57 protein-coding genes, 2 tRNA genes and 1 pseudogene (2 of these 60 running past the window's edge) are annotated in these 55004 nt (G+C 62.1%); 23 read left to right on the top strand and 37 right to left on the bottom strand.

Annotated elements, in window-relative coordinates; genetic code table 11:
* A protein-coding gene (mdeB, locus tag ACIPL0_RS25335) for an alpha-ketoglutarate dehydrogenase (protein WP_400600266.1) crosses the window boundary here: on the top strand, nt 1-298 show its 3' end. It extends 2399 nt beyond the left edge of the window; 298 of the gene's 2697 nt are visible here — the last part of the coding sequence; its start codon lies off the left edge, out of view; the stop codon is at nt 296-298.
* 520 nt (nt 299-818) lie between these two features.
* Here mdeB and ACIPL0_RS25330 read toward each other — a convergent pair.
* Genes ACIPL0_RS25330 through ACIPL0_RS25315 form a run of 4 tightly spaced genes read right to left on the bottom strand, consistent with a single transcriptional unit; the run spans nt 819 to nt 3486 of the window.
* Nucleotides 819-1706, bottom strand: coding sequence for a metal ABC transporter substrate-binding protein (locus ACIPL0_RS25330; RefSeq protein WP_400600268.1), 888 nt, complete (start codon nt 1704-1706; stop codon nt 819-821).
* Nucleotides 1707-1733: 27 nt separating this feature from the next.
* Entirely contained in the window at nt 1734-2603 is an 870-nt protein-coding gene (locus ACIPL0_RS25325; protein ID WP_400600270.1) for a metal ABC transporter permease, read from the bottom strand.
* A complete protein-coding gene (gene aztA, locus ACIPL0_RS25320; RefSeq protein ID WP_400600272.1) occupies nt 2600-3352 on the bottom strand; it encodes a zinc ABC transporter ATP-binding protein AztA in 753 nt (250 codons plus the stop codon). The genes ACIPL0_RS25325 and aztA overlap by 4 nt, the downstream gene beginning before the upstream one ends.
* Nucleotides 3349-3486: a hypothetical protein gene (locus ACIPL0_RS25315; protein ID WP_400600274.1), complete on the bottom strand. Its 138-nt coding sequence runs from the start codon at nt 3484-3486 to the stop codon at nt 3349-3351. The genes aztA and ACIPL0_RS25315 overlap by 4 nt, the downstream gene beginning before the upstream one ends.
* Before the next feature lie 182 nt (nt 3487-3668).
* Here ACIPL0_RS25315 and ACIPL0_RS25310 point away from each other — a divergent pair, with 182 nt between their 5' ends.
* Both ACIPL0_RS25310 and ACIPL0_RS25305 read left to right on the top strand, forming a co-directional pair.
* A complete protein-coding gene (locus tag ACIPL0_RS25310) occupies nt 3669-4271 on the top strand; it encodes a flavin reductase family protein (protein WP_400600276.1) in 603 nt (200 codons plus the stop codon).
* A 244-nt stretch (nt 4272-4515) separates the two neighbouring features.
* Nucleotides 4516-5460 (top strand): LysR family transcriptional regulator, encoded by a 945-nt coding sequence (locus ACIPL0_RS25305; protein WP_400600278.1) that lies wholly within the window; start codon nt 4516-4518, stop codon nt 5458-5460.
* Here ACIPL0_RS25305 and ACIPL0_RS25300 read toward each other — a convergent pair.
* The 6 genes from ACIPL0_RS25300 to ACIPL0_RS25275 form a co-directional block, all read right to left on the bottom strand.
* Nucleotides 5450-7030 carry an aldehyde dehydrogenase (NADP(+)) gene (locus ACIPL0_RS25300; RefSeq protein ID WP_400600280.1) on the bottom strand — a complete coding sequence of 527 codons (1581 nt, stop codon included), beginning with the start codon at nt 7028-7030 and terminating at the stop codon, nt 5450-5452. The genes ACIPL0_RS25305 and ACIPL0_RS25300 overlap by 11 nt on opposite strands.
* Before the next feature lie 11 nt (nt 7031-7041).
* Nucleotides 7042-8700: a thiamine pyrophosphate-binding protein gene (locus tag ACIPL0_RS25295; RefSeq protein ID WP_400731617.1), complete on the bottom strand. Its 1659-nt coding sequence runs from the start codon at nt 8698-8700 to the stop codon at nt 7042-7044.
* On the bottom strand, nt 8693-9931 hold the full coding sequence (locus ACIPL0_RS25290; RefSeq protein ID WP_400600284.1) for an MFS transporter: 1239 nt from the start codon (nt 9929-9931) through the stop codon (nt 8693-8695). Before ACIPL0_RS25290 ends, ACIPL0_RS25295 begins: the two co-directional genes overlap by 8 nt.
* Before the next feature lie 298 nt (nt 9932-10229).
* Nucleotides 10230-10931 carry a hypothetical protein gene (locus tag ACIPL0_RS25285; RefSeq protein WP_400600285.1) on the bottom strand — a complete coding sequence of 234 codons (702 nt, stop codon included), beginning with the start codon at nt 10929-10931 and terminating at the stop codon, nt 10230-10232.
* Between the two features lie 99 nt (nt 10932-11030).
* Entirely contained in the window at nt 11031-11399 is a 369-nt protein-coding gene (locus tag ACIPL0_RS25280; protein ID WP_400600287.1) for a glycine zipper domain-containing protein, read from the bottom strand.
* Nucleotides 11400-11528: 129 nt separating this feature from the next.
* A tRNA-Met gene (locus ACIPL0_RS25275) sits at nt 11529-11605 on the bottom strand.
* A 440-nt stretch (nt 11606-12045) separates the two neighbouring features.
* Between ACIPL0_RS25275 and ACIPL0_RS25270 the strand changes: the two genes are divergently transcribed.
* Nucleotides 12046-14103 (top strand): methyl-accepting chemotaxis protein, encoded by a 2058-nt coding sequence (locus tag ACIPL0_RS25270; RefSeq protein ID WP_400600289.1) that lies wholly within the window; start codon nt 12046-12048, stop codon nt 14101-14103.
* A gap of 256 nt (nt 14104-14359) precedes the next feature.
* Nucleotides 14360-15016 carry a class I SAM-dependent methyltransferase gene (locus ACIPL0_RS25265; protein ID WP_400600291.1) on the top strand — a complete coding sequence of 219 codons (657 nt, stop codon included), beginning with the start codon at nt 14360-14362 and terminating at the stop codon, nt 15014-15016.
* A gap of 92 nt (nt 15017-15108) precedes the next feature.
* On the opposite strand, the gene ychF is transcribed toward ACIPL0_RS25265, so the two are convergent.
* The 8 genes from ychF to ACIPL0_RS25225 form a co-directional block, all read right to left on the bottom strand.
* Nucleotides 15109-16209 carry a redox-regulated ATPase YchF gene (ychF, locus tag ACIPL0_RS25260; protein WP_400600293.1) on the bottom strand — a complete coding sequence of 367 codons (1101 nt, stop codon included), beginning with the start codon at nt 16207-16209 and terminating at the stop codon, nt 15109-15111.
* Between the two features lie 21 nt (nt 16210-16230).
* Nucleotides 16231-16815 carry an aminoacyl-tRNA hydrolase gene (gene pth, locus ACIPL0_RS25255; protein ID WP_400600295.1) on the bottom strand — a complete coding sequence of 195 codons (585 nt, stop codon included), beginning with the start codon at nt 16813-16815 and terminating at the stop codon, nt 16231-16233.
* Nucleotides 16816-16890: 75 nt separating this feature from the next.
* Nucleotides 16891-17487 carry a 50S ribosomal protein L25/general stress protein Ctc gene (locus tag ACIPL0_RS25250; RefSeq protein WP_400600296.1) on the bottom strand — a complete coding sequence of 199 codons (597 nt, stop codon included), beginning with the start codon at nt 17485-17487 and terminating at the stop codon, nt 16891-16893.
* 136 nt (nt 17488-17623) lie between these two features.
* Nucleotides 17624-18565, bottom strand: coding sequence for a ribose-phosphate pyrophosphokinase (locus tag ACIPL0_RS25245; protein WP_093462390.1), 942 nt, complete (start codon nt 18563-18565; stop codon nt 17624-17626).
* A 47-nt stretch (nt 18566-18612) separates the two neighbouring features.
* Nucleotides 18613-18687, bottom strand: a tRNA-Gln gene (locus tag ACIPL0_RS25240).
* Nucleotides 18688-18723: 36 nt separating this feature from the next.
* Nucleotides 18724-19575, bottom strand: a complete 852-nt coding sequence (gene ispE, locus ACIPL0_RS25235) for a 4-(cytidine 5'-diphospho)-2-C-methyl-D-erythritol kinase (RefSeq protein ID WP_400600298.1) — start codon at nt 19573-19575, stop codon at nt 18724-18726.
* Nucleotides 19576-19577: 2 nt separating this feature from the next.
* Complete coding sequence (lolB, locus tag ACIPL0_RS25230) at nt 19578-20195, bottom strand: lipoprotein insertase outer membrane protein LolB (protein ID WP_400600300.1); 618 nt, start codon at nt 20193-20195, stop codon at nt 19578-19580.
* A gap of 4 nt (nt 20196-20199) precedes the next feature.
* Nucleotides 20200-21927: a tetratricopeptide repeat protein gene (locus ACIPL0_RS25225; protein ID WP_400600302.1), complete on the bottom strand. Its 1728-nt coding sequence runs from the start codon at nt 21925-21927 to the stop codon at nt 20200-20202.
* A 257-nt stretch (nt 21928-22184) separates the two neighbouring features.
* Here ACIPL0_RS25225 and hemA point away from each other — a divergent pair, with 257 nt between their 5' ends.
* From hemA to ACIPL0_RS25195, 6 genes are all read left to right on the top strand, one after another.
* Complete coding sequence (gene hemA, locus ACIPL0_RS25220; protein WP_400600304.1) at nt 22185-23462, top strand: glutamyl-tRNA reductase; 1278 nt, start codon at nt 22185-22187, stop codon at nt 23460-23462.
* Nucleotides 23459-24541 carry a peptide chain release factor 1 gene (gene prfA, locus ACIPL0_RS25215; RefSeq protein ID WP_400600306.1) on the top strand — a complete coding sequence of 361 codons (1083 nt, stop codon included), beginning with the start codon at nt 23459-23461 and terminating at the stop codon, nt 24539-24541. The genes hemA and prfA overlap by 4 nt, the downstream gene beginning before the upstream one ends.
* Nucleotides 24542-25375: a peptide chain release factor N(5)-glutamine methyltransferase gene (gene prmC / locus ACIPL0_RS25210; protein WP_400600307.1), complete on the top strand. Its 834-nt coding sequence runs from the start codon at nt 24542-24544 to the stop codon at nt 25373-25375.
* Complete coding sequence (locus tag ACIPL0_RS25205; RefSeq protein ID WP_400600309.1) at nt 25369-26124, top strand: molybdopterin-synthase adenylyltransferase MoeB; 756 nt, start codon at nt 25369-25371, stop codon at nt 26122-26124. Before prmC ends, ACIPL0_RS25205 begins: the two co-directional genes overlap by 7 nt.
* Nucleotides 26125-26135: 11 nt before the next feature.
* Nucleotides 26136-26936: a glutamate racemase gene (gene murI / locus ACIPL0_RS25200; protein WP_400600311.1), complete on the top strand. Its 801-nt coding sequence runs from the start codon at nt 26136-26138 to the stop codon at nt 26934-26936.
* Between the two features lie 114 nt (nt 26937-27050).
* Nucleotides 27051-27569 (top strand): acyloxyacyl hydrolase, encoded by a 519-nt coding sequence (locus tag ACIPL0_RS25195; protein WP_400600313.1) that lies wholly within the window; start codon nt 27051-27053, stop codon nt 27567-27569.
* 1335 nt (nt 27570-28904) lie between these two features.
* On the opposite strand, the gene ACIPL0_RS25190 is transcribed toward ACIPL0_RS25195, so the two are convergent.
* From ACIPL0_RS25190 to ACIPL0_RS25145, 10 genes are all read right to left on the bottom strand, one after another.
* Complete coding sequence (locus ACIPL0_RS25190) at nt 28905-29420, bottom strand: DUF2878 domain-containing protein (protein ID WP_400600315.1); 516 nt, start codon at nt 29418-29420, stop codon at nt 28905-28907.
* Nucleotides 29413-30675, bottom strand: coding sequence for a class I SAM-dependent methyltransferase (locus ACIPL0_RS25185; protein ID WP_400600317.1), 1263 nt, complete (start codon nt 30673-30675; stop codon nt 29413-29415). The genes ACIPL0_RS25190 and ACIPL0_RS25185 overlap by 8 nt, the downstream gene beginning before the upstream one ends.
* A complete protein-coding gene (locus ACIPL0_RS25180; protein WP_400600318.1) occupies nt 30662-31462 on the bottom strand; it encodes a DUF1365 domain-containing protein in 801 nt (266 codons plus the stop codon). The genes ACIPL0_RS25185 and ACIPL0_RS25180 overlap by 14 nt, the downstream gene beginning before the upstream one ends.
* Entirely contained in the window at nt 31459-32706 is a 1248-nt protein-coding gene (locus tag ACIPL0_RS25175; protein ID WP_400600320.1) for an NAD(P)/FAD-dependent oxidoreductase, read from the bottom strand. Before ACIPL0_RS25175 ends, ACIPL0_RS25180 begins: the two co-directional genes overlap by 4 nt.
* The gene (locus ACIPL0_RS25170; protein WP_400600322.1) at nt 32703-33479 is read right to left on the bottom strand and encodes an SDR family NAD(P)-dependent oxidoreductase; all 777 of its coding nucleotides are present in this window, start codon (nt 33477-33479) and stop codon (nt 32703-32705) included. Before ACIPL0_RS25170 ends, ACIPL0_RS25175 begins: the two co-directional genes overlap by 4 nt.
* A complete protein-coding gene (locus ACIPL0_RS25165; RefSeq protein ID WP_400600324.1) occupies nt 33476-33901 on the bottom strand; it encodes a nuclear transport factor 2 family protein in 426 nt (141 codons plus the stop codon). The genes ACIPL0_RS25170 and ACIPL0_RS25165 overlap by 4 nt, the downstream gene beginning before the upstream one ends.
* Nucleotides 33894-35339, bottom strand: coding sequence for a deoxyribodipyrimidine photo-lyase (phrB, locus tag ACIPL0_RS25160; RefSeq protein WP_400600326.1), 1446 nt, complete (start codon nt 35337-35339; stop codon nt 33894-33896). Before phrB ends, ACIPL0_RS25165 begins: the two co-directional genes overlap by 8 nt.
* 9 nt (nt 35340-35348) lie before the next feature.
* Entirely contained in the window at nt 35349-36287 is a 939-nt protein-coding gene (locus tag ACIPL0_RS25155) for a MerR family transcriptional regulator (protein WP_400600327.1), read from the bottom strand.
* 2 nt (nt 36288-36289) lie between these two features.
* A complete protein-coding gene (locus tag ACIPL0_RS25150) occupies nt 36290-37270 on the bottom strand; it encodes a YbgA family protein (protein WP_400600329.1) in 981 nt (326 codons plus the stop codon).
* A 308-nt stretch (nt 37271-37578) separates the two neighbouring features.
* Nucleotides 37579-38565: an NAD(P)/FAD-dependent oxidoreductase gene (locus tag ACIPL0_RS25145; protein WP_400600330.1), complete on the bottom strand. Its 987-nt coding sequence runs from the start codon at nt 38563-38565 to the stop codon at nt 37579-37581.
* Nucleotides 38566-38867: 302 nt separating this feature from the next.
* Here ACIPL0_RS25145 and ACIPL0_RS25140 point away from each other — a divergent pair, with 302 nt between their 5' ends.
* Nucleotides 38868-39770, top strand: coding sequence for a TIGR01777 family oxidoreductase (locus tag ACIPL0_RS25140; protein ID WP_400600331.1), 903 nt, complete (start codon nt 38868-38870; stop codon nt 39768-39770).
* Nucleotides 39771-39784: 14 nt separating this feature from the next.
* Entirely contained in the window at nt 39785-40816 is a 1032-nt protein-coding gene (hemH, locus tag ACIPL0_RS25135) for a ferrochelatase (protein WP_400600332.1), read from the top strand.
* A 206-nt stretch (nt 40817-41022) separates the two neighbouring features.
* Here hemH and ACIPL0_RS25130 read toward each other — a convergent pair whose 3' ends face one another.
* Together ACIPL0_RS25130 and upp are read right to left on the bottom strand one after the other, a co-directional pair.
* Nucleotides 41023-42303 (bottom strand): uracil-xanthine permease family protein, encoded by a 1281-nt coding sequence (locus ACIPL0_RS25130; protein WP_400600334.1) that lies wholly within the window; start codon nt 42301-42303, stop codon nt 41023-41025.
* Complete coding sequence (gene upp / locus ACIPL0_RS25125; protein WP_400600336.1) at nt 42303-42941, bottom strand: uracil phosphoribosyltransferase; 639 nt, start codon at nt 42939-42941, stop codon at nt 42303-42305. Before upp ends, ACIPL0_RS25130 begins: the two co-directional genes overlap by 1 nt.
* A 218-nt stretch (nt 42942-43159) precedes the next feature.
* Between upp and ACIPL0_RS25120 the strand changes: the two genes are divergently transcribed.
* The 3 genes from ACIPL0_RS25120 to ACIPL0_RS25110 all read left to right on the top strand — a co-directional run bounded on the left by ACIPL0_RS25120 (nt 43160) and on the right by ACIPL0_RS25110 (nt 45038).
* Nucleotides 43160-43717 (top strand): hypoxanthine-guanine phosphoribosyltransferase, encoded by a 558-nt coding sequence (locus ACIPL0_RS25120; RefSeq protein WP_400600338.1) that lies wholly within the window; start codon nt 43160-43162, stop codon nt 43715-43717.
* A 480-nt stretch (nt 43718-44197) separates the two neighbouring features.
* On the top strand, nt 44198-44683 hold the full coding sequence (locus ACIPL0_RS25115) for a hypothetical protein (RefSeq protein ID WP_400600340.1): 486 nt from the start codon (nt 44198-44200) through the stop codon (nt 44681-44683).
* 67 nt (nt 44684-44750) lie between these two features.
* Nucleotides 44751-45038, top strand: a complete 288-nt coding sequence (locus tag ACIPL0_RS25110) for a PA4642 family protein (RefSeq protein WP_400600342.1) — start codon at nt 44751-44753, stop codon at nt 45036-45038.
* Nucleotides 45039-45146: 108 nt separating this feature from the next.
* Here ACIPL0_RS25110 and mqo read toward each other — a convergent pair whose 3' ends face one another.
* The 3 genes from mqo to ACIPL0_RS25095 form a co-directional block, all read right to left on the bottom strand.
* Entirely contained in the window at nt 45147-46652 is a 1506-nt protein-coding gene (gene mqo / locus ACIPL0_RS25105) for a malate dehydrogenase (quinone) (RefSeq protein ID WP_400600344.1), read from the bottom strand.
* On the bottom strand, nt 46653-46892 hold the full coding sequence (locus ACIPL0_RS25100; protein WP_400600345.1) for a hypothetical protein: 240 nt from the start codon (nt 46890-46892) through the stop codon (nt 46653-46655).
* A 483-nt stretch (nt 46893-47375) separates the two neighbouring features.
* Complete coding sequence (locus ACIPL0_RS25095; RefSeq protein ID WP_400600347.1) at nt 47376-47609, bottom strand: hypothetical protein; 234 nt, start codon at nt 47607-47609, stop codon at nt 47376-47378.
* A gap of 220 nt (nt 47610-47829) precedes the next feature.
* On the opposite strand from ACIPL0_RS25095, the gene ACIPL0_RS25090 reads away from it, so the two are divergent.
* The gene (locus ACIPL0_RS25090; protein ID WP_400600349.1) at nt 47830-48411 is read left to right on the top strand and encodes a YajG family lipoprotein; all 582 of its coding nucleotides are present in this window, start codon (nt 47830-47832) and stop codon (nt 48409-48411) included.
* 197 nt (nt 48412-48608) lie between these two features.
* Here ACIPL0_RS25090 and ACIPL0_RS25085 read toward each other — a convergent pair whose 3' ends face one another.
* Entirely contained in the window at nt 48609-48812 is a 204-nt protein-coding gene (locus tag ACIPL0_RS25085) for a hypothetical protein (protein ID WP_400600351.1), read from the bottom strand.
* 131 nt (nt 48813-48943) lie between these two features.
* Between ACIPL0_RS25085 and ACIPL0_RS25080 the strand changes: the two genes are divergently transcribed.
* Nucleotides 48944-49213 (top strand): hypothetical protein, encoded by a 270-nt coding sequence (locus tag ACIPL0_RS25080; RefSeq protein ID WP_400600352.1) that lies wholly within the window; start codon nt 48944-48946, stop codon nt 49211-49213.
* A gap of 225 nt (nt 49214-49438) precedes the next feature.
* On the opposite strand, the gene ACIPL0_RS25075 is transcribed toward ACIPL0_RS25080, so the two are convergent.
* Complete coding sequence (locus ACIPL0_RS25075) at nt 49439-50602, bottom strand: 1-acyl-sn-glycerol-3-phosphate acyltransferase (protein ID WP_400600354.1); 1164 nt, start codon at nt 50600-50602, stop codon at nt 49439-49441.
* Between the two features lie 119 nt (nt 50603-50721).
* Here ACIPL0_RS25075 and ACIPL0_RS25070 point away from each other — a divergent pair, with 119 nt between their 5' ends.
* From ACIPL0_RS25070 to ACIPL0_RS25060, 3 genes are read left to right on the top strand one after another with little or no spacing between them, the layout of a single operon-like run.
* Nucleotides 50722-50904: a CPXCG motif-containing cysteine-rich protein gene (locus tag ACIPL0_RS25070; protein ID WP_400600356.1), complete on the top strand. Its 183-nt coding sequence runs from the start codon at nt 50722-50724 to the stop codon at nt 50902-50904.
* On the top strand, nt 50904-51164 hold the full coding sequence (locus ACIPL0_RS25065; protein WP_400600358.1) for a DUF2007 domain-containing protein: 261 nt from the start codon (nt 50904-50906) through the stop codon (nt 51162-51164). The genes ACIPL0_RS25070 and ACIPL0_RS25065 overlap by 1 nt, the downstream gene beginning before the upstream one ends.
* A gap of 47 nt (nt 51165-51211) precedes the next feature.
* The gene (locus ACIPL0_RS25060; RefSeq protein WP_400600360.1) at nt 51212-51835 is read left to right on the top strand and encodes an SOS response-associated peptidase; all 624 of its coding nucleotides are present in this window, start codon (nt 51212-51214) and stop codon (nt 51833-51835) included.
* Between the two features lie 156 nt (nt 51836-51991).
* Here ACIPL0_RS25060 and ACIPL0_RS25055 read toward each other — a convergent pair whose 3' ends face one another.
* A complete protein-coding gene (locus ACIPL0_RS25055) occupies nt 51992-52735 on the bottom strand; it encodes a methyl-accepting chemotaxis protein (protein WP_400731619.1) in 744 nt (247 codons plus the stop codon).
* 114 nt (nt 52736-52849) lie between these two features.
* A pseudogene (locus ACIPL0_RS25050) lies at nt 52850-53050 on the bottom strand (HAMP domain-containing protein); the annotation flags it as partial.
* Nucleotides 53051-54162: 1112 nt separating this feature from the next.
* Here ACIPL0_RS25050 and ACIPL0_RS25045 point away from each other — a divergent pair.
* Nucleotides 54163-54360, top strand: coding sequence for a hypothetical protein (locus ACIPL0_RS25045; protein ID WP_400600362.1), 198 nt, complete (start codon nt 54163-54165; stop codon nt 54358-54360).
* Between the two features lie 77 nt (nt 54361-54437).
* Nucleotides 54438-55004 carry the 5' portion of a M48 family metallopeptidase gene (locus tag ACIPL0_RS25040; RefSeq protein ID WP_400600364.1) on the top strand. Its footprint extends 252 nt past the window's final position, so 567 of the gene's 819 nt are visible here — the first part of the coding sequence; its start codon is at nt 54438-54440; its stop codon lies beyond the right edge, outside the window.

Here is a 55004-nt window from a genome sequence, read left to right as displayed (position 1 = left end):
TGAGCAATGCCTGCCGGACGGGGGGCCTGTCATTGCCGCGTCCGACTACGTGCGTGCGCTGCCGCAATTGATCGCGTCCTATGTGGGCAGTGATTACACGGTACTTGGCACCGACGGCTTCGGTCGCAGCGATACCAGAGCGCGCCTGCGCAGCTTCTTTGAGGTTGACCGTTATCACATCGTGCTGGCGGCGGTGACGACGCTGATCGAGCAGGGCAGGGTGCCTGCCGAGGTCGCGGCGCAGGTGATCGAACGGTATGGGATTGAAGTGGACAGCGCAGAGCCGTGGGTGAGCTGATGCCGCGGCATCATGCCCTTTTGTGGGAGCGAATTCATTCGCGATGCGGTGTTTCGGGCAACAAAATCGTGTGAGCCGGGATATTTTTCGCGAATGAATTCGCTCCCACAGGGGATCTCTGTCTCCTGCGCAACCGCGTTGGGGAGGTGGACAGCGCAGAGCCGTGGGTGAGTTGAGGTCGCGGCATCATGCCCTTTTGTGGGAGCGAATTCATTCGCGATGCGGTGTTTCGGGCAACAAAATCGTGTGAGCCGGGATATTTTTCGCGAATGAATTCGCTCCCACAGGATGATTTCTATCTCATGTGCGAGCGCGTGGGTGAGTTGAGACGGGGCGGTGGCAATTGTAGGAGCTGGCTTGTCCTGCGACCGGCTGAGAAGCAGTCGTAAATTCAGGGTACGCGGTGTATCAGTCATACCGCGTTTACCGGGTTTACTGCCGCTTCGCGGCAGGTCGCAGGGCAAGCCAGCTCCTACAGTGGCAAGTGTGCATCCAGCTAAAAAGCGCCTTTGCGGTGGGGTTATTGCCCCTTCATCGCCGCCGTCATCTTGTCGACGTTGTAGCGGAACATCTTCACGTAGCTGCTGGCCGGGCCGTTGGCGGGAGACAGCGATTCCACGTACAACTCGCCGCCCGGGTGCGCGCCGCTGGCCTTGGCGATCTGTTGCACCAGACGCGGGTCACCGGAGTTCTCGAAGAAATAGGCGCTGACGTGTTCCTGTTTGATCTGCGTGATCAGCTTGCCGACATCGGCCGCCGAGGCTTCGGTTTCAGTGGAGAAGCCCAGCGGCGAGAGGAAGGTCACCCCGTAGGCATCACCGAAATAACCGAAGGCGTCATGGGAGGTCAGCACCTTGCGCTGAGCGGCAGGAATGGCGTTTATCTGCGCACGGGCATAGGCGTCCATGTCCTGCAACTGGGCGATGTACTTGTCACCGTTGGCCTTGTAGTCGGCCGCGTTGTCCGGGTCGGCTTTCTGCAGCGCCTTGATGATGTTGCGCACATACACGACGCCGTTCACCGCGCTGTTCCAGGCGTGCGGGTCGGTGATCTTCTCGCCGTCTTCTTCCATGCTGCGGGTCATGATGCCGTTGGACAGCACCACCGGTTCGCTCTTGTAGCCTGATGCCGTGATCAGCCGATCCAGCCAGCCTTCCAGGTGCAGGCCGCTGACGAACACCACGTCGGCTTTCTTCAGCGCCTGGGCGTCATTGGGCGTGGGCTCGTAGACGTGCGGGTCGCCGTTGGGGCCGATCAGCGAGGTGACATGCACATGATCGCCGCCGACGTTGTGCACCATGTCAGCGATGACGGTGAAGGAGGCGACGGTTTCCAGGGTTTTCGCCTGGGCGAAGTTGGCCATACCCGACAACGCCAGCGCGGCGGTCAGAAGCGTCAAACGTTTCATGGTGATTTCCTTGCGGTAAGAGAACGATCAGCCGGACAGGTGAACCCTCGGAAACAGACGGCGCAGAAAACCGCCGCGTCCAAAGAACAGCGAGAACAGGTAGAAGGCGCTGGCGGTCAGCACGATGGCTGGCCCGGATGCAACGCTGGCGTGATACGAGACGATCAGGCCGATGAAACCGGAAAGGGTCGCGACCACCGTGGAGATCACGATCATGCCGGTCAGCGAACTTGACCAGAACCGCGCCACGGTGGCCGGCAGCATCATCATGCCCACCGCCATCAGCGTGCCGAGGGCCTGGAAGCCGGCGACCAGATTGAGCACCACCAGCAGCAGAAACAGCACGTGATACAGCGAGCCGCGCCCGCCCACTGCGCGCAGGAAACCGGGGTCGAAGCATTCCAGGATCAGCGGGCGATAGATCAGCGCCAGCAGGATCAGGGTGAACGAGGCGATGGCGCCGACCATGTAAATCGCCTGATCGTCGATGGCCAGAATGGTGCCGAACAGCACATGCAGCAGGTCGACGTTGGAACCGTGCAGCGACACGATCAGCACGCCGGCCGCCAGTGAAGTCAGGTAGAAACTGGCGAAGCTGGCGTCCTCGCGCAGGGTGGTGAAGCGGCTGACCAGCCCCGACAGCAGCGCCACGGCAAGGCCAGCGATCAGGCCGCCAAAACCCATGGCCGGCAATGACAGACCGGCGAACAGAAAGCCCACCGCCGCGCCGGGCAACACCGCGTGGCTCATGGCGTCACCGACCAGGCTCATGCGACGGAGCATCAGCAGCACACCGACAGGCCCCGAGCCAATGCCCAGCGCCAGACAAGCCACCAGCGCGCGGCGCATGAAGCCGAAATCGACGAAGGGTTGAATCACCAGGCTGTACAGCGTCACAGCGTGACCTCCTCATCGGCGTCGCAGGGTTGGGCGTCGGGGTTCCAGTGCTCGGCCATGTTCTTGGCCCGGCGCAGATTGTCGGCGTGGAGGATCTCGGCGGTGTCACCCCAGGCGATGGTTTCCCGCGCGAGCAGCAGGGTGCTGGGGAAATGCTGGCGCACTTGCTCGATGTCATGCAGCACGGCGATCACGGTGCGACCCTGACCGTGCCAAGTGCGGATCAGCTGCAACAGGTCACGGGTGGTGCGGGCGTCGATGGCGGTGAACGGCTCGTCCAGCAGAATCACCGAGGCGTCCTGCAACAACAGGCGGGCGAACAGCACACGCTGAAACTGCCCGGATGACAGTGAGCTGATGCTGCGCTGCTCGAAACCCTCCAGACCGACCGCCTGCAAGGCCTGCCGCGCCTGTTCGGCGTGCTTGCCGGTGATCCGGCTAAACGCCCCAATGCCGCGCCATGCGCCCATCAGCACGGTGTCGGCGACGCTGAGCGGAAAGCTGCGATCGATCTCGGCGGCTTGCGGCAGGTAGCCGATATGCCGGGTCGCGAGGTTGCCGCGATCGACACGGCCGATGGCCGGTTTCAGGGTGCCGGCGATGGCTTTGATCAAGGTCGATTTACCGGCGCCGTTGGGGCCGACAATCGCGGTCAGGCTGCCGGCGGAGAAGCGTCCGCTGACGTGATGCACGGCGGGACGCCGCTCATAGGTCACGGTCAGGTCATGCAGGTCGATGGCTGCACTCATGGGATCGCCACCGCCCAGGCAATGCCGACCCACAGCAAGGCCAACAGCGCCAGGGACAGCAACACCCGCTTGCCGGCGGACTGAGCGAGGGCGGAAGTCGCGATGTTCGGGGAAAGTCGGGGAGCAGATTTCACAAGGAGCATGCCTGAAATGTTTTGTTATAGTATTACATCACTTTTCAGAGGCAAGAGGGAAGGGTTATTCGTCTGCGGTTCAGCGAGGCGACAGTTTGCGCAGCGAAGGGTTGATCGGCGTTTTCCTGCGGCGGCAAACCCTGTAATTTCCTGAACAGATTTCTTTGCTCAGGACGCCCTCCATGACCGCCATTCACCGCCGCCCGGTTCCTCTCGCCAAATGCTACCGCCTGCTCAACCACGGCCCGACCGTGCTGGTCAGCGCTGCTCACAACGGCCAGCGCAATATCATGGCGGCGGCGTGGGCGATGCCGCTGGATTTCCAGCCGCCGAAAGTCACGGTGGTGCTGGACAAGTCGGTGTGGACGCGACGGTTGCTGGAGGGTTCGGGCACGTTCGTGCTCAACGTGCCAACGGTCAGCCAGGTGGATATCGTCGAAACCGTTGGTTCGACTTCGGGGCTGGAGATTTCCAAAGAACAGGACGTCGACAAATTCAGCGCTTATCAGCTGGCAACTTTCTCTGGCGAACACACCGAAGCGCCGTTGCTGGAAGGCTGCGCGGCGTGGCTGGAATGCCGCCTGCTGCCGGAGCCGCACAACCAGAACCAGTACGACCTGTTCATCGGTGAGGTGATCGCGGCGTATGCCGACGAGCGCGTGTTCTCCGACGGTCGCTGGCATTTCGAAGGCCACGATGAATTGCGCACACTGCACCACGTGGCGGGTGGGCATTTTCTGGTGATCGGTGACAGTGTGGACGGCAAGGTGCTGGGGCGGTCGTAAACCATAAGGTTTTGCGGCGTGCCTGATTCCCGGAACCAACACAAATCCCGTGGGAGGGAGCTCTGCTCGCGAAGGCGTCAGCTCAGACAGTATAGGCGTGGCAGGTTCGACGCTTTCGCGGGCAAGCCCGCTCCCACAGGTCTGTGGTGGTGTGTCGAAATCCGTCAGGTCCCACAAGGTTCTACTGGGTGACCTGTCAGTGGTTTGGTCAGGACTCTACTCATAACAAAGACAAAGGCTTCCCATGAACTCAGACGATCTCGCCCTGTTCGCCCAGGTTGCCAAAAGCGGCAGTATTTCCCGCGCTGCCATGGAGATGGGGGCCGATCAATCGACGGTCAGCCGTCGGGTCGGCCTGCTGGAGGCCGAACTGGGCGTGCGGCTGTTTCATCGCAGTGGGCGCGGGGTGACGCTGACCGAGCGCGGACGGCAGCTACTGGGTTATGCCAACACGCTCAACGACACCCTGATCGAAGCCGAACGGGCGATGCGTGACAGTGCCGAGCAAGGGCCGGCCAAGCTGTGTATCGCCGCGCAGCCGACCATCGCGCGGATTCTGTTCGGCAGTCTGGGCCACGCCCTGAAAGCACGCTACCCATTGACCCAAGTGCACTTTGTCGAAGGTCTGGCTTCAGACATCCTCAATCGCCTCAGTGACGGCGCGGTGGACATCGCGATCCTCTATCTGCCCGAACACCCTGGCGCCTTGCAGTACGACCCGCTGCTCAGCGAAGGCGTGCAACTGATCACGCCGGCCAGTTATCCACTGCTGGGCGATGCCATTGCCGTGCGCGATCTGGGTGACATCCCGCTGATTCTGCCAAGCACCCATCACGGCCTGCGCATGATGGTCGAGTCGCTGGCCAACCGTTACGGTTTCTCCGCCAACATTGCCCTGGAATGCGACGGCTCGATCTCCATCACCAAGCGGTTGGTGCTGGAAAACTGCGGCTGCACGGTGCTGCCGGAGGCGGCGGTGATCGAGGAAGTGAAGGCTGGAAGGCTGAAGAGTTACCGGCTGCAAGACCCGGAAATTCGCCGCACGGTGGCGATGGTCTGGCCGAAGAACCGCGTCACCGCCGACGGTTTGTGGGCGGTGACGCAGATCATCCGGCAACGTGCCGCCGACATGGTCGAGCAGGGCACGTGGCCGGGGGCGACGCTGATTGGCGCGGCGGTCAGTCCTTGACCAGTTCGCCGTCGACCAGACGCCAGGTGTTCAGCGGGTTGGATTTCTGCAAGGCCGGTGGCAACAGCGAATCCGGCACGTTCTGGTAGCACACCGGACGCAGGAAACGGTCGATGGCGGTGGCGCCGACCGAGGTGCTGCGGCTGTCCGATGTGGCCGGGAACGGCCCGCCATGGACCATCGAATAACTCACCTCGACGCCGGTCGGGAAGTCATTGAACAGAATCCGTCCAGCCTTGCGCTCCAGCGTCGGCATCAGGGCCTGGGCAATGGCTTGGTCGCCGTCGTCGAAGTGCAGGGTCACGGTCAACTGACCGTCGAATTTCGCCGCGACTTTCTGCAGATCCGCCGTGTCCTTGCACACCACCAGCAAGGCGCTCGGGCCGAAGTTCTCGTCTTCCAGCGCCGGGTTGGCGAGGAAGGTCGCCGAATCGGTGCGGAAGAATGCCGGCCGTGCCTGGAATGACCCTTCAGGCTCGCGCCCTTCGGCCACCAGCGTCACACCGGCGGCCTTGTGCAGGTTGTTCAGGCCATTGCAGTAGGCGCCGTGAATGTTTGGCGTGAGCATGGTGGTCGGTGTCTTGTCGGCCAGTGCTGCGGCAGCCGCAGAAACGAACGTTTCCAGCGCCTCGCTTTCCAGCGCCAGCAGGATGCCGGGGTTGGTGCAAAACTGGCCGGCACCCAGCACCAGCGAGTCGGCGAAGCCTTTGGCGATGCTGTCGGCGCGGTTGGACAGAGCGGTGGGCAACAGGAACACCGGGTTGATGCTGCTCATCTCGGCATACACCGGAATCGGCACCGGGCGCGCCTGGGCAGCGGCGACCAGCGCCAGACCGCCACGGCGCGAGCCGGTGAAGCCCACCGCCTGGATACGCGGGTGGCTGACCAGCGCCTGGCCAACGCTGATGTCCTTGTCGATCAACAGCGAAAACACGCCTTCCGGCATGCCGGTATCGCGCGCGGCTTTCTGGATGACCCGGCCGACCAGCTCGCTGGTGCCCAGATGCGCCGGGTGCGATTTGACGATCACCGGGCAACCGGCAGCCAGCGCCGAAGCGGTATCACCGCCCGCCACCGAGAACGCCAGCGGGAAGTTGCTGGCGCCGAACACTGCGACCGGACCGACGCCGATGCGCCGTTGACGCAGGTCGGCGCGTGGCAGCGGCTGGCGCTCCGGCAGGGCGTTGTCGACCACCGCGCCATGCCAGCGCCCATCGCGCAGCAGCGTTGCGAACAGCCGCAGCTGGTTGACGGTGCGCAGGCGTTCGCCTTGCAGACGAGCCTGAGGCAGGCCGCTTTCCACATGGACACGCTCGATCAGCGTGTCACCCAGATCGAGCAGGCCCTGGGCGATGGCTTCAAGGAAGCCGGCACGCTGGTCATCGCTCAGTTGCCGGTAGGCGTCGAACGATGCTTCGGCCAGTTCACAGGCAGCATGGACATCGTCTGTCGTGCTGGCGCCGAAGGCCGGTGTCAGCTGCTCGCCGGTGGCGGCCGCGAGGGCGAATACTTCGCCGCCCTGGCCGCGCACGGTACGTTGGCCGATGATCGTTTCACCAAGAATCTGCATTGCTACACCTCTTATTCAAGACGAGCCTGGGGTGTGATCTGCCGTGGATCGACGCGCAACTCGATCAGCGCCGCGACGCCGGATTTCTGCGCACGCTGCAACGCTGCCGGGAAGTCCTCGCTGCGTTCGACCCGCTCGGCATGGGCACCAAAGGATTGGGCGAGGGCGATGAAATCCGGGTTGACCAGCTCGGTGGCCGACACTCGTCCCGGGTATTCACGCTCCTGATGCATGCGAATGGTCGCAAGCATGCCGTTGTTGACCACGATGACCACGATCGGCGCGTTGAACTGCATCGCCGTGGCCAGCTCCTGAGGGTACATCATGAAACAGCCGTCGCCAGCAAAGCAGATCACGTTTCGTTGCGGATCGTGCAGTTTGGCCGCGATGGCCGCCGGCAGACCGTAACCCATGGCACCGTTGGTAGGCGCCAGCTCGGTGGCCGGTCGACGGTAGCGATAGAAGCGGTGGACCCAGACCGTGTAGTTGCCGGCGCCGTTGGTGATCACGGCGTCGTCAGGCAGCACTTCGTTCAGGTGCGCGACCACCGAGCCCATATCGACGCCGACCAGTTGCGGATGCGGCAGCGGCGGCGTGGAGTGCTCCAGATAGTCGGCGCGGGCGGCGTCGGTCCAGCCCTTCCAGGCGCTGCTGTCGACCGGTGCCAGCGCTGCGGCAGCGTGGGCGAAGCTGGCCAGCGACGACAGGATCGGCAGGCGTGCGTTGTACACGCGGCCCAGTTCCTGTGGATCGGGATGGACGTGAACCAGAGGCTGCTTCGGCGTCGGGCTTTCGATCAGCGCGTAGCTTTGCGACACGGTTTCGCTGAGGCGTGAGCCGATGACCAGCAACAGGTCGCTGTTCTTCACCCGCTCCAACAGCTTGGGCGAGGTGCCCAGGCCCAGTTGGCCGACGTAATGCGGGTCGCGGTTGTCGAACAGGTCCTGACGACGGAACGACGCGGCCACCGGCAGATGGTTGGCGTGGACGAAGCGTTGCAGCGCCTGGGTGGCTTCGAGGTCCCAGCCGGTGCCGCCGACGATCACCAGCGGCTGTTTGGCCGCTGCGAGCAGCTCGCGCATCTCATTGAGAGCGGCAGCGTCCGGTGCGGCGCGGGTGATGCGCACGGGGGCTGCGTCTTGCACGTCGGCCGAACCGAACAACACTTCCTCCGGCAAGGCCACCACCACCGGGCCGGGCCGGCCGGCCATCGCGATGATGAACGCCTTGCTGACGATTTCCGGGATGCGTTCGATGCTGTCGATCTCGGTCGCCCATTTCGCCAGGCCACCGAACATCTGCACGTAATCGACTTCCTGGAACGCCTCGCGGCCCTTGAAGGCGCTTTCAATCTGGCCGACGAAGAGAATCATCGGCGTCGAATCCTGTTTGGCGGTGTGTACGCCGTTGCTGGCGTGGGTCGCGCCGGGGCCACGGGTGACGAAGCAGATGCCGGGGCGGCCGGTCAGCTTGCCGTAGGCGTCGGCCATGTTCGACGCGGCGCCTTCGTGGCGGGTGACGATGGTGCGAATCGACGGTGTGTCGTGCAGCGCATCGAGCACCGGCAGGTAGCTTTCACCGGGCACGCAGTAAAGGGTGTCGACGGCATTGCGGATCAGCGCTTCGACGAGAATCTGGCCGCCATTACGCGGTTGCTTGGAATCAGACATGGATTTCGAGTTCCTTGTTACGGGTTTCCGGCAGAACGAGAGCGACGAGGAACACCAGCACGTATGAGCAGGCCGCCCACACGCCGATGGACGCCGCCAGACCGAATGACGCGCTGGTCAGGCCGACACCGGCCGGCACCAGAGCGCCGATACCGCGACCGAAATTGTAGGAAAAACCACCCGCTGTGCCGCGAATCTGCGCCGGGAACAGCTCGGTGAAACAGGCGCCCATGCCCGAGACGATCCCGGACTGGAACAGGCCCAGCGGAAAGCCCAGCAACAGCAGACTCCACATCGGCAGGTGTAACTGGGTGTAGACCAGAACCGTGAGGGTTGCACCGGCGGCGGACAGGGCGAAGGTCTTGCGCCGGCCCAGGTAGTCGCTGAGGTAGGCCATGCCGACGTAGCCGCAGAACGAGCCGAAGATGTTCACCGCCAGGTACAGCGTGGTCATGCTCACGGTCAGGCCCTGGGTTTCTCGCAGGTACGTCACCAGCCAGGTGAGGATGGTGTAGTTGCCGCCCAGAGCGCCTGCGGCCATCAACGAAGCCATGGCGGTCAGCGGGAACACGCGGGGTGAAAAGATCAGCGCAAAGTTGGTCCACAGCGAGGTTTTCTCGCGGTAGTGGGCAGCGGCTTCGAAGGCTTCCGATTCCGCGATATTGCGGCGCATCCACAGCACCAGAAAGCCCGGCAGCAGACCGATCAGAAACAGCACGCGCCAGGCGGTGTGGTCCGGCAGCAGGTTGAAGGTGACCCAGTAAGCCAGCGCCGCCAGCGCGTAGCCCACTGGCCAGCCCGCCTGCACCGAACCCACGGCGCGACCGCGAATGCGCTTGTCGACCACCTCGCCGATCAGCACCGCACCGGCCGCCCACTCGCCGCCGAAACCCAGGCCCTGCAGGCTGCGGGTCAGCAGCAGTTGATGAAAGGAATCGGTGAAGGCCGAAAGGCCGGTGAACAGGGAGAACCACAGAATCGCCAGTTTCAGCACCTTGACCCGACCGATACGGTCAGCCAGCAGGCCGGCCAGCACACCGCCGATGGCCGAGGCGATCAGTGCCGAGGTGCCGATCACGCCGGCTTCGGCCTTGCTCATGCCCCAGACCGCGAGCAGGGTGGGAATGACGAAAGCGAACAACTGGACATCCATCGCGTCCAGTGCCCATCCCATGAAACACGCCCAGAACGTTCGCTTCTGGCTGGGCGCCATACTGCCGTACCACGACATAGCAACTCCATCGCGCTGCTGCGCTGTTGTTTTTGGAATCTGGATAGATGACCGAGCGCTGCGAGAGCAGGCGGTTACATCGTGGCGACGAGTATGCGAGGCCGTAGGGGCAGGGCGAATAGCGTGGGGTGCATAGCTGGTATGCGTGGGATGGGCAGTACGTTCAGACGGGGAAAACGCAGGGTTTTGTGTAGGAGCCGGCTTGCTGGCGAACCGGTTCGATCAGTCGACAAACAAGTGTCTGGTCTGTCGCATTCGCCAGCAAGCCGGCTCCTACAGTTGGGCGTGTAACAGCGAATTACTGCTGCGTGACGCTGAACCCTTCAAATGCAGTCTGCTGCTGGATCGCGGTCACGATGTTCTTGCGCGTGGCCGGTTGTTCGTTGCCGTCCTTGTCCATGAACACTTCGCTTTGCAACTCCGCCTCGTCACCTTCACCGACAAACACGAAGCCGAGGAACTCGTACGCCTGGCGGTCGACGTTGGCCTTGGAGCGCGGAGTGCGCAGGGGCAGGGTGACGCTGACGTCGTCCTTGCTGATGACGAACACTTCGGCGTCTTTCTTCGCCCGTGCGGCCTTGCTCTTGCCGCCGCTCGGGTTGCTCACGGCCTGGTGAGTCTGGTTGAGGATTTTCAGGGCCAGGCCATAGACCAGTTCCTGGAAGCTCGGGTCGTCCTTGTAGCTGGAAAGAATCCGGCTGATCGGGAATTTGGTGCTCAGGTCAGCCAGCGCGGCCATGTCGGCGGCTTCGGCATCCTTGAGCTGCTTGAGCTGGCCCATCAACTCGTAAGCATGGTCATCGTCGAAGCGGTCATGTGCCTGACGGATGGCTGCACGAAGTTCACGAATCTGTTCGCTTTCTTTGGCGCCCTGGAAGGCATCCAGCACCATCTCGCTGATGGCCTTGGCCTGTGGCACATGTTGGGAAAGGTTGATGGCGTCTTCGTAGGCCTGCCGGGAGGAAAGGGCAGGAGCAGCATCGGTAGAGAAATCAGACATTGAGCATCCATTACTTCGTGAATCGGGATTTTTGTAGACGAAAAACCCGGCGCTGGGCCGGGCTTCGAGATCCTACTGACCTATGTCGCAGGACAGGGTTCAGTCGTGCTTGTGCTTCTTGCCAGACTTGTTGCCCAGCGCACCGCCAGCTGCGGCACCCAGGCCGGCGCCGATGGTCGAACCGGTGCTGCCGCCCAGCTTGTTGCCGATCAGCGAGCCGGCTGCGCCGCCCAGGCCACCGCCAACGGCAGCGCGGGTCTTGTTGCCTTTGCTGGCGCCGATCGCGCCACCGGCTGCGCCGGCTACGCCAGCGCCGACTGCTGCGCCGGTGCTGCCACCCATCTGCTGACCAAGGACGTTACCCAGCGCGCCGCCCAGACCGCCGCCGACCGCGCTGCCAGTGGTGTCGGCCATTGCGCCTTGAGTGACCAGAAGACCCAGAACCAGTGCAGGAAGTGTGAATCGCATGAACTCGACCTCAAAAAAATAAGGACAGCGTTGTGACGTGATGTCGTGAGTGAACGCAGCAATCTGCCATCAAAAACCTGACGGCCAGAAACAACAAAGCCCGCACAAGGCGGGCTTTGTTGAGGTACTTGGTGGCTACACAGGGACTTGAACCCCGGACCCCAGCATTATGAATGCTATGCTCTAACCAACTGAGCTATGTAGCCAAGTGGCGCGCATTATTCCCCTGGATCGAAGATGTGTCAAGCATCTCTTTGAAAATTTTCTGCGTGTGATCAATCGCTTAGGTTTTTCCCGGGGCGAGCGCCCGACGAAACGTTCCCGCCGTCACCGCCGTGACAACTTTGTCGCAGACCTTGAGTGGTTTTGCCCCACTTCAGTGCGTTCTGCGTGCACCTCTTTCTTTCCCGTGCCCTGTTTAGTGGCTTGGTGCCAGCGGTCCGCTTCTTGCTTGGGCCATTGCCAGACGTGTTGCCCTTCCGGGGCCATACCGCGAAATGGACGGGATGCCGCGCATCTGCGCCACAGTGGACGGGCGGCTATCGTTTTCGAAACAAAGACATGGCATTTTGCCGGTAACAAGATGAGGCGACATCCGCCGTGGTCACAAGCTGCGGTGGCGGGTTGTCCAGAGGAGTAGTCGGGCATGCAAAGTCTTTTGTCGCCGGGAATCCGCCTGTTGGGGCGTTTCGGCTTCGCGCGCAAGTTTCAGGTGCTTTTCTTTCTGTTCATTCTGCCGCTCGCCGGTAGCCTGTGGATGATCGGGCAGGACTATCGCAGCAAGCTGGCGGTGATCTCTGCCGAGCAGTCAGGCGTCAGGCAATTGCTGGCACTGGATGCGCTGGATGCGCAACTGACGGCCCAGCGTAACCGCGCTTCGCGCTGGAAGGCGGCCGATATCCTCCACGACCCTACGCCGGCGGCAAAAGCGGCCATGGGCGCGCTCGACAGTGCCGCGCCGCAGTTGAACCAGACCCTGTCCGCGCTGGGCGACGAGCTCAAGACGCGCAATGCCAGCGCCGACACGCTGGCGCGTTTCCAGACCCTGCAAGCCGCGGTCACCGGCATGGATTCGGCGTCGCTGCGCACCGTGGGCTGGTGGCCCGATGGCTATGACCGTTTCACCTCGGCGCTGACTGCCCTGCAAAGCCTGCGTGAGCAGATCGCCATGGACAGCGGCCTGATCCTCGACCCATGGCTGGAAACCTACTTGCTGATGCAAGTCGCCACCCAGCAGACGCCGGACCTTCTCGAACGTGTCGGACGCATGGCCAGTATCGGCCAGTCGTCGGTGGCTTCCGGGCAGTTTTCTCTGCAAAGCCGCCTGCAGATGCGCGACCTGCGCAGCCGCATCGGCGATGCTCGCGATCAACTGGTCAAGGCAGTGGCGTCGCTGAAGGCCAAGGCCTATCCCGGCATGGAAACCTGGAGCCGACAGTACGAAGACAGCCTGCAGCGCCTGGACAGTGAGCTGAAGGTGCTGGATGACGGCGTCTTCGGCGGCACCATCAAACTCGACACCGCCGCTTTCGAGCGCAGCGTCGACGCCATGCTCGACAGTCTCGCGGCGTTGCGTAACCAGTCGCTGACCTCGCTGGACAATCGTCTGGACTATTACAACGAGCAGGCGATCACGCGTTTCGTGCCGGTGGCGGCCACATTCAGCATTCTGGCGCTGGCTGCGCTGTATCTGTTCATGTGCCTGCAAGCCTCGATCCGTCGTAGCGCCCAAGGCATCACCACCCTGGCCGAGTCGCTGCGTGACGGCAACTTGTGCGTCGAAGTGGCCGTAGACGGCCGTGACGAACTGGCTGCGATCAGCAAGGCGCTCAACGTGGCGGTGGTTCAATTGCGGGCGAGCCTGTTGGGCGTCAATCACGAAACCCAGCAGCTTGGCTCGGCGGTGCAGACCCTCAATTCGCAGTCCGGCAGCACCCTCAACGAAGTCGAGGATCAACAGCAGCAAATCAGCCAGATCGCCGCAGCGGCCACGCAACTGGCGGCCACTTCCATGGGTGTGGCGAAGAGCTGCGAAGACGCTTCCGGCAGCGCGCAACAGACCCGTCGTATCGCCGAGGACAGCAGCCGCGACAGTCAGCGCACCACGGCGAGCATTCAACAACTCAACCTCAAGCTCAGCGACACCGCCAATGCGCTGGGACGCGTCAGTGAGCAGGGGCAGCAGATCCAGTCGGTGGTCGACACCATTCGCGGCATCGCCGAACAGACCAACTTGCTGGCGCTGAACGCGGCGATCGAGGCCGCGCGGGCGGGCGAGCAGGGCCGTGGTTTTGCCGTGGTCGCTGACGAAGTGCGCAGCCTGTCGCAACGTACTCAGGCGTCGACCGCACAGATCGCCGGCACCGTGGACAGCCTGCGCACGACGGTCAGCCAAGCCGTGAGCCTGATGGAAGCCGCCTGCGGCCAGGCAGTCACCGATGCGCAGTCGGTGACCGGCCTGGGTCAGCGTCTGGGCGAGATTGCCGGTGCCGTACAACGGGTCACCGACACCCTGGCGCAGATTGCGACTGCGGTAGAGGAACAGGCTGCGACCGCCGACGAAGTCAGTGGCAATATCCAGCAGGTCGATCAGGCCGCGGGTCGTCTGCTCGATGGTGCGCGCGCGGTGAATCGTGCCGCGGATACGCTGAGCAAGGGCAGCCGGGCACTCAGTGACAACACGGCGCGGTTCAATCTGGGGTGATGACTGGCGCACGCACATCTGCAGGAGCGTGGCTTGTCCCGCGACCGGCGGGGAACCCGTCGTAAAACCATGCGCACTGGCATTACCTGACACACCGTGTGCACGGGTTTTACGACTGCTGCGCAGCCGGTCGCGGGACAAGCCACGCTCCTACAGTTCAGGGTGCTGTTTGCTCTTATACCTTGATACAGGTTGCCCGGCGAAACAGAGGCAACGTATAACCATGGGTCGTTTTCCCTCTGTCTAGAGCGTTCCCATGACCGATAGCAGTGCCGCCGGTGCGGCGGTTTATTCTCCTTTGACCCTGGCCTTGTACGACGCTTGGGTGCTGGGCATCTCCAACCGCTTCGCCTGGCAGTGTCGGACCGACGAAGTCCTGCTGCCGTTCTTTCGCGCCAATGTACGCAGCCGGCACCTCGATATCGGCGTCGGCACCGGCTATTACCTGGCCAAGGCGCAGCTGCCGCAGGACACTCAGGTCACATTGCTCGACCTCAATCCCAGCAGCCTTGCTGCCGCGAAACGCCGCATCGGCCGCGCCAATACCCGGACGATCCAGCACGATGTGTTCAAGCCGCTGAGCAGCGAAGAACGCTTCGACTCCATCTCGATGTTCTACCTGTTGCACTGCCTGCCAGGCCCGCTGGACGCCAAGGCCGCGATCTTCGCCAACCTCAAACACAACCTTCAGCCCGGCGGCGTGCTGTTCGGCGCCACCATCCTCGGCGATGACGTCGGCCACAACGGCTTCGGCCGCAAGCTGATGGAGGTCTACAACAAGAAAGGCATTTTCGGTAATCGCGACGACAACCAGCTCGGCTTCGAAGGCCACCTGCGCGAGCACTTCCGCGACGTGACGGTGAAGCGGGAGGGCAAGGTGCTGTTGTTCAAGGCGGCGCAGCCGCAGCTGTAAGCGCAGACGCCATAACGCAAAACCCCCGCATCACCAGGTGAGTGCGGGGGCTTTGTGGGTATCAGCTGCCGTGAAAATCACGGCAATCCTGATCAGACGTTGAAGCGGAAGTGCAGCACGTCACCGTCCTTGACGATGTAGTCCTTGCCTTCCAGACGCCATTTGCCAGCTTCCTTGGCACCGGCTTCGCCCTTGTACTGGATGAAGTCGTTGTAGGCGACGCACTCGGCGCGGATGAAGCCTTTTTCGAAGTCGGTGTGGATCACGCCAGCGGCTTGTGGTGCGGTGGCACCGACACGGACGGTCCAGGCGCGGACTTCTTCGACACCTGCGGTGAAGTAGGTCTGCAGGTTGAGCATTTCGTAGCCGGCGCGGATCACGCGGTTCAGGCCTGGCTCTTCGAGGCCCAGGGCTTCGAGGAACATGTCTTTCTCTTCACCGTCGTCGAGCTCGGCGATTTCCGCTTCGATCTTGTTGCACACCGGCACCACGACCGCGCCTTCTTCTTCGGCGATGGCTTTGACCACGTCCAGGTGCGGGTTGTTGTCGAAGCCGTCTTCGGCGACGTTGGCGATGTACATGACCGGTTTGGTGGTCAGCAGGTGGAAGCCCTTGATCACGGCTTTCTCATCGGCACCCATGGTCTTCATCAGGCTGCGCGCAGGCTTGCCTTCGGTGAAGTGGGCGATGAGTTTTTCCAGCAGGCCTTTCTGGACCACGGCTTCCTTGTCGCCGCCCTTGGCGTTGCGCGCGACCTTCTGCAGTTGCTTCTCGCAGCTGTCGAGGTCGGCGAAGATCAGTTCCAGGTCGATGATCTCGATGTCGCGTTTCGGGTCGACGCTGTTGGAGACGTGAATCACGTTCTCGTCTTCGAAGCAGCGGACCACGTGAGCGATGGCGTCGGTCTCGCGGATGTTGGCGAGGAACTTGTTGCCCAGGCCTTCACCCTTGGACGCGCCCGCCACCAGGCCGGCGATGTCGACGAACTCCATGGTGGTCGGCAGGATGCGCTTGGGATTGACGATTTCCGCCAGTGCGTTCAGGCGTGCATCGGGCATGGCCACGATGCCGCTGTTCGGCTCGATGGTGCAGAAGGGAAAGTTTTCCGCCGCGATACCGGATTTGGTCAGGGCGTTGAACAGGGTGGACTTGCCGACGTTGGGCAGGCCGACGATGCCGCAATTGAATCCCATGGTGTTTCCCCTCGAGTGATGTCAGGCCTTCTGGCTGTGCAGAACGCGCATCGCCTTGGCGAAGTCGCCGGCGAGGACATCCGGCAGCACGCCGAGGGCAAAGTCGATGCTGGCGTCCAGCTTCTCCTGTTCGGCGCGTGGCGCACGACCCAGAACGAAGTTGGAAACCAATTTGGCGTCGCCCGGGTGGCCAATGCCCAACCGCAGACGATGGAAGCCGTTCTGGTTGCCGAGCTGCGCGATGATGTCGCGCAGACCGTTGTGCCCACCGTGTCCGCCACCCAGTTTGAGTTTGGCGACACCCGGCGGCAGGTCGAGTTCGTCATGGGCCACCAGAATGGCCGCAGGAGGAATCCGGAAGAAACCGGCCAATGCCGCGACGGACTGGCCGCTGCGGTTCATGTAGGTGGTCGGAATCAGCAGACGAACGTCCTGGCCCTGATGGCTGAATTTAGCCGTCAGGCCGAAATACTTGCGGTCAGCAGTCAGATTGACCCGCTGTGCGCTGGCAATGCGTTCAACGAAAAGAGCCCCTGCGTTATGCCGGGTCTGTTCGTATTCGGGGCCGGGGTTTCCCAGGCCGACGATCAGTTGGATGGCGGTCACGTCAGGGGCTCTTCCTTGGGTCGAGGGTGACGAAGCAGGGCTCCGTCACCGGTTCAACCGGCGTGCGAGTAAAGATTACTCGGCAGCGCCTTCTTCAGCTTCTGGAGCAACGCGTGGAGCGTGAACGTTGGCAACAGCCTTGTCGTCGCCGTGAGCCAGAGCCACGAACTCAACGCCTTTCGGAGCTTTCAGGTCCGACAGGTGGATGATGGTGCCGACTTCGGCGTTGGCCAGGTCAACTTCGATGAACTCAGGCAGGTCTTTGGCTTCGCAGGAAACTTCGATTTCGTTCTCTACGTGAGAGATCTCGCCGCCTTTCTTGACCGGAGCTTCTTCGTTGATGAAGTGAACCGGTACTTTGGCGGTCAGTTTCTGGCCGGCAACAACGCGAACGAAGTCAGCGTGCATGATGAACTGCTTGGCCGGGTGGCGCTGCATGGCCTTGACGATGACGTTTTGCTTTTTGCCGTCAACGTTCAGTTCGATAACGTGGCTGAAAGCCGCTTCGTTTTCGAACAGTTTGGCGATTTCCTTGGCCACGATGGTCAGGGATTCGGCAGCTTTGCCACCACCGTAAACCACGGCAGGGATGCTGGCGGAGTGACGCAGGCGGCGGCTCGCACCTTTCCCCAGGTCAGTACGCGCTTGGGCGTTCAGGATGAAATCAGTCATTTTGTATCTCCAAATTGGCCGCCTGCCTGACGCTTGCGACCGGCGTCAAAGCAGGGTGGGCAAAAAAGCCCCGCCCCAACGGAAGTGTTGGGGCGGGGCGCTTTTCGTCAACGGATGATTCGAAAGGGCAGCGCCCTTAGCGGAACATCGCGCTGATCGATTCTTCGTTGCTGATGCGGCGAACCGCTTCTGCAACAACCGGTGCGATATCCAGTTGACGGATACGGTCACAGGCTTGTGCTGCGGCAGACAACGGGATGGTGTTGGTCACCACCAGTTCGTCGAGCACGGAGTTCTCGATGTTCTCGATCGCACGACCGGACAGAACAGGGTGGGTGCAGTAGGCGAAAACCTTGGCAGCACCGTGCTCTTTCAGGGCCTTGGCCGCGTGGCACAGGGTGCCGGCGGTATCGACCATGTCGTCGACCAGAATGCAGGTACGACCTTCGACGTCACCGATGATGTGCATCACTTCAGAGTGATTGGCCTTCTCACGGCGTTTGTCGATGATCCCGAGATCGACACCCAGGGACTTGGCAACGGCACGTGCACGCACGACGCCACCGATGTCCGGGGAAACGATCATCAGGTTTTCGAAACGCTGGTCTTCGATATCGTCCACCAGAACTGGGGAGCCGTAGATGTTATCTACCGGAATATCGAAGAAACCCTGAATCTGGTCGGCGTGCAGGTCAACGGTCAGCACACGGTCGATGCCGACAACAGTCAGCATGTCCGCAACGACCTTGGCGCTGATTGCCACACGTGCGGAACGCGGACGGCGATCCTGACGGGCATAACCAAAGTAGGGGATAACAGCAGTGATACGAGTAGCCGAGGAACGACGGAAGGCATCAGCCATCACGACGAGTTCCATCAGGTTGTCGTTGGTCGGAGCGCAGGTCGGCTGAATAATGAAGACGTCTTTACCGCGAACGTTTTCATTGATCTCGGCAGTGATTTCGCCGTCGGAGAACTTACCGACAGAAATGTCACCGAGAGGGATATGCAGCTGACGTACGACACGCCGAGCCAGATCGGGGTTAGCGTTCCCCGTGAAGACCATCATCTTGGACACGCGCAGTACCTGGAGGATTAGGGTATGCCTGGATGGCTATAGGAAAATGGCAGGGGCGGCTGGATTCGAACCAACGCATGGCAGGATCAAAACCTGCTGCCTTACCGCTTGGCGACGCCCCTGTATCTGTTGCAACGAATGCCTGGCATTCGGTTCTCTTAGAGCAGTGTCTGTAACTTCCGGTGCAACATCGAGATGTTGCTGCCTTTTGCCACAAACCCTGTAAGGGTCTCTGTAAGAAGGGCCGAGACTTTATCAGCTTCAGCTTTGTTTGGGAAGGCCCCAAACACACAACTTCCAGTTCCGGTTAGTTTTGCTTCGGTAAAATTACCTAACAAATTCAAAGCGTTAAGAACATCTGGATAACGCCTTGTCACCACCGGTAAGCAGTCATTTCTGCTGTTTCCCTTGGGAACGGGGCGCACTTTAATGGGAGGTGAGTCGCGTGTCAACAGTGGATCTGAAAAAATTTCTGCTGTACTTACAGAGACTTGCGGAACAAGTACCAGATACCACGGTTCTTCGGGGTCTACAGGGGTGAGGATTTCGCCGACGCCCTCGGCAAAAGCCGCGTGTCCACGTACGAAAACCGGCACGTCAGCCCCGAGCTTGAGCCCCAGCGCGGCGAGACGATCTTCGTCCCAGCCCAGTTGCCAGAGGTGATTCAGACCCAGCAGGGTGGTCGCGGCATCGGAACTGCCGCCGCCGATACCGCCGCCCATGGGCAGAACCTTTTTCAGCCAGATGTCCGCACCGAGGGAACAACCGGATTGTTCTTTCAATGCGCGTGCGGCCCGGACAATCAGATTGCTGTCGTGGGGCACGTTGGCAATTTCCGTTTGCAGGCGCACTTCGCCGTCGTCGCGCAGGGCGAAACTCAGCTCATCGCCGTAATCGAGAAACTGAAAGATCGTCTGCAGCTCGTGGTAGCCGTCAGGACGGCGACCGGTGATGTGCAGCATCAGATTGAGTTTGGCGGGTGCGGGCAGGGTCAACAGTGGCTGGGACATGTTCATTGCCCCAGCTTGCGCGGTTGCCAGTCCTTGATGACCAGCGTGACGTCCAGATCCTGGCCGTGCAGTTTCATCCGCTCCGGCAGCCAGTAGCCGTTCTGTTGGGTGTAGCTCAGGTATTCGATCTGCCAGTCATCCTGCTCCAGAGCGGCCAGACGACTGTCGCCGTCCAGCGTCAGCTTGCTCTTGCTGTCGGGGGCAGGGAGGCCGCGGACCCACCAGACCAGATTGGACACCGGCAGTCGCCAGCCAAGCTGATCCTTGAGCAGGCTTTCCGGATCCTGCGCGTCGTAGCGACCCTGGTTGGCGACTTCCAGCGACACCGCGCCAGGGCGGCCGGTCAGGCGTGCCGCGCCGCGACCGAGCGGGCCGGACAGGCGGATGTCGTAGTAATCCTGGCGTTGCAGCCAGAACAGCGTGCCGCTGCCGGAGTCCTTGGGTGCGCGGATCCCGACCTTGCCGTTGATTTGCCAGCCGTCGAGGCTGCTGAGCTGTTCTTTGTTGACTCGCCATTGGCTGGCGTTGCCCTGGCCTTGCACGGCTTCACGGGTGGTGAGGCCGGTACAGCCGGCGAGCAGGGCGATCAGGCCGAATACGGCGATGTGGCGCAATAACATAACGTCAAAGGGTCTCGGAGCCGGTCAGGCGTTTGAGGGTGCTGCGCAGGACCGGGCTGTCAGGTTGCTGTTCAAGTGCTTTGCCCCAGATCTTGCGGGCTTCGCGTTGTTGCCCCTTGGCCCAGAGCACTTCGCCCAGGTGAGCGGCAACTTCGTGGTCCGGGTAACGCTCCAGGGCTTCGCGCAGCAGGCGCTCGGCTTCATCCAGATTGCCCAGGCGATAATTGACCCAGCCGAGGCTGTCGAGCACCGCCGGATCGTCCGGGTTGAGCTGATGCGCGCGTTCGATCAGTTCCTTGGCTTCGGCGTAACGCGTGGTGCGGTCGGACAGGGTGTAGCCGAGGGCGTTCAGGGCCATGGCATTATCCGGTTCGCGTTTGAGAATGGCGCGCAGGTCTGTTTCCATCTGTTTCAGATCGTCGCGTTTCTCCGCCAGCATCGCACGGGTGTACAGCAGATTCAGATCGTCCGGATACAGCTTCAGCGCCTGGCCCAAGACCTGCCAGCCGCGCTCGCTCTGGTTGTTGTTGGTCAGGGTTTCGGCTTCGATCAGGTACAGCTGAATCGCGTAATCCGGCTGATCGGCACGGGCCTGAGCCAGACGTTTCGAGGCTTCGGCGGTGTTGCCGTTGCTCATCAGAATGTCGGCCTGACGCAGTTGTGCCGGCAGGTAGTCGTTGCCCGGCCCGACCTGGGCGTACTCGGTGAGCGCAGCCTGCGGGTCGTTGCGTTCTTCATGGATGCGACCCAGGTTCACATGGGCCGAATCGACATGACTGCCACGGGCGACGAGGTCTTCCAGATAGCCCTGTGCTTCGTCCCAGGCCTTGTTTTCCAGGCAGACCAGCGCCAGCGAATAACGCAATTCGTCATCGTCCGGGTACTGCTGAACCAGGCTGGAGAACTGCACCTTGGCGTCCTCCATGCGGTTCTGCTCCACCAGCATGCGCGCGTAGGTCAGGCGCAGACGTTTGTCGTCCGGGTATTTCTTGATGCTTTTTTCCAGCAGCGGCAACGCTTCCTTGCCGCGGTTCATGCTTTGCAGCAGGCGTGCGCGCAACAGGATCGGTGCCACTTCGCCTTCGCCCGGCGGGTTGTCTTCGAGCAGTTTCAGCGACGCGGTGTTGTCGCCTTCCTGTTGCAGCAGCAGGGCCTTGCCGAAGATCAACTGGCCGTTTTTCGGGTATTTCGCCAGCAGGCGATCGAAGCTGGCGAGCAGGCCCTTGCGGGTGCTGGAGTCGGTTTCCGCCGCCGACAGGGCGAGGAAGTCGAAATGGGTGTCGCCCTGGCCTTGCAGGACTTTTTCCATATAACGCATGGAATCGTCGTAGCGACCGGCGCGGGCCAGCTGGATGGCGGCCGCCCGTTGTGCTTCGAGGTTGTCCGGGTCGTTGCGGGCCCAGATCATCGAAGTGTCCAGCGCGGCCTGATCGGCGCCCAGGTATTCGGCGATGCGGAACGCGCGCTCGGAAATCCCCGGGTCCTGAGTCTGGATCGCCTGGGTCACGTAGTTGTCCAGCGCGATGTCGAACCGGTTGCGCTGCCCGGCAAGCTCGGCGGTCAGCAGGCTGACCACGGTTTCCCGGGTGAACGATCCGTAGACCTGCGGTTTGGGCGCAGGCGCGGGTGTCGCTTCTTTCGCCGGAGCGGCAGGCTCCGTGGAAACAGGGGCCGTAGACTGGCAGCCACCTAGGACGACAAGGGCAAGGAACAACGCGGAGGATTTATTCATATAGAAGAAAGGCGGCTTACCTGCGGTTTGGAAGCATCATGACACAAGGCCGGGTGCAAACCCACAGCCCGGGTGAAAACTGCAAACCCGTCAACCACGGCCCGCTCATGGACAATTTGTCGCAGGTGCAGGGCGGTGAAGCGGATCTCTATAGGGACAATAGCCTGTTCCGGACGTTCTGAATGTATTGCAGTGGTTGTCCTGAATCTATTGAAAGAGGACAATTGCCGGCTTCTCGTCATCACCAGCGACCTTGCATGGCCTTTCTTGCTCTGGGTATCAACCATAAGACTGCATCCGTGGATGTCCGCGAGCGCGTGGCATTTACGCCTGAGCAGTTGGTTGAGGCATTGCAGCAGCTGTGCCGGCTGACCCAGAGCCGCGAAGCCGCCATCCTGTCGACCTGCAACCGCAGTGAGCTTTATATAGAGCAGGACCAGCTGACCGCCGACGTGGTGCTGCGCTGGCTGGCCGACTACCACCAGTTGAATGTCGATGAGCTGCGCGCCAGTGCCTACGTGCACGAGGACGACGCAGCCGTGCGCCACATGATGCGCGTGGCCTCCGGGCTGGATTCGCTGGTGCTGGGCGAGCCGCAGATTCTCGGCCAGATGAAGTCCGCCTACGCCGTGGCGCGTGAGGCCGGCACCATCGGACCTCTGCTCGGGCGCCTGTTTCAGGCGACGTTCAGCGCCGCCAAGCAGGTACGCACGGACACGGCCATCGGCGAAAACCCGGTATCGGTGGCGTTTGCCGCCGTCAGCCTGGCCAAGCAGATCTTCAGCGATCTGCAGCGCAGTCAGGCTTTGCTGATCGGCGCGGGTGAAACCATCACGCTGGTCGCCCGGCACCTGCATGATCTCGGAGTCAAGCGTATCGTGGTCGCCAACCGCACGCTGGAGCGGGCGAGCATTCTGGCCGAAGAGTTCGGCGCCCACGCGGTGCTCTTGGCCGATATCCCTGCCGAGCTGGTCAACAGCGACATCGTCATCAGTTCTACCGCCAGCCAGTTGCCTATCCTCGGCAAGGGCGCAGTGGAAAGCGCGCTGAAACTGCGCAAGCACAAGCCGATTTTCATGGTCGACATCGCGGTGCCCCGCGACATCGAGCCGGAAGTCGGCGAGCTGGACGACGTTTACCTGTACACCGTCGACGATCTGCACGAAGTCGTCGCGGAAAACCTCAAGAGTCGCCAAGGTGCGGCCCAGGCAGCTGAGGAACTGGTCACGCACGGTGTCGACGATTTCATGTCGCGCCTGCGCGAGCTGGCCGCGGTGGATGTGCTCAAGGCCTACCGCCAGCAGAGCGAGCGGCTGCGCGACGAAGAGCTGCAAAAGGCCCAACGCCTGCTCGCCAACGGCGGCAACGCCGAAGACGTACTGGCGGCACTGGCCCGTGGTCTGACCAACAAATTGATGCATGCACCGAGCGTGCAACTGAAAAAACTTTCCGCTGAGGGCCGCGTCGATGCGCTGGCCATGGCTCAGGAACTCTTTGCCCTCAACGAGGGCTCCACGGATAAACCCCCGCAATGAAAGCTTCACTGCTCAACAAGCTGGACGTGCTCAGCGACCGCTTCGAGGAATTGACCGCTCTGCTTGGCGACGCCGAGGTCATTTCCGATCAGACCAAATTCCGCGCGTATTCCCGTGAGTACGCGGAAGTCGAGCCCGTCATCCAGGCCTACCAGCAACTGCTGAAAGTGCAGACTGGTCTGGAAGGCGCTCAGGCCCTGCTCAAGGACAGCGACCCGGACATGCGCGAAATGGCCGTGGAAGAAGTGCGCGAGGCCAAGGAGCAACTGGTGGTGCTGGAGAGCGAGCTGCAGAAAATGCTGCTGCCCAAGGACCCCAACGACGGTCGCAACGTGTTTCTGGAAATCCGTGCCGGCACCGGCGGCGACGAGGCGGCGATCTTCTCCGGCGACCTGTTCCGCATGTACTCGCGCTATGCCGAACGTCGCGGCTGGCGGGTCGAGATCCTGTCGGAGAACGAAGGCGAGCATGGCGGCTTCAAGGAAGTCATCGCCCGGGTCGAAGGTGAAAACGTCTACGGCAAGCTGAAGTTCGAATCCGGCGCCCACCGCGTGCAGCGCGTGCCCGAAACCGAATCCCAGGGCCGCATTCACACGTCCGCCTGCACCGTGGCGGTGTTGCCGGAGCCCGATGAGCAGCAGGCCATCGAGATCAACCCGGCGGACTTGCGCATCGACACCTATCGCTCGTCCGGCGCCGGTGGTCAGCACGTCAACAAGACCGACTCGGCGATCCGCATCACGCACTTGCCGACCGGTATCGTCGTCGAGTGTCAGGAAGAACGTTCGCAGCACAAGAACCGCGCCCGGGCCATGGCCTGGCTGTCGGCCAAGCTCAACGATCAGCAAACGGCCGCCGCCGCCAACGCCATCGCCAGCGAACGCAAGCTGCTGGTGGGGTCGGGTGACCGTTCCGAACGTATTCGCACGTACAACTTTCCGCAGGGCCGGGTGACCGATCACCGCGTCAACCTGACCCTGTATTCCCTGGATGAAGTTTTGGCCGGTGGAGTCGATGCAGTGATAGAACCGTTACTTGCCGAGTATCAGGCAGACCAACTTGCGGCACTGGGTGAGTAAATGACGATCATCGCCAGCTTGTTAAGAAGTGCCGAACTGCCGGATTCTCCTACCGCTCGCCTGGATGCCGAGCTGCTGTTGGCCGCCGCCCTGGGCAAGCCGCGCAGCTTTTTGCACACCTGGCCCGAGCGCATCGTCAGCAGCGAAGCGGCGCAGACCTTCGACGCTTACCTGAAGCGTCGCCGCACCGGCGAGCCGGTGGCCTACATTCTCGGTCAGCAAGGGTTCTGGAACATCGACCTCGAAGTCGCCACCCACACCCTGATTCCGCGACCGGAAACCGAGATGCTGGTGGAAACCGCGCTGGAGCTGTTGCCAGGCACGATCCCTCATCGCCTGCTCGATCTGGGCACCGGCACGGGCGCCATTGCCCTGTCGCTGGCCAAGGACCGCCCGCAGTGGACGGTCACTGCGGTCGACCGGGTAGAAGAAGCCGTGGCGCTGGCCGAGCGCAACCGTCAGCGGCTCTATCTGGACAACGCGCGGGTGCTGCAGAGCCACTGGTTCGGCGCCGTCGAAGGGCAGCGTTTCGACCTGATCCTGAGCAACCCGCCGTACATTGCCGACAATGATCCGCATCTGGTGCAAGGCGACGTACGCTTTGAACCGAGCAGCGCGCTGACCTCCGGTGCTGACGGTCTGGACGATCTGCGACTGATCGTGTCCCAGGCCCCGGCCCATCTGGAAGCCGGCGGCTGGCTGCTGCTGGAGCATGGCTACGATCAGGGCCCGGCGGTCCGTGAGTTGCTGGACCGTCATGGTTTCGAGCAGATCCAGACCCGTCGCGACCTGGGCGACCATGAACGCATTACCTTCGGGCGCGTACCGTGCTGACCGACGAAGAACTGCTGCGCTATAGCCGCCAGATTCTGCTGCGACAGGTCGATATCGACGGCCAGTTGCGTCTGAAGCAGAGTCGCGCACTGATCGTCGGCGTCGGCGGTCTGGGCTCGCCGGTGGCGCTGTATCTGGCGGCTGCCGGTGTCGGTGAGCTGCATCTGGCCGACTTCGACAGCGTCGACCTGACCAACCTGCAACGCCAGATCATTCACGACAGCCACAGCGTCGGGCAGAGCAAGGTCGATTCGGCCATGGCTCGGCTGAGTGCGATCAACCCTGAAGTCAGGCTCGTGCCCCATCGCACCGCGCTGGACGTCGATTCACTGGCCGCTGCTGTGGCGGCGGTAGATCTGGTGCTCGATTGTTCCGACAATTTCGGCACTCGTGAGGCGGTCAACGCCGCCTGCGTCGCTGCCGGCAAGCCGCTGGTCAGTGGCGCGGCGATTCGTCTGGAAGGGCAGTTGTCGGTGTTCGACCCGCGCCGAACGGAAAGTCCGTGCTACCACTGTTTATATGGGCACGGCAGCGAAGCCGAACTGACCTGCAGCGAAGCCGGCGTGATCGGCCCGCTGGTCGGATTGGTCGGCAGCCTGCAGGCCCTCGAAGCGCTGAAGCTGCTGGCTGGTTTTGGCGAGCCGCTGGTGGGGCGTCTATTGCTGATCGATGCCCTCGGCACGCGCTTCCGTGAGTTGAAAGTCAAACGTGATCCAGGCTGCAGCGTGTGCGGCAGCGCGAATGAGTAGAACGGTCGAGCATGACTAAAGACAAGGACGCCCCGGTCGCGGTGTTCGATTCCGGCGTCGGCGGGTTGTCGGTGCTGGGTGAGATTCACCAGCTGCTGCCCCACGAATCACTGCTCTATGTCGCCGATTGCGGGCATATCCCCTACGGCGAGAAAACTCCCGCGTTCATTCGCCAGCGTTGCATCGCCATCGCCGAGTTTTTTCGCGAAAAAGGCGCCAAGGCGCTGGTACTGGCCTGCAACACCGCAACCGTCGCAGGCGTCGCCGAATTGCGCGAACGCTACCCCGACTGGCCGATCGTCGGCATGGAGCCTGCGGTAAAACCGGCAGCAGCGGCGACTCGCAGCGGCGTGGTCGGCGTGCTGGCCACCACAGGCACCTTGCAGAGTGCCAAATTTGCGGCATTGCTGGATCGTTTCGCCACCGACGTGCAGGTCATCACCCAGCCGTGCCCCGGCTTGGTGGAGTTGATCGAAACCGGTGATCTGGTCAGCCCGGCCATTCGCCAGTTGCTGAAAAGCTACGTCGACCCCTTGCTGGCGGCGGGCTGCGACACGATTATCCTGGGATGCACCCACTATCCCTTCCTCAAACCGCTGCTGCGGGAAATGATTCCGGCGTCCATCAGCCTGATCGACACTGGCGCCGCTGTAGCGCGGCAGTTACAGCGTTTGCTCGATCAGCGCGGACTGCTCGCCAGTGGCGGTTCCTTTGACGCTCAGTTCTGGACGAGCGGTGATCCGCAAAATTTCCGAAACATCCTACCGTTGCTATGGAAAAATTCTGACAGTGTGCGAAGCTTCGATTCGTGAAAAACACGTGATCAGCGCTGTTTCTGCCTGGACTGATGGCCAAGGGCAGATTTTTACAGCAGAGCTGCTGAGATAAGAATGACCAATACTGCATACGAAAATAGGATGTTTCAGATGAAGCGACTGTTTTGTTTGGCTGCGATTGCGGCTGCGTTGACGGGGCAAAGCGCGATTGCTCATGCTGATGGGGTTGAGTTTTCGGTGGGGCACACCGGCGAGTCGACAATGACCTATCGTCTGGGCGCGCAATTTGATTGGGATCAAAGTTGGTGGCAAACCAGTGTGGGTCGTCTGACCGGCTACTGGAGCGGCGCCTACACCTACTGGGAAGGTGACAAGAGTTCCAGCAATAACAGCCTGTCGTTCTCGCCAGTGTTCGTCTATGAATTCGCCGGTGACAGCGTGAAGCCTTATATCGAAGCCGGTATTGGTGCTGCGGTGTTCCAGCACACTGAAGTTGAAGGCAATAAACTGGGCAGTGCCTTCCAGTTTGAAGACCGTATTGGTTTCGGTCTGCGTTTTGCCGGTGGTCATGAAGTTGGCCTGCGTGCCACTCACTATTCCAATGGTGGGTTGACCAGCAACAACGATGGTATTGAAAGTTACGCCATCCATTACACGATGCCGTTCTGAGTCGTGTCCCGAATGCCCGGCGCTCTGCCGGGCATTTTCGTTATCCCTGTTTTGCCTCCGGCACGTTACACAGATCCTTGTAGGAGCTGGCTTGCCCTGCGAGCGGCGACGCAGTCGTCGTAAATCCTGTGTCCTTGGCTTGTCTGATACTCCGCCTAGTCTGCTAACGCAGCCTGTTTCGCCTCCGGCACGTTACGCGAACTCTTGTAGGAGCTGGCTTGTCCTGCGAGCGGCGACGCAGTCGTCGTAAAACCTGTGTCCTTGGCCTGTCTGACACTCCGCCGAGTCTGCTAACGCAGCCTTGTTTCGCCTGACGGCGAGTTACTTGGAAAAGCCCCAAGTAACCAAGGGCTCTTATCCCCGCCATACGGTGCCTCGCCCAGGCTCGGCATGCCCTCACTCCGGCGACGCTCCGTGGGCACGCCGCAAATGGGCCATCCATGGCCCACGCGGCTCTCGCGGCATCCATGCCGCTCGGCGCCACTGCGCATCGCCTGCGTTCGGCCTTCTGGAACGGGGCACCAAGATCAAAAGCGAGATCAAAACCAGATCAAAAGCCGGCGAAACACACACTCCCTGTAGGAGCTGGCTTGCCCTGCGACCGGCGACGAAGTCGTCGTAAATCCTGTGCACTCGGTGTGTCTGGCCTGACGCTGTAGCTGCTAACGCAGCTTGGTTTCGCCTGACGGCGAGTTACTTGGAAAAGCCCCAAGTAACCAAAGGCTTCTTACCCCGCCATACGGCACCTCGCTAATGCTCGGTGTTCCCGCACTCCGGCAATGCTCCGTGGGCCCGCCGCGAATGGGCCATCCATGGCCCACGCGGCTCTCGCGGCATCCATGCCGCTCGGCGCCACTCCACATCGCCTGCGTTAGGCCTTCCGGAACGGGGCCCCAAGATCAAAAGCCAGATCAAAACCAGATCAAAAGCCGGCGAAACACACACTCCCTGTGGGAGCGGGCTCGCCCGCGAGGGCGTCCTCAAGATCGCCACCGGCGGCAAGCCGGACTGCTACGGGCTTTCACGGCGTACTGAAACTTGTGGGACACCCGAAATAACTGTGGGAGCGAATTTATTCGCGATGCGGTATTTCTGATGAGAGGAGCGTGTTGACTGGACAGACATCGCGAATGAATTCGCTCCTACAGTAGATCTTTGCTTATTCAGAAATGTGGCGGCGTCAGCCGGGGCGCGGTCGTCCGAATGTGGCTCAGACCAAGCACGCTCCTGCAGGCACGACGCCAAATCCCCGTAGCAGTCCGGCTCGCCCGCGACGGCGTCCTCAAGATCGCTACCGCCGGCAAGCCGGACTGCTTCGGAAAAGCGGGTGCGCTCTTACACCGACAGCTGCCGCGAGCAGGTCTGGCGGAAGTACGCGGCCAGCCAGTGCAGCAGGGGGAAGACGGCCGCCCAGATCACGGCGAGGATCAGTGCGCTGGTCCACAGGCCCAGGGGCAACTGGACGTGGGTCAGTCGGGTGCCGGCGATGTAGGACAACGGGCCGCCGATGGCGCCGAGGAGGCTGGCCAGCCACCAGGGGCGGGCGGTCCAGGCCAGGCAGTGGTTGAGGGTGGTGGCCAGGAGTGGCCAGAGCAGGGCGAGCCAGAGCGGGATCACGCGGCCGGCATCGCCGAAGTCGAAGACGCCAAGTTTGATCAGCGCGCTGTCCAGCACGCAGCCGAGGGCGAACACGGTCATCAGCAGGCGGCCTTCGCTATGGCGGTGGTCGCTCAGGCGCAGGTGCAGCAACAGGATCGCCAGCGGGATCAGCAGCCAGGCGCTGTTGCCGCCGAGCACGCAGGTGAACCAGCCGAGCTGGAACAGCGCCGCGTTTGCCAGCTTTCTAAGCATTGAATCGCCCCAGCAGCGGCTGCGGCATCGCACCAGGTTTGGCCAGCAGCAATTGCGCGGTGCCGATGGTGCGTTCGAGGAAGCCGCCCTCGCAGTAGCACAGGTAAAACTCCCACAGCCGCAGGAAGTAATCGTCATAACCCTGTTCCCGCAGATAACCGGCGGCGTGGCGGAAGTTGGCCTGCCACAGGCGCAGCGTGCGGGCGTAATGCAGGCCGAAGTCTTCCATGTGCAGCAGGTTCATGTCGGTGTCGCGACCGACCACGTCCAGCAGGCGTGCCACCGACGGCAGTGCGCCGCCGGGGAAGATGTAGCGTTGGATGAAATCGACGCTGCGTCTGGCCTGTTGGTAGCGTTGTTCGCGGATGGTGATCGCCTGCAACAGCATCAGGCCGTTGTCCTTGAGCAGCCGCGTGCATTGTTTGAAATAAGTCGGCAAGTAGCGATGGCCGACGGCCTCGATCATCTCGATGGACACCAGCTTGTCGTATTCGCCGGTCAGGTCGCGGTAGTCGCGCAGTAACAGGGTGATGCGGTCTTGCAGGCCAAGCTCGGCGATGCGCTTCTCGGTCCAGGCGAACTGTTCGCGGGACAGTGTCGTGGTGGTGACGCGGCAGCCATATTTCTGCGCTGCGTAGATCGCCATGCTGCCCCAGCCGGTGCCGATTTCCAGCAGGTGGTCGCCGGGTTGCAGTCGCAGTTTCTGGCAGATGCGTTCCAGCTTGTTCAGTTGCGCCTGTTCCAGCGTGTCGTCGGGGCTGAGGAATTGCGCCGCCGAATACATCATGGTCGGGTCGAGGAAGTGCTCGAACAGGTCGTTGCCGAGGTCGTAGTGGGCGGCGATGTTCTTCTGCGAGCCCTTGCGGGTGTTGCGGTTCAGCCAGTGCAGACCGTGGACGAACGGTCGGCTGAAGCGGGCGAAGCCGCTTTCCATGGCGTCGAGCACGTCCAGGTTGCTGACGAACACGCGGATCACCGCCGTCAGGTCCGGCGTGGTCCAGTAGCCGTGGATGAACGCTTCGCCCGCGCCGATCGAGCCGTTGCTGGCGACCAGGCCCCAGGCGGCCGCGTCGTGCACATGGATTTCACCCTGAAGCCTGGCCCCGGCGGCGCCGAATACATGCCGCTCATCCCCCTCGAAAATCACCAGCAGGCCATGACGCAACTGCGCCAGCTGACGCAGCACACCCCGGCGCAGCAGGTTGGCGGTGAGGCTGTTGGTGCTGAAGCCTGCGGTCGCACTAGGGCTCTTCATGACGTCGCTCCTCCTGTTGAACCGAAGCGGTTCGGTATGAGCCTTCGGCGGCTTGATGGGAAACCAGCGGTATACGTTTGACGAACAGGCGCAGCGCTTGCCAGTAGATCGCCACGCAGGTCTTGGCGGTCATCCACGGAAAACGCAGCAGGTGCCGGTGCAAAGCCGGGCGGTCCAGGGTTTCTCGGTGCAGATTGAGCGTGGCGTCGAAGACTTTCAGGTCGCCCTGCCAGTCGGCCATATGCACGCCCAGGCGCTGGTCCGGCTGGCTGAAACTCATGCGGTATTGCAGATCCCGGGGCAGAAACGGCGAAACATGAAAAGCTTTGGCCACGGCGAAATGCTGATGACCCTCGCTGCCGGCTGGCAGCACGTAGTGATAGCGTTCGCGCCACGGCGTGTTGGTCACTTCGCAGACAATCGCCGCCAGCGAGCCGTCCTGCTCGAAGCAATAGAAAAAGCTCACCGGGTTGAACGACAGCCCCCAACTGCGCGCCTGGGTCAGCAGGCAGACCCGTCCCAGCGGCGCGCGTCCCAGGGCCTGGCGCAGGATGTCGCGCACTGCGCCGATCAGGGAAATGCCGCGACGGGTGTACTCGCGCAGGTAATCGCTCTGGCGGAACGAAAACGGTGCCAGACGACTTGCCCCGGCCAGAGGCGACAGGGCCATCACGCGTTCCTGTTCGTCGAGGTCCAGGTACAGCATGCCGATCCGATAGCGGAACGCATGGGCCCGTGGCGAGAAACGCCGGTGGGTCACCCAGCCGCTGTACAGGGCGCTGTTCACAATTGCTCTCCGAACGCCGAGGCCACGCGCAGCGCGCTGACCACACCGTCTTCATGGAAGCCGCTGGCCCAGTAGGCACCGCAGAAATAGCTGTGTTGTGCGCCGAACAGCTCCTGCCAGCGCGCCTGGGCGGCCATGCCGTCGAGGCTGTATTGCGGATGGGCATAGCGGTAGCGGGCAAGAATCTTGTCCGGGTCGATGGCGGGCGTCTGGTTGAGGCTCACGCAAAAGGTGGTGTCGCTGTCGATGCCTTGCAGGATGTTCATCGCGTAGGTCACCGCCGCCGACTGATCACCGGCACCGCCGAGACGGTAGTTCCAGCTGGCCCAGGCCAGTGGTCGTTGCGGCAGCAGGCGGGTGTCGGTGTGCAGCACCACGTCGTTGTCGGCGTAGGGCAGGGCGCCGAGGATCTGCCGTTCGGCGTGGCTGGGTTCGGCCAGCAGCGCAAGCGCCTGGTCGCTGTGACAGGCGAACACCACCTTGTCGAAGCGTTCGCGCCCCGCCGCGCTGTGTACCGTCACGCCGTCCTTGTCGCGCTCGACCCGCTGCACCGGGCATTGCAGGCGAATGCGCTGGCGAAACGGCGCAACCAACGGCTCGACATAGGCACTGGAGCCGCCTTCGATGACGTACCACTGCGGCCGGTTGCTGACCGAGAGCAAGCCGTGGTTCTTGAAGAACCGCACGAAAAACTGCAGTGGAAACGCCAGCATGTCGGCCAGCGACATCGACCAGATCGCCGCGCCCATGGGCACGATGTAGTGCTCGGTAAAGCGCCGGCCATAGCCTTCGGCTTTCAGATAGGCGCCCAGGGTGGTGTCGGCGGCGATGCGCTGGCTTTGCAGGTCGACCAGCGCCTGCCGGTTGAAGCGCAGAATGTCGCGCAACATGCCCCAGAAACTCGGTGACAGCAGGTTGCTGCGCTGGGCGAACAGGCTGTTGAGGTTGTTGCCGTTGTATTCGGTGCGACTGTGCGGGTCGCACACCGAAAAGCTCATTTCGGTGGGCTTGTACGCCACGCCCAGCTGTTTGAGCAGCTTGATGAAGTTGGGGTAAGTCCAGTCGTTGAACACGATGAAACCGGTGTCGATGGCGTGGCGTTTGCCGTCGACGGTGACATCGACCGTGTGGGTGTGTCCGCCGATCCAGCTGTCGGCCTCGAACAGGGTGATGTCGTGCACGCGGTCGAGCAGGCGGGCGCAGGTCAGCCCGGAAATGCCGCTGCCGATGATGGCGATTTTCATGGCGTACCCCCGTTCTGGCCGGCGGCGCGGACCATGCGTTTGCCCAGCGCCAGTTGCACGCGTTCGGGCAGTAGAGCCAGGGTTTTCAGGGCGAGGATGAAGACGCGGGGAAAGGCGATTTCCAATGGGCGGCGTTTCTTGTCCAGGCGCTCGGCGATGTAGCGTGCGGCCTTGTCGGCGGACCAGCGCATGGGCATGGCGAAGTCGTTTTTGCGGGTCAGTGGCGTGTCGACGAAACCCGGGCTGACCACAGTGACGTCGATGCCTTCACCGGCCAGGTCGATGCGCAGCGACTGCAACAGATAGCGCAAGCCGGCTTTCGACCCGCCATAGGCTTCCGAGCGGGTCAGCGGCAGGAACGCCACCGAGCTGGCGACACCGACCAGATGGGGGCGTTTGCCCTGACGCAGCAGGGGCAGTGCGTGTTCGATGCAATAAGCGCTGGCGATCAGGTTGGTCTTGACCACCCGTTCCACCATCGCAGCATCGAACTGGCTGGCGTCGATGTATTCGCAGGTGCCGGCGTTGAGAATCGCCGTGTCCAGTGCGCCCCAGACCCGGAGGATACGTTTGCCGATTTCTTCGACCTGCTCGGCGTCGCTGACATCGCCGGGCACCAGCAGTACCTGCTGTGGATAACGCAGTTCAAGCGCCTGCAACGGCGGCAGGCTGCGGGCGGTCAGGGCAAGCTGGTGCCCGGCGGCCAACAGGCATTCGGCCAGAGCCAGGCCAATGCCGCTGCTGGCGCCGGTCAGCCAGATGCGCCGTTTCACGTCAGCCGCCCTTTGAGCCAGCGGATCATCCGGCCCATCACCGGCAGGTGCTCGTACAACAGGGCGCCGGCGTCGAAGAAGTCACGGTGCTGAAAGACCTTGCTGTCGGTCCACAGCAGGTGCGAACAACCCTGCACCACCACCGGTTCGCCCTGTTTCAGGCGTGGGTGGCGATAGGTCATGGTCCAGCGCAGATAACCCTTGCCCTCGCGCACCTGATCGAAGGCGTGAAACTCGAAGGACAGTTCGCTGACGTTGGCGTACAGCTGCACGAAATAGCGGTGCAAATCACTCAGGCCATGGATTTCATGCAGCGGGTCAGTGAAGGCGATGTCGTCGCTGTACAGTTCGCCGAGGCGGTGCAGGTTGTCCTTGTCCAGCGCGGAGAAGCGGCGAGCGTAGTCGCGAAGGAACTCACTCATGGTCGTGAGCCTCTGCGGTCTGTCGTGGCAGGGATTTGAACGCGGTCAGCGCCCGTTCGCGGCTGGACTTGAGATCGACGATGGGCGCCGGATAGCCAGCCACGCCGAACAGCCCGCCCAGCGCCGCCGGGTTGTGTACGTCGCGCTTGTTGAGATCGGCCAGCTCGGGAAGCCAGGTCTTGAGAAAGCGGCCTTCCGGGTCGAAACGTTCCGACTGGCTGATCGGGTTGAAGATGCGGAAATACGGCGAGGCGTCGGTGCCGGTCGAGGCGCTCCATTGCCAGCCGCCGTTGTTTGCCGCCAGGTCGCCGTCGATCAAATGCTGCATGAAAAAACGTTCGCCTTCGCGCCAGTCGATCAGCAGGTTCTTGGTCAGGAACATCGCCACGACCATGCGCAGGCGGTTGTGCATCCAGCCGGTGTCCAGCAACTGGCGCATGGCGGCGTCGACAATCGGCAGGCCGGTGCGGCCCTGTTGCCAGGCTTCCAGATCCTTCGGCGCGTGGCGCCATTTCACCGCTTCGGTTTCCGGCCGGAATGCCCGATGCCGTGATACGCGCGGGAAGCCTGTCAGCACGTGCTTGTAGAACTCGCGCCAGAGCAGTTCGTTGATCCAGGTGACCGAGCCGGAATTACCGGTTTCGAACTCGCCGTGGTTGCTGCTCAGTGCCGCGTGCAGGCACTGGCGGGGCGAGATCACCCCGGCAGCGAGGTAGGCCGAGAGCTGGCTGGTGCCCTGTTTGGCCGGGAAATCGCGTTCCTCGTCGTAGTAATGCACCTGTTCGTCGGTGAATTGCGCCAGACGCTGGCGGGCTTCGTCCTCACCGGCGGGCCAGAGATCTCGCAATGCCTGAGCCGGCGTCCGGAAGCCGGGCACATGTTCGGGCACCGCGTCGGCTTTCACTTGCACCGGCGACTGCTTGTGCGGCAGCCGCACCAATGCCGGCACCGAATGATGCAGATGCTCGTAACAGACCTTGCGGAACTGGGTGAAGACCTTGAAGTAGCCGCCGCTCTTGGTCAGCACGCTGCCGGGCTTGAAGAACAACTGATCGAGATGACGACGAAAGCCGATGCCTTTTTGGTCCAGCGCGGTTTCAACGTCGCGGTCCCGTGCGCACTCGTTGACGCCGTACTCATCGTTGACGTGAACCTGCTCGACGCCATGTGCCTCGCACAGTTGCAGCAGGGCCTTGGGTGCTTTGTCCCAGGTGTCGGCATGGGCGATCAGCAGCGGCACATTCAGCGCGGCCAGGGCTTTTTTCAGTTCGGCCAGGTTGCGCAGCCAGAAGTCGACCTTGCAGGGGGCGTCGTCATGGCTTTTCCATTGCGCCGGGCTGAGCAGATAGACCGCCAGCGTCGGCCCCTGCTGCATGGCGGCACTCAGGGCGGTGTTGTCGTGGACCCGCAGGTCGCAGCGGAACCAGATCAGTTGCATGTTCACTCCTCAGATAAGCCCGAGCCGCTGCAGCGCGGTCAGTGCCGCCAGCGGGTCATCGGCCAGGGTCAGGCTGTCGGCGTCATCGACGGCCGCCGGCCAGTCGCCTGCATGAATGCGCACCGCTGCGCCTGCGAGCACCTTGGGGCAGGCGGTGCTGTGCAGCAGGCGTGGCAATTGGGACAGGTTCAGAGACTTGCTGGAGTACAGAATCACTGCCCGTGGCTTGAGCTGGTCGCAGGCCAGAGACAGTTCGCCCGGCGGCAGCGGCCAGTCGAAGACTTCGACAGGGCAGTCGGCACCGCTCACCAGCCACGCGGTCAGCCACAGATGCGGCTCCATCGGTGCGTCGGACTGGTTGATCAGCAGCAGCGGTGCCCCACTGGCCTGACGGTTGTTGTGGTACAGCCGCGCGCCGAACTTGCTGCGCAGCCAGGAATACAAGAATACCCGCTCCAGTTGTGCGCCGAACTGGCCCTGCCAGCGCTGCTCCAGGGTGGCCAGCAGCGGCAGCAGCAGTTGCTCGCAGAGGGTGCGCGGCGGGTACAGCGACATGGCCTGATTGAGCGTGTCGTCCAGGCGCCGCTCGGCGAGGCCGGTGATGGCTTGCAGCAGGCTTTGCTGCAGGCGGTCCCAGTCGTTTTCGACGTTGGGCGGCGGGCTGTTCTGGGTGTCGAGCAATTGTTTGACCTGGCTGACGGAAACGCCGCGGTTGAGCCAGGTCAGGATGGCCTGAACGCGTTCGACATGGGCGGTGGTGTACAGGCGATGCCCCTTGGGCGTGCGGTGCGGCACGATCAGCCCGTAGCGGCGCTCCCAGGCGCGCAGGGTCACGGCGTTGACGCCGGTCAGGCGGGCGACTTCACGAATCGGCAGCCAGCCTTCTTCAAGGGCGTCGGCGTAGGCCTGCGGATCGTCATCATCGGCTTCTGGGCGGGGTGTGTTCATGGTCAGATCGCATTACGCAGGCTGAGGTTTTCCGGATGCGGTTGCAGGTACACCTGCAAGGCAATGTACGGGTCTGGATGGCGGCGGAAGTGGTGCTTGAGCAGGGTCAGCGGCACCACCAGCGGCACGATGCCCTGGTGGTACTGATTGATGACGCTCTGGATTTCCTTCTTGTCCGGCGCGCTGAGGGTGTCGCGCAGATAGCCGCACAGGTGTTGCAGGACATTGGTGTGGGTGCGACGGGTCGCCGGTTTTTTCAGGGCGGTCATCAACTGACTGAAGTAGCGCGGGGCGATTTCAACAGGATCGCTGTTGCCCATGTGCCCCAGCAGACTGCCCAGCACCTTGTATTGCATGGGGTCGTTGGCCATCAGCTGGTATTTGTAGCGGGCGTGAAATTCGGTCAGCGCGCGGCGGCTGATGCCGCTTTTCAGCAAATCCTGCCAGGCGGCGTAGGCGTAGACCCGGGTGATGAAGTTTTCCCGCAGCACCGGGTCGCACAAGCGTCCGGCTTCTTCCACCGGCAGATCGGGCTGGCGCACGCAGAAAGCCTGGGCATAGATGCCGCGTGCGCCGGCATCGAACAGCGCGCCGTTGTCGCGATAGACCTTGACCCGCTCCAGGCCGCAGGACGGCGACTTCTGCATGAAGATGTAGCCACAGATGTCATCCATGGCCTCAGCCATGTGCACGCCGTAGTCGGCCAGCGCCTCGGTGACGTTGAGGTCTTCGCGCACGGTGCCCACCGCCTGGGGGTGTTCGGGGTCGCCGACCAGGCGGATCGGCTCACGGGGAACCCCCATGCCGATCGCCACTTCCGGACAGGCGGGGACGAAATCGAAATAATCATTGAGTGAGCGGGTGAGCAGGTGCGATTCCTTGTGGCCGCCGTTGTAGCGGACCTCAACCCCCATCAGGCAGGCGCTGACACCGAGCCTGGGCCGTGGGGCGGAAGGTTGAACCGGATCGAAGAGGGGAGACATGGCAAAGCCTCAATGAACTACTTGTACAGTTTTGATGGCCTGTACAATATTTCGTTCATCATAGGTTTGCGCTTGTGCAAGTACAAATATTTTGTACAAGGTTTGGCCGCAGCTTGTCCTGTAGGAGCGTGGCTTGTCCCGCGAGCGGCTGCGAAGCAGTCGTAGGCCCGTACGCATTGGGCGTATCAGAAATATCGCGTGTGCAGGTTTTACGACTGCTTCGCAGCCGGTCGCAGGACAAGCCAGCTCCTACAGGTCTGGCGTTGTCCGGGGACCGGTCAATTCGCTACGCAAGGCCCACCGTGAAATCACTTGAGATGCTCAAGCAACCGCCGCGCCGCCTCCTGACCACTCAACCACGCACCTTCAACCCGGCCGGACAGGCACCAGTCGCCACACACGTACAGCCCCAGATCCGGATCGGACAGCGCGCCCACTTCACGCCCGCCGGCAGGCCGTGCGTAGAGCCAGCGATGGGCGAGGGTGAAGGTCGGCGCTGGCATGGCGCAGTTGATCAGTTCGGCAAATGCGCCGTGCAGGTGATCGATCACCTGTTCCTTGGGCATATCCAGGTGTTGGCGGCTCCAGGCGCTGGTGGCGTGCAGCACCCAGGTGTCCAGCGTACTGTTGCGCCCCGGCTTGCTGCGGTTGCGAGCGAGCCAGTCGAGGGCGCTGTCCTGCACGAAGCAGCCTTCCAGTTCGGTTTCCAGCGGTGTGTCGAATGCCAGCGCGACGGCCCAGGTCGGCTCCATTTTCACCCCGGCAACGACGCTGGCCAGCTTCGGCGCGGCGGCCAGCAGCGTGCTTGCCTGCGGCGCTGGAATGGCGATCACCACCTGGCTGAACGGGCCATGGCTGCGACCGTCGGCGTCCAGCAGGTTCCAGTGTTCTTCACCACGGAAGACTTCGGTGATGCGGCAGGAGAACGTCACCGGCAAATCGCCGAGCATGGCCCGGGTGATGGCGCTCATGCGCGGTGTGCCGACCCAGCGCACTTGCTCGTCCGGCGACAGGCTCAACTGGCCGCCGTGGAAGTTGTACAGCAGCGGTGCCCACTCGGCGACATGGCCTGCGGCCTGCCACTGCTGTACGACGTTGGCGAAACGGCGGTCGCGGGTGGTGAAATACTGCGCGCCCATGTCCAGCGCGCCTGCGTCGCTGCGTTTGCTGGACATTCTGCCGCCACTGCCGCGGCTCTTGTCGAAAAGGTGGATGCTATGCCCGGCGGCGTGCAGTGCCTGGGCAGCTGAGAGTCCGGCGATACCGGTACCGATGATTGCGATGGGGACAGTCATGGGGGCCTCGTTACCTTGTCTGCACAGACTACGTCGTCGTTTAAACCTGTACAATTCTGTTTTTCGGTATAACTTGCCGTCCTTCGACGTTCAGGACGCTGGCGATGCCTGTGGGCTCATTTAATGAGTCTGACGCCTCGGCCGAATCGTTCAACTGTTCGAACGGATAAATCGAACGCCACGGCGTCCGTCGTTCTCTATAGCGTGGCCTATGGTTCAACTATTCGCTTCGTTCACAAGCAGATTGTTTGTGAAGAAATAGACTACCGATTTGCGACGAACGCCACGCGAGGAATTCAGCCATGCATATCTTGCTGACCGGCGGTACAGGCTTGATAGGACGTCGCCTGTGTCGACACTGGCTCGATCAGGGCCATCAACTCACCGTCTGGAGCCGGCGACCCGAGCAGGTGGGCCGTTTGTGCGGTACCGGCGTGCGCGGCATTGCGCATCCGGACGACCTTGGCAACCTGCACGTCGATGCGGTGATCAACCTGGCGGGGGCGCCGATCGCCGACCGTCCGTGGACGCGCAAACGGCGGATGCTGCTGTGGGACAGCCGCATCACGCTGACCGAACAGCTGATCACTTGGCTGGAGCGCCGCGAACAGAAACCCGCCGTGCTGATCTCCGGTTCTGCGGTGGGCTGGTACGGCGATGGCGGTGAGCGCGAGCTGGATGAACAGGCCGGGCCGGTGAGCGAGGATTTCGCCAGCCAGCTGTGCATCGCCTGGGAGGAAACTGCCCAGCGTGCCGAAACCCTGGGCATCCGCGTGGTGTTGCTGCGTACCGGCCTGGTGCTGGCGCGCGAGGGTGGTTTCCTGCAGCGCCTGTTGCCGCCGTTCAGGCTGGGCATGGGCGGGCCGCTTGGCAACGGCCGGCAATGGATGCCGTGGATTCACATCGACGATCAAATCGCGGCGATTGATTTTCTGTTGAACCGGGAAGAGGCCAGAGGTCCCTATAATGCCTGCGCGCCATCACCGGTTCGTAACCGCGACTTCGCCAGAACGCTCGGCGCTCTGCTGCATCGCCCGGCGTTCATGCCGATGCCGGCCCTGGCCTTGCGCGTGCTCATGGGCGAGTTGTCTATTTTGCTGTTGGGCGGCCAGCGTGCTCGCCCGGCCCGGCTGCAAGAAGCCGGTTTCACGTTCCGATTCACTGATCTGCAGGCGGCGCTGAGGGATATTCTGCGCCGCCCCTGACATCAAGGTGTTGCATGACCGATCACGCGTTGCTGCTGGTTAATCTGGGTTCCCCGGCGTCCACCGAGGTCGCCGACGTCCGGCGTTACCTCAATCAGTTTCTGATGGACCCTTATGTCATCGACCTGCCTTGGCCGCTGCGGCGCCTGCTGGTGTCGCTGATTCTGATCAAGCGCCCGGAGCAGTCGGCCCATGCCTATGCGTCGATTTGGTGGGATGAAGGCTCGCCGTTGGTCGTGCTGAGCAAGCGCCTGCAAGAGGCCATGCGCAAGGAATGGACGCAGGGCCCGGTGGAACTGGCGATGCGTTACGGCGAGCCGTCGATTGAAACGGTGCTGACCCGCCTGGCTGCGCAGGGCATTCGCAAGGTCACGCTGGCGCCGTTGTACCCGCAGTTCGCCGACAGCACCGTGACCACGGTCATCGAAGAGGCTCGGCGAGTGGTGCGGGAGAAAAACCTGTCGTTCGAATTTGCCCTGCTGCCGCCGTTCTACGATCAGCCGGAGTACCTGGAGGCGCTGGTGGAAAGCGTGCGGCCGCATCTGGCGCAGGACTACGACCATGTGCTGCTGAGTTTCCACGGACTGCCGGAAAGCCACATCAACAAGCTCGACCCGACGAAACAGCATCGCTTCGACAAGAACGGCAATTGCTGCGATCACACCACGCCCGAGTCCATGGCCTTCTGTTACCGCGCGCAGTGCATGTACTCCTCGGCACTGTTCGCCGAGCGCATGGGCATTCCGGATGGCAAGTGGTCGGTGTCGTTCCAGTCGCGGTTGGGTCGCAACAAGTGGATCGAGCCCTACACCGAGGCGCATCTGGCCGAACTGGCGGGGCAGGGCGTGAAGCGCCTGCTGGTGATGTGCCCGGCGTTTGTCGCCGACTGCATCGAGACGCTGGAAGAAATCGGCGACCGCGGCGCCGAGCAGTTCAAGGAAGCGGGGGGCGAGGAGCTGGTGCTGATTCCGTGCCTCAACGACGACCCGAACTGGGCGAAGGCATTGAACATCTTGTGCGAGCGGGCGCCTGCAATGGCGATGTGAGGTTTGTAGGAGTGCGCTTGCCCGCGAACGACGGTGTGTCAATCTCAATGAGGCTGGCTGACATGGCCTCATCGCGAGCAAGCTCACTCCTACAGGTATGGCGTTGGTCTTTGTAGGAGTGAGCTTGCTCGCGATTGCGTCAGTTCAGAGACTGCGATGGTGACTGAAGAATGTCCATCGCGGGCAAGCGCTCCTACGATAACGGCTTACGGCAACTGATCATCCAGGTGCTTGTTCTTCCAGCCGTCATTGCCCGGCAGGATCAGGTTCAGCAGGATCGCGGTCACCGCGCACAGGGCGATGCCCTTCATGCCGAAATCGTCCGGACCGTTGCCGGTGCCGATCAGCACGCCGCCGATACCGAACACCAGGGTCACCGAAACGATCACCAGGTTACGCGCTTCGGCCAGATCGACCTTGTGACGGATCATGGTGTTCAGGCCCACCGCAGCGATGGAGCCGAACAGCAGGCACAGAATGCCGCCCATCACCGGCACCGGAATGCTTTGCAGCAGCGCGCCGAACTTGCCGATGAAGGCCAGGGTAATGGCGAAGACCGCCGCCCAGGTCATGATTTTCGGGTTGTAGTTCTTGGTCAGCATTACCGCGCCGGTCACTTCGGCGTAGGTGGTGTTGGGCGGGCCACCGAAGGCGCCAGCCACCGTGGTGGCGATGCCGTCACCGAGCAGGGTGCGGTGCAGGCCGGGCTTCTTCAGGTAGTCGCGACCGGTCACGCTGCCCACGGCGATCACGCCGCCGATGTGCTCGATGGCCGGGGCCAGTGCAACCGGCACGATGAACAGGATCGCTTGCCAGTTGAACTCCGGCGCGGTGAATTTCGGCAACTCCAGCCATGGCGCTGCAGCGATCTTCGCGGTGTCGACCGCGCCGAACCAGAACGACAGCGCAAAGCCCACCAGCACGCCGGAGATGATCGGCACCAGGCGGAAGATGCCTTTGCCGAACACTGCAACGATCAGCGTGGTCAGCAGCGCCGCCATCGAGATGGTGATAGCCGTGTGGTACGGCAGCAGCTCGGCCGCGCCGTCACCGGTTCTGCCCATCGCCATGTTGGCGGCAATCGGCGCCATGGCCAGACCGATGGAAATCACCACCGGGCCGATCACTACAGGCGGCAGCAGACGGTCGATGAAACCGGTGCCTTTGATCTTCACCGCAAGGCCGAGGAAGGTGTAGACGAAGCCTGCCGCCATGACCCCGCCCATGGTCGCGGCCAGGCCGAACTGGCCCTTGGCGAGAATGATCGGGGTAATGAACGCGAAGCTGGAGGCCAGAAACACGGGTACCTGACGGCCGGTCACCACTTGGAAGCACAGCGTGCCCAGGCCTGCGGTGAACAGCGCGACGTTGGGATCGAGCCCGGTGATCAGCGGCATCAGCACCAGCGCGCCGAAGGCCACGAAGAGCATCTGCGCGCCCGACAGCACCGTCCGCCACAGCGGATCGTTGAACTCATCCTGCTTCATCAGGCGTCCTTTTGCTTGGTGCCGAAGATTTTGTCACCGGCATCGCCCAGGCCCGGAATGATGTAGCCGTGTTCGTTCAGGCGCTGATCGACGGAGGCGGTGTACAGCTGCACGTCCGGGTGCGCCTTCTCGACCACCGCGATGCCTTCCGGCGCGGCCACCAGGACCATGGCGCGGATGTCGCGGCAACCGGCTTTCTTCAGCAGGTCGATGGTGGCGACCATCGAGCCGCCGGTGGCCAGCATCGGGTCGATGATCAGGGCCAGGCGCTGGTCGATCTCCGGTGCGAGTTTTTCCAGGTAAGTGTGCGCTTCGAGGGTTTCCTCGTTGCGGGCCACGCCGACGGCGCTGACCTTGGCGCCCGGAATCAGGCTGAGCACGCCTTCGAGCATGCCGATGCCGGCGCGCAGGATCGGCACCACGGTGATCTTCTTGCCGGCGATCTTCTCGACCGCGACGGTACCGGCCCAGCCCTGGATGTCGTAGGTTTCCAGCGGCAGATCCTTGGTCGCTTCGTAGGTCAGCAGTGCACCGACTTCCTGCGCCAGTTCACGGAAATTCTTGGTGCTGATATCGGCTCGGCGCATGAGGCCGAGTTTGTGACGGATCAGCGGATGGCGGATCTCACGAATGGACATAGGGGGAGGGCTCCAGCGGGCGGGCAAAAAAAACGGCCTAGATTAATCTATTCAGCTGTAATTTGTCCTACGGGTTAAGTTCGGCTTTCTTACATCTTTGGGACGAAAGCGTAGCAATGGGACGCCAGTGCAACGTTAGTCCAGAAAAGCTTGCCCTGAGGAATGCGGATGCGTACCTTTGCCCGCTTTTCCTTACCCAGCCCCCCTTGGAGAGCGTCATGTCCGCTGATCTCGCACATATCCGTCAAGTCATGGACGAGGCTGACTGCCTGTACACGAATGAGGAAGTCGAGGCGTCCATCGCCCGTGTCGGAGAGCAGATCAACAGCGTGCTGGCCGACCGCAACCCGGTGGTTTTCTGCGTGATGAACGGTGGTCTGATCTTCGCTGGCAAGCTGCTGACCCACCTGAACTTCCCGCTGGAAGCGTCTTATCTGCACGCCACCCGCTACCGCAACGAAACCAGCGGTGGCGAGCTGTTCTGGAAAGCCAAGCCGGAGGTGTCGTTCATCGACCGTGACGTGCTGATCATCGACGACATCCTCGACGAAGGTCACACCCTGGGCGCGATCATCGACTTCTGCCGCCACGCCGGCGCCCGCGCGGTGCACACCGCCGTGCTGATCGACAAGGACCACAACCGCAAGGCGCGTCCTGATCTGAAAGCCGACTTCGTCGGCCTGCCATGCATCGACCGTTACATCTTCGGCTACGGCATGGACTACAAAGGCTACTGGCGCAACGCTGCCGGGATTTTTGCCGTAAAAGGCATGTAAACCAGACGCGCACGGATCTTTGTAGGAGCGCGCTTGCCCGCGAATGCACCAGTCCAGACGCCGCGAGAGTGACCGGACTACCGCCATCGCGAGCAAGCTCACTCCTACAGATATTGCGCGGGTCCTTGCAGGCGTGAGCTTGCCCGCGAATGCGCCAGACCAGACGCCGCGAGAGTGACTGGACTACCGCCATCGCGAGCAAGCTCACTCCTACAGATATTGCGCGGGTCCTTGTAGGAGCGCGCTTGCCCGCGAATGCGCCAGACCAGACGCCGCGAGAGTGACCGGACTACCGCCATCGCGAGCAAGCTCACTCCTACGGATATTGCGCGGGTCCTTGTAGGAGTGAGCTTGCTCGCGAGGCGCCGTGTCAGACACCGCGAAGATGGCGGGCAGATCCCCATCGCGGGCAAGCGCGCTCCTGCGGTTTGTGTGTGCTTTGCATGCTAGAGTGCCTCCCACTTTTCCCGGGAGGCCTCCATGACGTTACCGTTTCGTAGTAAAGCGGCGCTGATGTTGCTGTTGACCCTGCCGCTTCCCGCACTTGCCGAACCCATGCACGCCCAATACCTGCCGCCCGACGAGATGTCGGTGCGCGACGGCGAGCCCGAGCAGCAGCAATTGCTGCAGATCACCGAATACTCGGTGGTGGTGGGCAGTCAACGTCTGTCCAATCAGCAACCCATTCCGGTGACTTCGCCTGTGTTGGTGCGCCTCAAGGGCAAGCCGATGAACAAGGGCGCAACCATCTCTGAAGTGCTGATCCACTTCGACGGCGAAAGCAAAAGCCTGAAAAAGCCCGGTTATGACGCAGCCAGCCGCACGCTGACGCTGTATTACCCGGCGAACCAGTACCGCACGTTGATGGATCTGCTGCGCAACGAGAAGCTCTACGTGCAGTTCCTCAGCTACGCCAACGGCCACGTCTGGGCCGACCTGCACACCGGTAGCGTACGCGCGCGTTGAGCCGCCGACCGGGCGGGGGGTAAACTGCCCGCCCGTGAAATGTCCCGCAAGTCAGTTGGAGTCAGCAATGCGTAAAGATAAGAAGCAGGTGATTGGCGATGAAATCGGCGACGCCCAGATCAAATTGTTCCTGGATTTCGAACCGGCCGACGCCACTTCGCCGTCGCTGCACAAGCTGATCAAGGCCTATCGCGGCCTGCGGATCGACGACTTCGAGCGGTTTCTGGGGTTCTTCAAAGAGGCGGGTTACGACCTCGATGGCAAGGACGCACAGGGCAATGACTTCGTGGCGTTGATCAAGGATCAGCGCAACGCGCAGGACTATATCGAACTGATCGAGAAAGCCCGGGGCTGATTGCCGGGAGGGTGAGGGTGGCCGGTAGCCTGATGGCACCGGCCGGAACTGAAAGCCCCGCTGCGTGGGCGGGGCTTTCAGTGATCACCGACTCAGGAAGACCCTGAATCAGGCGAAGCTTGCCGCCTCGCTGTTGGAAACCAGGTCCAGGCTCGCGTCGCTCTGGGCGCTGATGCGCTGATACAGCTGCGCATCGGATTCCAGGGCTTTTTCCCGGGCCGGGAAGATTTCATTCAGCTTGGCAGCCCATTCGGTACGGGCTTTCTCAGGGAAGCAGCGCTCGATCAGTTCCAGCATGATCGATACCGTCACCGAAGCACCCGGCGAGGCGCCGAGCAGTGCGGCCAGCGAGCCGTCCTGGGCAGCGACCAGTTCGGTACCGAACTGCAGAACGCCGCCTTTTTTCTTGTCCTTCTTGATGATCTGCACGCGCTGACCGGCCACTTCCAGGCGCCAGTCTTCGGCCTTGGCTTCCGGATAGAAGCGACGCAGAGACTCCAGACGCTGTTCCATCGACTGACGCACTTCGCTGATCAGGTACTTGGTCAGGTCCATGTTGTCGCGGGCCACGGCCAGCATCGGCGCGATGTTGGCGGCGCGGATCGACAGCGGCAGGTCCATCAGAGAACCGTGCTTGAGGAATTTGGTGGTGAAACCGGCGTACGGGCCGAACAGCAGGGAGGTCTTGCCGTCGACGACACGGGTGTCCAGGTGCGGCACCGACATCGGTGGCGAACCCACGGCTGCCTGGCTGTAAACCTTGGCCGAGTGACGCTTGACCACTTCCGGGTTATCGCAACGCAGCCATTGGCCGCTGACCGGGAAGCCGCCGTAGCCCTTGCCTTCTTCGATGCCGGACAGTTGCAGCAGCGGCAGAGCCGCGCCGCCGGCGCCGAGGAACACGAACTTGGCGTCGATCTCGCGGGTACCGCCGCTGTTGACGTCCTTGATGGTCACGCTCCAGCCATCACCCTTGCGGGTCAGGCCGGTGACGCGCTTGCAGTACTTGACCTGTGCATCGGGTTCGCTGGCCAGGTGCTTGAGCAGTTTGTTGGTCAGGTTGCCGAAGTTGACGTCGGTGCCGTGCATGACGCGGGTGGCGGCGATGTGCTGGTCGGCGGGGCGGCCCGGCATCATCAGCGGCATCCACTCGGCGAGCTTGGCCTTGTCTTCGGTGTATTCCATCGAAGAGAACGCGTGGTGCTTGTGCAGCGCCTCGTAGCGTTTCTTCAGATAGGCAACGCCTTTCTCACCCTCGACATAGCTCAGGTGCGGAACCGGCGTGATGAACGAGCGGGCCGAGCCGAATGCACCCTTGCGGGCCAGATACGCCCAGAACTGTTTCGAGACTTCGAACTGGGTGTTGATGTGTATCGCTTTTTTGGTGTCGATGGAGCCATCGGCCAGTTGCGGCGTGTAGTTCAGCTCGCACAGGCCGGCGTGGCCGGTACCGGCGTTATTCCACGGGTTGGAACTCTCCGCCGCGCCGGAATCCATCAGTTCGACCACTTCAACCTTAAGGCTGGGGTCGAGCTCCTTCAGCAGTACCGCGAGGGTGGCACTCATGATGCCCGCCCCGACCAATACCACATCAACCGCTTCGTTTTGCGCCATTTAACGCGTCTCCAAAATCTGCAGCACCAAATTGACGGCATGCGTTCCCGAGGTCAGTTGCCAGGTGCGGGCGGCGCGATGTTCGCGCAGGGCCTCGTACAACCCGGCCGGGATCGTCATGTCCGATTCTTCGCAATTTTTTCGCATCTTCAGCGGACGCTGCCGATCGAGCCTGGGTTGCTGCCTACTGGTAGACATGAACTCATTTTTCGGCCCGAACAGCCATTCGACTATCGTCAAGGCATCCGGTCATTCAAGCAAATCCGTGGTGGACGGCTTCAGACTCCTGTGGTGAAGACGGCGCTGCGATCAATCCCGTGCAAGGGGGCTGGATCAGACGCTGATGGTGCATGTACACACGCGTAACTATTCATTTGCTCGCCACACTCTTGTGAAGTTGTGAAAACCCGTTTTTTTCACGCTCTTTTGGAGACGCGAACCTCAAAAAGGGGGCTGCGCAATGGCAGCTCCGACAGATCGGGTCAGCCGTGTACCGGCTCCGGCAACGGGTAGAAGCGTCAGGCTTCGCGCGTCGCACAGGCGTTGGCACCGGGTCTGTACCTGTCTGTGTGGAAGGCTCTCTGTGGGTCGAGGCGGGGAGCTGATAGCGAGTATCAGGATGCTGCGAGGCCCGATCAGGAGACGTCCTTATAATCGGGGGAGGATTATAGCGATGAAACGTACAGAATTGATCCAGAAAAACGACTTTTAATCGCCGTTCGGTCAGATACTGAGCAATCGCCGGGCGGTAATCGCACGCTCCGGGCGGCTGATGCGGGCGCTGGCGGGCAGCGGGCGGTGCAGCCAGCTCAGGTGCGGCTCGCTGATTTCCACCCAGTCGTGGCCCTGTGGCGGCGTCGCGCAGTGTTTGAACGCCAGGCAAACGCCATGCTGGTCCAGGCGGGCGTAGTGACGATGACGGCGGCGCAGCGAGAACAAAGACCAGAGAAAGTCCATGGCGTGAACTCCTTTGCGGGTGGATGTGAAAAGTATGTCGTGGTGCGATGACACCTGCATGACGCTGGCGTTGCGTAACCGTGTCTGGACGTTGACAGGCCCTTGTCACATTGTGGAACTGCGGCGATGGCACTTTGTCTTATGTTTGCGCTAGTGAGTGACCTTTGGAGGTCGCTATACTGCGGCACAATTTGTGCCTTGGCCCCATGGAGAGATGAGCATGTTGCGTCGCGTTTTGTTCGGTTTGCTTGCCGTCGGCAGTCTGACACTGGTGGGGTGTGCCCACAGCCCGCAATCCCTGAACCCGCAACCGAAGCTGAACAGCCAGCTGGCGCCGGTCGGGCACGGTCAGCAGGTCGTGGTGCGCGTGGTCGACGGTCGTCAGTCGCAGACCCTCGGCACCCGTGGCGGTCTGTACCCGGAAACCAGTTCGATCACCGTCAATGGCCAGCAACTGGTTCCGCAACTGCAGGCCCAGGCTGAAGCTGCCGTGCGCCTGCTGGGCTTCACCCCGGTTCCGGGCGGCAATGGCCCGCAACTGACCGTCACCCTGGCCGAGCTCAAGTACCAGTCGCCGAAAGAAGGCCTGTACGTGACCGAAGCCACCATCAGCTCGACCTTCCGCGCTGATGTGCAGAACAACGGTCGCAGCTACAGCGGTCGTTACGCCGCTTCGCTGGATCAACGCTTCGGCATGGCGCCGAACGAGGAAACCAACACCAAGCTGATCGGTGACGTCCTCAGCGATGCCCTGACCCGTCTGTTCCAGGATCAGACCATCGGCCGCGTGCTGGGTCAGTAACCCGCCAGATTGCTGCAAAAAAAGCCCCGGTTTCGTGAGAAGCCGGGGCTTTTTGTTGGGCGCGTGTCAGGTCAAATGTGGGAGGGAGCCCTGCTCGCGAATGCGGTAGACCGGTCAGCCTTGTAGTGTCTGAACGGATGCTTTCGCGAGCAGGGCTCCCTCCCACATCAGATATTCATTGCCCATGGACAGGTTTGCTACGCGGCCTGATACAGATCCAGAAAACTGAAGCCGGTCGCCGTGTCCACTTCGGGCAGATCATGGTGCTGGTGCCCGCCCAGCGCGCAATACACCAGCCAGTGCCGGTCCTGAACATTGAAAGACAGTGCGTCGATCAAGGCTTGTTGCTCGTCGCTTTCGGCAACGAGGTAGAGGCGATCCTGATTGTGGGCATGCAGCATGACAGGCTCCGTGTCGGGTGGGGTGCTACACAGTGAATGGTTCAGGTGACGTTAAGGTGACACACAGTACCGTTAGCCTCAGATCCATCCGAAGCTGCGGCGCCCCATCGATCCGGCGCCATCGAGGCCCCATGTCGTTCATTCAGCAATCCCCCGGGATGATCATCAACCTACTGGCATTGCTGGCCGCAGGTCCCGGCGCCTGGTTGCTGTACACCACCCGTAACCGCGAGCAGCGGGAAACGGCTCACCTGCAAGAATTGACCGAGCAGGCCCCCATTGACGAACCGATGCACCTGATGGACGTGCCGACGCTGCGCCTGATTCGCCTCAGTTACCGCATCGGCGCGGGCTGTCTGGCGTTTGCGCTGCTGTTGTCGTGGGTGAGTACCAAGATCTAGAAACGCTCAGGGTCTGGATATCGTCCTGACGACCCCAGGGCCTGTGTGGGAGGGAGCCCTGCTCGCGAAGACTTCAGATCAGACACTTCAACACTTACTGATCTGCCGCAGCCACCTGTAGGAGTGAGCTTGCTCGCGATAGCGTGGGGTCAGCCGCAATCGTAGTGGCTGAAGAAACGTGATCGCGAGCAAGCTCACTCCTACATTGGCGTGCGTCTTTTGGTCTTACAGCGGTAACCCCGCCTTGACCCGATACTGATTGCGCACTGGCGTCGCGTATTGCAGCACCAGATACGGACGGTGCTCCTGCGGGCAGCCGTCCAGACGGCGTTGCCATTCGTCACGGGCACGTTCCAGCTCGTCGGCCGGGAACAGCTCGGCAGCGCTCGGCACGTTCAGCGCCGGATCGGCATCGGCCCATTGCGCATACGCCAGGTAATGCACCGGGAACAGCCGATAGCCGCCGAGAATCTGCTTGTCCAGCTCGGTCGCCAGTTGTTTGGTGTCTTCGAACTGTTCACTGACCGGCGCGGCGAAGTTGACGTGTACGCGGCCCTTGTAGCCGGTAATGCCCAGCGCGATGCTGACATCGTCCTCGCCCGGCGCCTTGGTGTAGCTGCCGGTGGTGGCGCGGATGTACAGCTCGCGGGCCTTGGCGTGGTCGCACGGGTCGTATTCGTAGCTGATCGACACCGGGGTCAGGTTCAGCGACTGGATCACTTCACCGAACGGCTCGTCCTTGCGGCTCATGTGGAACATCTTGAGGATCGCCGATTCGGTGCGGTCGTCGCCGTCCTTGGCCCGGCCTTCGGCCTGGGCGATCCAGATCGATGCGCAGTCGTTGCGGATCGAGTGGTTGATGTACGCCGACAGCAGCTGGTAGGCGGCCATCTTTTCCCGGCGGCCGCTGATCGAGCGGTGCACGATGAAGCTCTTGTTCAGGCGCATCAGGTCGCTGACGAACGGCTTTTGCAGCAGGTTGTCGCCGATGGCGATGCGCGGCGTCGGCAGACCGGCGTGATACACCGCATAATTGACGAACGCCGGGTCCATGACGATGTCCCGGTGGTTGGCCAGAAACAGGTACGCCACGCCGGACTTGAACTGCTCGACGCCGGTGTAGGTCACACCGTCGGTGGCGCGTTCGATGGTGTGGTCGACATAGTGCTCGACCTTGTCCTGCAAGGCTGCGACCGAGTCGATGCCGGCGAACTGGCGACGCAGTTTGCGGGCAATCGCCGGTTGCAGAATCCAGCCCAGAGAACCGGCCAGACGTGGAAAACGGAAATGCGTGAGGATCGCGAGGAACGCCTTGTCACCCAGCAGCCGGTTGAGTACGGCTTTTACTTCGGTGTCGTCGTACGGTCGGATGGCATCGAATTCGCCCATCATGCTCTCTTGTTGGAAACGGCTAGGGTAAAAGTAGGTCGAGTGCAGATACGTGAGATGAAAAGCCCGACCGGCAAACAAGTCGGCGATTATACGCAAAAGTGCGCCCGGAGACTGTGATGCAGGAAATACAGGATTATGACTGTCCCTATTGCGGCGAACCGGTGGAAGCCGTGCTGGATCTGTCAGGTGGCGACCAGACCTATATCGAGGATTGCCCGGTGTGCTGCCGGCCCATCGTCTTCAGCCTGCACACCGACGGCGAACAATGGGACCTGGACGTCCGCACCGAGAACGATTGATGCGCAAGATCTATGAACCGGAAAATCTGATGGAAGGCGAGCTGCTCAAGGGCATGCTCGCCAGCGAAGGCATCGAGGCGCACATCACCGGTCGCCATCTGCTCGGTGCCATCGGCGATCTGCCGGTCAGTGGCCTGCTGGGCCTGATGGTGGACGACGACCAGGCCGAACGCGCGCGCCAGTTGATCACTGAGTACAATGGCGCCTTTCCTCTGGCGGGCGACGAGCCCGACAGCTATCCCGACGTCTTGCTGTGCTGAGCCCGGCGCCGTTTCACCCGCCTTTCTGAACGAGTTGTCTCAAGCCCATGTGTGGACGTTATGCGCTGTTTCGCTGGACTCCTGCCTTTGCTGCGTTGCCGGGTTTTCCGGCCGACCAGCAGGCGCAGTGGAACATTTCTCCGGGCGATGCGGTGCCGATGATCCGGGCCACGGCAGAGGGCGGGCAGGAAGTGGCGCGGGCGCGCTGGGGGCTGACGCCGGCCTGGCTGACCGACCTGTCGCGTACCCCGGCCCATGCACGGGCGGAAACCCTGGCCGAGCAGCCGATGTTTCGTCAGGCGTTTCGCGAGCGCCGCTGTCTGTTGCCGGCCAACGGTTTCTACGAATGGCGCGGCAGCGTGCGCAAGCGGCCGTTCTGGCTGACGCCGGGTGAGGGCTCGTCGCTGTATTTCGCGGCGATCTGGGAGGCGTATCCGGTGGAGGGGCACACGTATCTGAGCGTGGCGATAGTGACGCAAGCGGCGATGAATCAACGTCGCCCGCTGATTCTCGACGCCGAAGGGCAGGCTGCCTGGCTGGCGGCCGACAGCTCGCTGGTTACCCTGCAAAGCCTGCTCGCTGCCCCGCAAATGCAACTGCGCGAGCGACCGCTGGCGAATCTGGTGAACGATCCGAAGCTCAATGCGCCAGAGTGTCTGACGCCGTTGTAAACGTTCGCTTGTCGTCACGCGGGGTTGGGGACGATAAATGACCTGTGGGAGGGAGCCCTGCTCGCGAATGCGTCAATCCAGACACTGCAATAGTGACAGGCCGAACGCTTTCGCGAGCAGGGCTCCCTCCCACGGGAACAGGTGTCGTCTTGACGCTTACACCCTGAACTGATTGATCAACCGCCGTTGTTGCTCGGCCAGGCTGGTCAGTTCGGCGCTGGCGCGGCTCGATTCGTCGGCGCCGCCGGCCACTTCGTTGGCCACCTGACCGATGTTGATCACGTTGCGGTTGATGTCGTCGGCCACTGCGCTTTGCTCTTCCGCGGCGCTGGCGATCTGGGTGTTCATGTCGTTGATCACCGACACCGCCTTGGTAATGCTCTCCAGCGCTTGCGCCGCTTCCGCTGCATGGCCCACGCTTTCGTCGGTCTTGCTCTGGCTGTCTTCCATGACCTTGACCACCTGCCGCGTGCCGTTCTGCAGCTGCTGGATCATGCTCTGGATTTCTTCGGTGGCCTGTTGGGTCTTCTGCGCCAGATTGCGCACTTCGTCGGCGACCACGGCAAAACCACGGCCCTGTTCACCGGCCCGCGCCGCTTCGATGGCCGCGTTGAGCGCCAGCAGGTTGGTCTGCTCGGCGATGCCGCGAATGGCGGTGAGGATGGCGTTGATGTTCTCGCTGTCTTTGGCCAGGGTTTGCACCACTTCCACCGCGCGACCGATTTCCACCGCCAGGGCGCTGATCGAGTTCGAGGTGTTGTGGACGATGCGCATGCCCTGATTGGCCGCGTCGTCGGCATGGTTGGCGGCTTGCGCGGCCTGGGTGGCGTTGCGTGCCACGTCCTGGGCGGTGGCGGTCATTTCGTGTACGGCGGTGGCGACCAGGTCGATCTCGGCCATCTGCTTGTGCACGCCTTTGTTGGTGCGGATGGCGATGTCGGCAGTGTGCTCCGACGAGTCGCTGACCTTCTGCACCGAGGTCACCACCTGGCTGATCATCACCTGCAACTTGCCAAGGAAGGTGTTGAAACCGCTGGCGATCGAGCCCAGTTCATCGGCGCGGTCGCTGGTCAGGCGGCGAGTCAGATCACCTTCGCCCTTGGCGATGTCGTCGAGCATGGCAACCATCTGCTTCAGCGGACGGGCAATGCCGCGACCCACCAGCCAGACGATCAGCAGGCCCAATGCAGCGATCAGCAGGCCGACCACGGTCATGCCGAAAATGTCGGTGCGGCGCTGTTCGCCCAGGTCTTTCTGCAGTTTTTGCAGGTCGGCCATCACGGCGCTCACCGGCATGCGCATCATCAGTGTCCAGCGCGCATCGGTACTGCCCAGGCCGAACGGCAGGAACAGCTCGATCTGGCCGTTCTGGCGGTCGATCTCGTAATGCACTTCGCCTTTGACCAGATTTTGCAGTGCCGCCACTTCAGTGCTGTTGAGGATGTCGCTGGCTTTCTCGCCGAGCTTGGCGGTGTCTTTGGTGTACGCGACCAGACGGCCATTGGTGGCGATCAGGGCCAATTCGCCCGCGCCGTCATAGAGCTTCTTGTCGGCGTTATCGAGCATGTCCTGAATGAAGTTCACCGACAGGTCGGCGCCGACGATGCCCTGGAACTGGCCGTCGAGCATGATCGGTTGGATGAACGATGACAGCATGACCATTTTGTCGCCGACCTTATACGGTGCCGGGTCGATCACGCAGGCTTTGCGGGTTTCCCGCGAGCACAGGTAGTACTCGCTGGAGCGAATGCCGGTGGAAAGGATTTTCTGGTCTTCGAGGCTGGCGAGCTTTTCCAGGTTGTAGGTGCCGTCCGGCTTGCGATACCACCAGGCCATGAGGCGACCGTCCTTGGGATCGACACCGGTCATCGACGAGCCGGCGTAGGCGGCGTCATTGTGGTCCAGTGCGTTATGTTCCCAGCCGATGTAGGAGCCCAGAATCTTCGGGTTGCGCACCACGGTTTCGTGCAGCAAGTTGAGCAATTGCTCGCGGCTGAGGGTCAGTTGTGCTTCGCCCTTGCTGTCTTTCATGCCAAGCAGGGCGTTGGTGTTGGCAAGTCCTGCCGCCGTGTTGAGCGGAGCTTCCAGTTCCCGCTGAATTTCGCTGGCCTGGGTGCGGGCAATCGCGGTCAGGCGCTGTTCGATGGCTTGTTCGAATTGCGCGGTGGTGCGTTGCTCCACCAGGTCCTGAGTGCGCGCACCGGAAAACAGCGCATAAATGACAAGGGCCGCGACCACGCTGAGCACGATAGCGCCCGCCAGTGCAGCCACGGAAAACTGGATCGACTTGAACTTCATAGGGGCTCCGGACGTGGAATTACGCCTGAATGGGATATCGCCTTGGGGCGATTTTCCATGAGCAGGAAGCCGACGAAGTGGCCGCTTTTGATCGAGTTCTGTCGTTATTGGATATGTCTTATGTGGGGCCTGCATTCAAACGGTGCGACGGTCTCGAAAAGGAGAAGATCGCTGTTTCAAGTTTGTTACTGATCGCCTCGTTCGAGGGGTGTTTGAAGCGGGTTTGAGGGTGGCAAACCGCTGCCATCTGGCACTTGGCTGGCGTAGCGCCTAGGATTGCCGTTTGTTTCCAGGGAGATACAAAATGCGTCAGAGCTTTGTTCTTTGCGCCATGGGCGCAGCCCTGCTGGTCGCAGGCTGTCAGGCCGTCAACACCACCAGCGGCGATTCGGTAGGCGTCGAGCGCAAGCAGTACATGTTCAGCATGCTGTCGACCGATCAGGTCAATCAGATGTACGCCCAGTCCTATCAGCAGACCGTGACCGAGGCCACCGGCAAAGGCGTGCTGGATAACAGCAGCGCGGAAGCCAAGCGCGTGCAGGCCGTGGCGAAGCGTCTGATCGCCCAGGCGCCGAAACTGCGTCCGGACTCGGCGCAATGGCAGTGGGAAGTGAATCTGATCAAGAGCGACGAGTTGAACGCCAACTGCGGTCCGGGCGGCAAGATCATCGTTTATAGCGGGCTGATCGACACGCTGAAACTCAGCGATGACGAGTTGGCAGCGGTGATGGGGCATGAAATCGCTCACGCCTTGCGCGAGCATGGCCGCGAAGCCATGTCCAAGGCCTACGGTATCCAGATGGCCAAGCAGGGGGCGGGATCGCTGCTCGGTCTGGGCCAGGACAGCCTGGCGTTGGCCGACACCGTGGTC

It is taken from the genome of Pseudomonas sp. NPDC090208, assembly GCF_044746785.1.
In the GTDB taxonomy this organism is placed as follows: Bacteria; Pseudomonadota; Gammaproteobacteria; order Pseudomonadales; family Pseudomonadaceae; genus Aquipseudomonas.
Note: the sequence above shows the minus strand (reverse complement) of the source record. Positions and strands in the feature narration are given on the sequence as shown.

Bases quoted from the DNA above. Each gene is read 5' to 3' on its own strand.
- ACIPL0_RS25155 (WP_400600327.1), bottom strand. From the start codon at position 36,287: ATGAACACACCCCGCCCAGAAGCCGATGATGACGATCCGCAGGCCTAC.
- ACIPL0_RS25055 (WP_400731619.1), bottom strand. From the start codon at position 52,735: ATGGCCGAGATCGACCTGGTCGCCACCGCCGTACACGAAATGACCGCC.
- ACIPL0_RS25185 (WP_400600317.1), bottom strand. From the start codon at position 30,675: ATGAAGAGCCCTAGTGCGACCGCAGGCTTCAGCACCAACAGCCTCACC.
- ACIPL0_RS25295 (WP_400731617.1), bottom strand. From the start codon at position 8,700: ATGTCTGATTCCAAGCAACCGCGTAATGGCGGCCAGATTCTCGTCGAA.
- hemA (WP_400600304.1), top strand. From the start codon at position 22,185: ATGGCCTTTCTTGCTCTGGGTATCAACCATAAGACTGCATCCGTGGAT.
- ACIPL0_RS25305 (WP_400600278.1), top strand. From the start codon at position 4,516: ATGAACTCAGACGATCTCGCCCTGTTCGCCCAGGTTGCCAAAAGCGGC.
- ACIPL0_RS25280 (WP_400600287.1), bottom strand. From the start codon at position 11,399: ATGCGATTCACACTTCCTGCACTGGTTCTGGGTCTTCTGGTCACTCAA.
- ACIPL0_RS25190 (WP_400600315.1), bottom strand. From the start codon at position 29,420: ATGCTTAGAAAGCTGGCAAACGCGGCGCTGTTCCAGCTCGGCTGGTTC.
- ACIPL0_RS25270 (WP_400600289.1), top strand. From the start codon at position 12,046: ATGCAAAGTCTTTTGTCGCCGGGAATCCGCCTGTTGGGGCGTTTCGGC.
- lolB (WP_400600300.1), bottom strand. From the start codon at position 20,195: ATGTTATTGCGCCACATCGCCGTATTCGGCCTGATCGCCCTGCTCGCC.
- ACIPL0_RS25330 (WP_400600268.1), bottom strand. From the start codon at position 1,706: ATGAAACGTTTGACGCTTCTGACCGCCGCGCTGGCGTTGTCGGGTATG.
- hemH (WP_400600332.1), top strand. From the start codon at position 39,785: ATGACCGATCACGCGTTGCTGCTGGTTAATCTGGGTTCCCCGGCGTCC.
- ACIPL0_RS25085 (WP_400600351.1), bottom strand. From the start codon at position 48,812: ATGCTGCATGCCCACAATCAGGATCGCCTCTACCTCGTTGCCGAAAGC.
- ACIPL0_RS25225 (WP_400600302.1), bottom strand. From the start codon at position 21,927: ATGAATAAATCCTCCGCGTTGTTCCTTGCCCTTGTCGTCCTAGGTGGC.
- ACIPL0_RS25090 (WP_400600349.1), top strand. From the start codon at position 47,830: ATGTTGCGTCGCGTTTTGTTCGGTTTGCTTGCCGTCGGCAGTCTGACA.
- ACIPL0_RS25095 (WP_400600347.1), bottom strand. From the start codon at position 47,609: ATGGACTTTCTCTGGTCTTTGTTCTCGCTGCGCCGCCGTCATCGTCAC.
- prfA (WP_400600306.1), top strand. From the start codon at position 23,459: ATGAAAGCTTCACTGCTCAACAAGCTGGACGTGCTCAGCGACCGCTTC.
- phrB (WP_400600326.1), bottom strand. From the start codon at position 35,339: ATGCAACTGATCTGGTTCCGCTGCGACCTGCGGGTCCACGACAACACC.
- ACIPL0_RS25265 (WP_400600291.1), top strand. From the start codon at position 14,360: ATGACCGATAGCAGTGCCGCCGGTGCGGCGGTTTATTCTCCTTTGACC.
- aztA (WP_400600272.1), bottom strand. From the start codon at position 3,352: ATGAGTGCAGCCATCGACCTGCATGACCTGACCGTGACCTATGAGCGG.
- ACIPL0_RS25175 (WP_400600320.1), bottom strand. From the start codon at position 32,706: ATGAAAATCGCCATCATCGGCAGCGGCATTTCCGGGCTGACCTGCGCC.
- ACIPL0_RS25075 (WP_400600354.1), bottom strand. From the start codon at position 50,602: ATGGGCGAATTCGATGCCATCCGACCGTACGACGACACCGAAGTAAAA.
- ACIPL0_RS25070 (WP_400600356.1), top strand. From the start codon at position 50,722: ATGCAGGAAATACAGGATTATGACTGTCCCTATTGCGGCGAACCGGTG.
- mqo (WP_400600344.1), bottom strand. From the start codon at position 46,652: ATGGCGCAAAACGAAGCGGTTGATGTGGTATTGGTCGGGGCGGGCATC.
- ACIPL0_RS25165 (WP_400600324.1), bottom strand. From the start codon at position 33,901: ATGAGTGAGTTCCTTCGCGACTACGCTCGCCGCTTCTCCGCGCTGGAC.
- murI (WP_400600311.1), top strand. From the start codon at position 26,136: ATGACTAAAGACAAGGACGCCCCGGTCGCGGTGTTCGATTCCGGCGTC.
- ACIPL0_RS25130 (WP_400600334.1), bottom strand. From the start codon at position 42,303: ATGAAGCAGGATGAGTTCAACGATCCGCTGTGGCGGACGGTGCTGTCG.
- ACIPL0_RS25250 (WP_400600296.1), bottom strand. From the start codon at position 17,487: ATGACTGATTTCATCCTGAACGCCCAAGCGCGTACTGACCTGGGGAAA.
- ACIPL0_RS25110 (WP_400600342.1), top strand. From the start codon at position 44,751: ATGCGTAAAGATAAGAAGCAGGTGATTGGCGATGAAATCGGCGACGCC.
- ACIPL0_RS25140 (WP_400600331.1), top strand. From the start codon at position 38,868: ATGCATATCTTGCTGACCGGCGGTACAGGCTTGATAGGACGTCGCCTG.
- ACIPL0_RS25120 (WP_400600338.1), top strand. From the start codon at position 43,160: ATGTCCGCTGATCTCGCACATATCCGTCAAGTCATGGACGAGGCTGAC.
- ACIPL0_RS25060 (WP_400600360.1), top strand. From the start codon at position 51,212: ATGTGTGGACGTTATGCGCTGTTTCGCTGGACTCCTGCCTTTGCTGCG.
- ACIPL0_RS25115 (WP_400600340.1), top strand. From the start codon at position 44,198: ATGACGTTACCGTTTCGTAGTAAAGCGGCGCTGATGTTGCTGTTGACC.
- ychF (WP_400600293.1), bottom strand. From the start codon at position 16,209: ATGGGATTCAATTGCGGCATCGTCGGCCTGCCCAACGTCGGCAAGTCC.
- ACIPL0_RS25150 (WP_400600329.1), bottom strand. From the start codon at position 37,270: ATGTCTCCCCTCTTCGATCCGGTTCAACCTTCCGCCCCACGGCCCAGG.
- ACIPL0_RS25045 (WP_400600362.1), top strand. From the start codon at position 54,163: ATGGGATATCGCCTTGGGGCGATTTTCCATGAGCAGGAAGCCGACGAA.
- ispE (WP_400600298.1), bottom strand. From the start codon at position 19,575: ATGTCCCAGCCACTGTTGACCCTGCCCGCACCCGCCAAACTCAATCTG.
- ACIPL0_RS25195 (WP_400600313.1), top strand. From the start codon at position 27,051: ATGAAGCGACTGTTTTGTTTGGCTGCGATTGCGGCTGCGTTGACGGGG.
- ACIPL0_RS25310 (WP_400600276.1), top strand. From the start codon at position 3,669: ATGACCGCCATTCACCGCCGCCCGGTTCCTCTCGCCAAATGCTACCGC.
- ACIPL0_RS25145 (WP_400600330.1), bottom strand. From the start codon at position 38,565: ATGACTGTCCCCATCGCAATCATCGGTACCGGTATCGCCGGACTCTCA.
- ACIPL0_RS25285 (WP_400600285.1), bottom strand. From the start codon at position 10,931: ATGTCTGATTTCTCTACCGATGCTGCTCCTGCCCTTTCCTCCCGGCAG.
- ACIPL0_RS25300 (WP_400600280.1), bottom strand. From the start codon at position 7,030: ATGCAGATTCTTGGTGAAACGATCATCGGCCAACGTACCGTGCGCGGC.
- upp (WP_400600336.1), bottom strand. From the start codon at position 42,941: ATGTCCATTCGTGAGATCCGCCATCCGCTGATCCGTCACAAACTCGGC.
- ACIPL0_RS25080 (WP_400600352.1), top strand. From the start codon at position 48,944: ATGTCGTTCATTCAGCAATCCCCCGGGATGATCATCAACCTACTGGCA.
- prmC (WP_400600307.1), top strand. From the start codon at position 24,542: ATGACGATCATCGCCAGCTTGTTAAGAAGTGCCGAACTGCCGGATTCT.
- ACIPL0_RS25065 (WP_400600358.1), top strand. From the start codon at position 50,904: ATGCGCAAGATCTATGAACCGGAAAATCTGATGGAAGGCGAGCTGCTC.
- ACIPL0_RS25290 (WP_400600284.1), bottom strand. From the start codon at position 9,931: ATGTCGTGGTACGGCAGTATGGCGCCCAGCCAGAAGCGAACGTTCTGG.